51 protein-coding genes (1 of these 51 running past the window's edge) are annotated in these 57671 nt (G+C 43.6%); 24 read left to right on the forward strand and 27 right to left on the reverse strand.

The window, feature by feature from the left end:
- Window positions 1–275: 275 nt before the first annotated feature.
- Complete coding sequence (locus R2Q85_RS07395; RefSeq protein WP_316811123.1) at window positions 276–635, reverse strand: CoA-binding protein; 360 nt, start codon at window positions 633–635, stop codon at window positions 276–278.
- An 86-nt stretch (window positions 636–721) separates the two neighbouring features.
- Complete coding sequence (locus R2Q85_RS07400) at window positions 722–2263, reverse strand: NAD(P)/FAD-dependent oxidoreductase (RefSeq protein WP_316811124.1); 1542 nt, start codon at window positions 2261–2263, stop codon at window positions 722–724.
- Between the two features lie 120 nt (window positions 2264–2383).
- Here R2Q85_RS07400 and R2Q85_RS07405 point away from each other — a divergent pair, with 120 nt between their 5' ends.
- The 4 genes from R2Q85_RS07405 to R2Q85_RS07420 all read left to right on the forward strand — a co-directional run bounded on the left by R2Q85_RS07405 (window position 2384) and on the right by R2Q85_RS07420 (window position 4821).
- Window positions 2384–2965, forward strand: coding sequence for a LemA family protein (locus R2Q85_RS07405; protein ID WP_316811125.1), 582 nt, complete (start codon window positions 2384–2386; stop codon window positions 2963–2965).
- An 80-nt stretch (window positions 2966–3045) separates the two neighbouring features.
- The gene (locus tag R2Q85_RS07410; RefSeq protein ID WP_316811126.1) at window positions 3046–3495 is read left to right on the forward strand and encodes a TPM domain-containing protein; all 450 of its coding nucleotides are present in this window, start codon (window positions 3046–3048) and stop codon (window positions 3493–3495) included.
- The gene (locus R2Q85_RS07415) at window positions 3492–4265 is read left to right on the forward strand and encodes a TPM domain-containing protein (RefSeq protein ID WP_316811127.1); all 774 of its coding nucleotides are present in this window, start codon (window positions 3492–3494) and stop codon (window positions 4263–4265) included. The genes R2Q85_RS07410 and R2Q85_RS07415 overlap by 4 nt, the downstream gene beginning before the upstream one ends.
- Window positions 4266–4275: 10 nt before the next feature.
- On the forward strand, window positions 4276–4821 hold the full coding sequence (locus tag R2Q85_RS07420) for an NUDIX hydrolase (RefSeq protein WP_316811128.1): 546 nt from the start codon (window positions 4276–4278) through the stop codon (window positions 4819–4821).
- A 70-nt stretch (window positions 4822–4891) separates the two neighbouring features.
- Here R2Q85_RS07420 and dnaA read toward each other — a convergent pair whose 3' ends face one another.
- The 3 genes from dnaA to R2Q85_RS07435 form a co-directional block, all read right to left on the reverse strand.
- Window positions 4892–6322, reverse strand: a complete 1431-nt coding sequence (gene dnaA, locus R2Q85_RS07425) for a chromosomal replication initiator protein DnaA (RefSeq protein WP_316811129.1) — start codon at window positions 6320–6322, stop codon at window positions 4892–4894.
- A gap of 194 nt (window positions 6323–6516) precedes the next feature.
- Window positions 6517–8064 (reverse strand): methylmalonyl-CoA mutase, encoded by a 1548-nt coding sequence (locus R2Q85_RS07430; protein WP_316811130.1) that lies wholly within the window; start codon window positions 8062–8064, stop codon window positions 6517–6519.
- Window positions 8065–8066: 2 nt separating this feature from the next.
- On the reverse strand, window positions 8067–8597 hold the full coding sequence (locus R2Q85_RS07435) for a hypothetical protein (RefSeq protein WP_316811131.1): 531 nt from the start codon (window positions 8595–8597) through the stop codon (window positions 8067–8069).
- Window positions 8598–8775: 178 nt separating this feature from the next.
- On the opposite strand from R2Q85_RS07435, the gene R2Q85_RS07440 reads away from it, so the two are divergent.
- Window positions 8776–9129 (forward strand): iron-sulfur cluster assembly accessory protein, encoded by a 354-nt coding sequence (locus R2Q85_RS07440; protein ID WP_316811132.1) that lies wholly within the window; start codon window positions 8776–8778, stop codon window positions 9127–9129.
- Between the two features lie 104 nt (window positions 9130–9233).
- Entirely contained in the window at window positions 9234–10466 is a 1233-nt protein-coding gene (locus tag R2Q85_RS07445; protein ID WP_316811133.1) for an ABC transporter permease, read from the forward strand.
- Between the two features lie 7 nt (window positions 10467–10473).
- On the opposite strand, the gene rfbB is transcribed toward R2Q85_RS07445, so the two are convergent.
- The 5 genes from rfbB to R2Q85_RS07470 are packed head-to-tail and all read right to left on the reverse strand — an operon-like array spanning window position 10474 to window position 15442.
- The gene (gene rfbB / locus R2Q85_RS07450; RefSeq protein WP_316811134.1) at window positions 10474–11526 is read right to left on the reverse strand and encodes a dTDP-glucose 4,6-dehydratase; all 1053 of its coding nucleotides are present in this window, start codon (window positions 11524–11526) and stop codon (window positions 10474–10476) included.
- Window positions 11527–11541: 15 nt separating this feature from the next.
- Window positions 11542–12108, reverse strand: a complete 567-nt coding sequence (locus R2Q85_RS07455; protein WP_316811135.1) for a hypothetical protein — start codon at window positions 12106–12108, stop codon at window positions 11542–11544.
- On the reverse strand, window positions 12109–13131 hold the full coding sequence (gene galE / locus R2Q85_RS07460; protein WP_316811136.1) for a UDP-glucose 4-epimerase GalE: 1023 nt from the start codon (window positions 13129–13131) through the stop codon (window positions 12109–12111).
- 8 nt (window positions 13132–13139) lie between these two features.
- A complete protein-coding gene (locus R2Q85_RS07465) occupies window positions 13140–14129 on the reverse strand; it encodes a UDP-glucuronic acid decarboxylase family protein (RefSeq protein ID WP_316811137.1) in 990 nt (329 codons plus the stop codon).
- The gene (locus tag R2Q85_RS07470) at window positions 14129–15442 is read right to left on the reverse strand and encodes a UDP-glucose/GDP-mannose dehydrogenase family protein (RefSeq protein WP_316811138.1); all 1314 of its coding nucleotides are present in this window, start codon (window positions 15440–15442) and stop codon (window positions 14129–14131) included. Before R2Q85_RS07470 ends, R2Q85_RS07465 begins: the two co-directional genes overlap by 1 nt.
- A gap of 161 nt (window positions 15443–15603) precedes the next feature.
- On the opposite strand from R2Q85_RS07470, the gene R2Q85_RS07475 reads away from it, so the two are divergent.
- Entirely contained in the window at window positions 15604–16827 is a 1224-nt protein-coding gene (locus R2Q85_RS07475; RefSeq protein WP_316811139.1) for a 3-deoxy-D-manno-octulosonic acid transferase, read from the forward strand.
- On the opposite strand, the gene hemH is transcribed toward R2Q85_RS07475, so the two are convergent.
- The 12 genes from hemH to kbl form a co-directional block, all read right to left on the reverse strand.
- Window positions 16817–17830 (reverse strand): ferrochelatase, encoded by a 1014-nt coding sequence (hemH, locus tag R2Q85_RS07480; protein ID WP_316811485.1) that lies wholly within the window; start codon window positions 17828–17830, stop codon window positions 16817–16819. The genes R2Q85_RS07475 and hemH overlap by 11 nt on opposite strands.
- Before the next feature lie 102 nt (window positions 17831–17932).
- Complete coding sequence (locus R2Q85_RS07485; RefSeq protein ID WP_316811140.1) at window positions 17933–18781, reverse strand: 4-hydroxy-3-methylbut-2-enyl diphosphate reductase; 849 nt, start codon at window positions 18779–18781, stop codon at window positions 17933–17935.
- A 53-nt stretch (window positions 18782–18834) separates the two neighbouring features.
- Entirely contained in the window at window positions 18835–19794 is a 960-nt protein-coding gene (locus R2Q85_RS07490) for a hypothetical protein (protein ID WP_316811141.1), read from the reverse strand.
- On the reverse strand, window positions 19791–20411 hold the full coding sequence (locus R2Q85_RS07495) for a glycerol acyltransferase (RefSeq protein ID WP_316811142.1): 621 nt from the start codon (window positions 20409–20411) through the stop codon (window positions 19791–19793). Before R2Q85_RS07495 ends, R2Q85_RS07490 begins: the two co-directional genes overlap by 4 nt.
- 39 nt (window positions 20412–20450) lie before the next feature.
- Window positions 20451–20960, reverse strand: coding sequence for a phosphoribosyltransferase family protein (locus R2Q85_RS07500; RefSeq protein WP_316811143.1), 510 nt, complete (start codon window positions 20958–20960; stop codon window positions 20451–20453).
- A 166-nt stretch (window positions 20961–21126) separates the two neighbouring features.
- Window positions 21127–21534, reverse strand: a complete 408-nt coding sequence (locus tag R2Q85_RS07505) for a hypothetical protein (protein ID WP_316811144.1) — start codon at window positions 21532–21534, stop codon at window positions 21127–21129.
- A gap of 2 nt (window positions 21535–21536) precedes the next feature.
- A complete protein-coding gene (gene rlmD / locus R2Q85_RS07510; protein ID WP_316811145.1) occupies window positions 21537–22994 on the reverse strand; it encodes a 23S rRNA (uracil(1939)-C(5))-methyltransferase RlmD in 1458 nt (485 codons plus the stop codon).
- Window positions 22995–23109: 115 nt separating this feature from the next.
- Window positions 23110–23220, reverse strand: coding sequence for a phenylalanyl-tRNA synthetase subunit alpha (locus R2Q85_RS07515; RefSeq protein WP_316811146.1), 111 nt, complete (start codon window positions 23218–23220; stop codon window positions 23110–23112).
- A gap of 114 nt (window positions 23221–23334) precedes the next feature.
- The gene (locus tag R2Q85_RS07520; RefSeq protein ID WP_316811147.1) at window positions 23335–23910 is read right to left on the reverse strand and encodes a helix-turn-helix domain-containing protein; all 576 of its coding nucleotides are present in this window, start codon (window positions 23908–23910) and stop codon (window positions 23335–23337) included.
- Entirely contained in the window at window positions 23910–24326 is a 417-nt protein-coding gene (locus R2Q85_RS07525; protein ID WP_316811148.1) for a hypothetical protein, read from the reverse strand. Before R2Q85_RS07525 ends, R2Q85_RS07520 begins: the two co-directional genes overlap by 1 nt.
- Window positions 24326–25363 (reverse strand): phenylalanine--tRNA ligase subunit alpha, encoded by a 1038-nt coding sequence (gene pheS / locus R2Q85_RS07530; protein ID WP_316811149.1) that lies wholly within the window; start codon window positions 25361–25363, stop codon window positions 24326–24328. Before pheS ends, R2Q85_RS07525 begins: the two co-directional genes overlap by 1 nt.
- A gap of 21 nt (window positions 25364–25384) precedes the next feature.
- The gene (kbl, locus tag R2Q85_RS07535) at window positions 25385–26572 is read right to left on the reverse strand and encodes a glycine C-acetyltransferase (RefSeq protein WP_316811150.1); all 1188 of its coding nucleotides are present in this window, start codon (window positions 26570–26572) and stop codon (window positions 25385–25387) included.
- Between the two features lie 135 nt (window positions 26573–26707).
- Here kbl and R2Q85_RS07540 point away from each other — a divergent pair, with 135 nt between their 5' ends.
- Window positions 26708–29158 carry a DUF5686 and carboxypeptidase regulatory-like domain-containing protein gene (locus R2Q85_RS07540; RefSeq protein ID WP_316811151.1) on the forward strand — a complete coding sequence of 817 codons (2451 nt, stop codon included), beginning with the start codon at window positions 26708–26710 and terminating at the stop codon, window positions 29156–29158.
- A gap of 55 nt (window positions 29159–29213) precedes the next feature.
- Here R2Q85_RS07540 and R2Q85_RS07545 read toward each other — a convergent pair whose 3' ends face one another.
- Complete coding sequence (locus R2Q85_RS07545) at window positions 29214–30401, reverse strand: aminopeptidase C (protein WP_316811152.1); 1188 nt, start codon at window positions 30399–30401, stop codon at window positions 29214–29216.
- 207 nt (window positions 30402–30608) lie between these two features.
- On the reverse strand, window positions 30609–30785 hold the full coding sequence (locus tag R2Q85_RS07550; RefSeq protein WP_316811153.1) for a hypothetical protein: 177 nt from the start codon (window positions 30783–30785) through the stop codon (window positions 30609–30611).
- Between the two features lie 44 nt (window positions 30786–30829).
- Here R2Q85_RS07550 and R2Q85_RS07555 point away from each other — a divergent pair, with 44 nt between their 5' ends.
- The 7 genes from R2Q85_RS07555 (at window position 30830) to bglX (ending at window position 44712) form a co-directional block, all read left to right on the forward strand.
- Window positions 30830–31768 carry a rhodanese-related sulfurtransferase gene (locus R2Q85_RS07555; protein ID WP_316811154.1) on the forward strand — a complete coding sequence of 313 codons (939 nt, stop codon included), beginning with the start codon at window positions 30830–30832 and terminating at the stop codon, window positions 31766–31768.
- Window positions 31769–31787: 19 nt separating this feature from the next.
- On the forward strand, window positions 31788–34688 hold the full coding sequence (locus R2Q85_RS07560) for a two-component regulator propeller domain-containing protein (protein WP_316811155.1): 2901 nt from the start codon (window positions 31788–31790) through the stop codon (window positions 34686–34688).
- 247 nt (window positions 34689–34935) lie between these two features.
- Complete coding sequence (locus R2Q85_RS07565) at window positions 34936–37959, forward strand: TonB-dependent receptor (protein ID WP_316811156.1); 3024 nt, start codon at window positions 34936–34938, stop codon at window positions 37957–37959.
- Between the two features lie 10 nt (window positions 37960–37969).
- A complete protein-coding gene (locus R2Q85_RS07570; RefSeq protein WP_316811157.1) occupies window positions 37970–39505 on the forward strand; it encodes a RagB/SusD family nutrient uptake outer membrane protein in 1536 nt (511 codons plus the stop codon).
- Window positions 39506–39519: 14 nt separating this feature from the next.
- On the forward strand, window positions 39520–41025 hold the full coding sequence (locus tag R2Q85_RS07575; RefSeq protein WP_316811158.1) for a DUF4886 domain-containing protein: 1506 nt from the start codon (window positions 39520–39522) through the stop codon (window positions 41023–41025).
- A 48-nt stretch (window positions 41026–41073) separates the two neighbouring features.
- A complete protein-coding gene (locus tag R2Q85_RS07580; RefSeq protein WP_316811159.1) occupies window positions 41074–42411 on the forward strand; it encodes a glucoamylase family protein in 1338 nt (445 codons plus the stop codon).
- A 6-nt stretch (window positions 42412–42417) separates the two neighbouring features.
- Entirely contained in the window at window positions 42418–44712 is a 2295-nt protein-coding gene (gene bglX, locus R2Q85_RS07585; protein WP_316811160.1) for a beta-glucosidase BglX, read from the forward strand.
- Between the two features lie 76 nt (window positions 44713–44788).
- On the opposite strand, the gene R2Q85_RS07590 is transcribed toward bglX, so the two are convergent.
- Window positions 44789–46969, reverse strand: a complete 2181-nt coding sequence (locus tag R2Q85_RS07590) for an outer membrane beta-barrel family protein (protein ID WP_316811161.1) — start codon at window positions 46967–46969, stop codon at window positions 44789–44791.
- Between the two features lie 158 nt (window positions 46970–47127).
- Between R2Q85_RS07590 and R2Q85_RS07595 the strand changes: the two genes are divergently transcribed.
- Window positions 47128–47916, forward strand: coding sequence for a prolyl oligopeptidase family serine peptidase (locus R2Q85_RS07595; RefSeq protein WP_316811162.1), 789 nt, complete (start codon window positions 47128–47130; stop codon window positions 47914–47916).
- An 87-nt stretch (window positions 47917–48003) separates the two neighbouring features.
- Here the strand turns inward: R2Q85_RS07595 and R2Q85_RS07600 are convergent, their stop codons facing one another.
- Together R2Q85_RS07600 and R2Q85_RS07605 are read right to left on the reverse strand one after the other, a co-directional pair.
- Window positions 48004–48732: a YebC/PmpR family DNA-binding transcriptional regulator gene (locus tag R2Q85_RS07600; protein ID WP_316811163.1), complete on the reverse strand. Its 729-nt coding sequence runs from the start codon at window positions 48730–48732 to the stop codon at window positions 48004–48006.
- A 44-nt stretch (window positions 48733–48776) separates the two neighbouring features.
- Window positions 48777–49721: an NAD-dependent epimerase/dehydratase family protein gene (locus R2Q85_RS07605; protein ID WP_316811164.1), complete on the reverse strand. Its 945-nt coding sequence runs from the start codon at window positions 49719–49721 to the stop codon at window positions 48777–48779.
- 270 nt (window positions 49722–49991) lie between these two features.
- Here R2Q85_RS07605 and R2Q85_RS07610 point away from each other — a divergent pair, with 270 nt between their 5' ends.
- The 8 genes in view from R2Q85_RS07610 to R2Q85_RS07645 are tightly spaced (at most 38 nt apart) and all read left to right on the forward strand, a layout consistent with a single transcriptional unit that may run on beyond the window.
- Window positions 49992–50681 carry a gluconate 2-dehydrogenase subunit 3 family protein gene (locus tag R2Q85_RS07610; protein WP_316811165.1) on the forward strand — a complete coding sequence of 230 codons (690 nt, stop codon included), beginning with the start codon at window positions 49992–49994 and terminating at the stop codon, window positions 50679–50681.
- Window positions 50682–50702: 21 nt separating this feature from the next.
- Window positions 50703–52406, forward strand: a complete 1704-nt coding sequence (locus R2Q85_RS07615) for a GMC family oxidoreductase (RefSeq protein WP_316811166.1) — start codon at window positions 50703–50705, stop codon at window positions 52404–52406.
- Window positions 52407–52408: 2 nt separating this feature from the next.
- Entirely contained in the window at window positions 52409–53566 is a 1158-nt protein-coding gene (locus R2Q85_RS07620) for a Gfo/Idh/MocA family oxidoreductase (RefSeq protein ID WP_316811167.1), read from the forward strand.
- Between the two features lie 4 nt (window positions 53567–53570).
- Window positions 53571–54626 carry a sugar phosphate isomerase/epimerase gene (locus tag R2Q85_RS07625; protein ID WP_316811168.1) on the forward strand — a complete coding sequence of 352 codons (1056 nt, stop codon included), beginning with the start codon at window positions 53571–53573 and terminating at the stop codon, window positions 54624–54626.
- A gap of 9 nt (window positions 54627–54635) precedes the next feature.
- A complete protein-coding gene (locus R2Q85_RS07630) occupies window positions 54636–55043 on the forward strand; it encodes a c-type cytochrome (protein WP_316811169.1) in 408 nt (135 codons plus the stop codon).
- A gap of 12 nt (window positions 55044–55055) precedes the next feature.
- Window positions 55056–56513: a Gfo/Idh/MocA family oxidoreductase gene (locus R2Q85_RS07635; protein ID WP_316811170.1), complete on the forward strand. Its 1458-nt coding sequence runs from the start codon at window positions 55056–55058 to the stop codon at window positions 56511–56513.
- A 38-nt stretch (window positions 56514–56551) separates the two neighbouring features.
- Complete coding sequence (locus R2Q85_RS07640; RefSeq protein WP_316811171.1) at window positions 56552–57244, forward strand: DUF1080 domain-containing protein; 693 nt, start codon at window positions 56552–56554, stop codon at window positions 57242–57244.
- 26 nt (window positions 57245–57270) lie between these two features.
- Window positions 57271–57671 carry the start of a nucleoside permease gene (locus tag R2Q85_RS07645; protein ID WP_316811172.1) on the forward strand. The gene runs 826 nt beyond the window's last position, so the window shows 401 of its 1227 coding nt (coding positions 1–401); the start codon lies at window positions 57271–57273; the stop codon falls past the right edge of the window.

Consider the following 57671-nt stretch of genomic DNA (forward strand, 5'->3'; position numbering starts at 1 on the left):
TGTCCTCCAGCTACTCCACTAAAAACACCCAGAACAAAGGCCACAACAAGCCAGGCTGATTAGACAAATCCTTGCTGCCAAAGCCAGGCCTCAGTAAGGCCAGGTCCTCACATCAGACACACATTCCACACACTTTCTTCACAAAAAGGTACCTGATTGTGGATTTGGTGTGAAGAAAGTGTGGACCAGGTGTGAAGAAAGCCCATAAAAAACCCCTGCAGTATCTCTACTACAGAGGCATATCTAAACCATTCCTCTCTGAAAGAATTAAACCTTCAATATTGTCCGGTAGACAACAGCACCAGCGTACACGCTTGCACAGGTTCAATCGCATTCGCCCTAAGCAAGCCATCCAATTCTTCATTCTCCGTTCCCGGATTAAAAACAACACGCTTTGGCTGTGTCTGCAAGATATAATCATAATACCTGTCCTGCAAATGTGGCCCGATGTATAAGGTAATGGTATGAATGTCCGTATGAATATCCCCCGGCTCTTCTATTTCCACGCCGGCAACCGAACCTTTCTTTATGCCAATGTTTACAATCTCATGTCCTTTAGATTTGAGCATATTGGCGGCAAGGTATGCATACCGTGAGGGATTTGGAGTTGCTCCTATAATTAATGTCTTCTTCACCGTTTTAAAATTTAACTGGCCGATCGTTTATATATAAAACACGCCATCACTATATATATAACAAGGCATCACGAAATCTGTTTAAATTAAATGGTTTTCAGTACTGCATTTGCACAGTTTACCCCATCAATGGCTGCAGAAACAATGCCTCCGGCATAGCCCGCACCTTCTGCACATGGAAACAAACCTGCCAACTGAGGGTGCTGAAAGGTATCTCTGTCTCTTGGAATTCGCACAGGCGAGGAACTTCGGCTCTCTACTCCTACTAAAATCGCTTCATTGGTATAATAGCCCCTCATTTTTTTTCCAAAAACCGGCAGCGCATTTTTTAAACTGGAGGCCACAAAATCCGGTAAGGTATCTTTAAGGATCACACTTTTTGTTCCGGGCAGATAAGAGTTTTTAGGAAGGTCAGCAGAAAGCCGGCCTTCTACAAAATCAACCATCCGCTGTGCGGGTGCAACCAGGTTACCCCCACCCAATTTAAAGGCCTGTTGTTCTATCTGCGCCTGAAAATGCATCATTCGCAAAGGGTTCTCCCCTTTTACATCCTCCAGTCCAACCTGGACCACTGTTCCAGAATTTGCAAATGGGTTGTTTCTTTTTGAAGGCGACCAGCCATTGACCACAATCTCATGCAGATCAGTAGCACATGGTGCGATGATCCCCCCAGGGCACATGCAGAAAGAAAACACGCCCCTACTGCCTACCTGTTCCACCAAACTGTAATAAGCAGGTGGCAAAAACGCACCGCGCACATCGCAATGGTATTGTGCAGCATCAATAATGGCTTGAGGATGTTCAATCCTTACACCCAGGGCAAAAGGCTTGGCCTCCACCAAAATACCCTTGCGATGGAGCAATTCATAGATATCACGTGCAGAATGGCCTGTAGCCAGGATAACTGCATCGGCCAGCAGGCGGTTTCCGTCGTTGAGCACCACGCCTTTAATTTTTCCAAAATCAACCAGCAGATCTGTCACCTTTTGATCAAAATGCAGTTCTCCACCGGCATTTAGTATCGTCTCCCTGATGGCGGTAATGATGTGCGGCAGCTTATTGGTACCGATATGCGGACGGGCATCTACTAAAATATCAGCTGTTGCACCATGCTGAACAAAGATTTGAAGTACCTTATTGATGTCCCCGCGCTTATTGGAGCGGGTATAAAGTTTGCCATCAGAATAGGTTCCAGCGCCCCCCTCGCCATAACAATAGTTAGATTCGGTATGCACTATTCCTTCTTTATTGATGGCCGCCAGGTCTCTTCTACGCTGTTTTACAGCCTTGCCCCGTTCTAAAACAATGGGTTTAAGTCCGTTTTCTATACATTGCAGCGCAGCAAACAGTCCTGCAGGCCCGGCACCTACAATGATCACAGGCTTGCCATTACTGACATTTTGATAGTTTAATGTAAAAAAATCTGCCAAAGGCAGTTCATCAATAAAAACCCTGACCTGTAACCGATATATTACTTTTCTGGAACGTGCATCGATGGAACGCTTAAGGATCTTATAGCCCTTCAGTCGTGCCAAATCCAGCTTAAGCGAGGTAGAGAGCGCTTTTTTTATTTCAGTTTCAGTGCCCGCATGCTCTGGGGCCATTGTAATTTCTATTTCCTTTTGCATAATCCTGTCAGGTTTTTATCCTGAAAACTGTAACAAAGGTACGGAAATTGAGTTCTAATGTGTAAATTAACATTATTAACAAAAAGCGCAGGAAAATGGCGCGCTAAAAAACTAAAGCATATGAAAAAAACAGTATTGGCAATAGCAGGCTTCCTGGTCCTGATGGTAACAATGAGCGGATGTGGCTACAACAGCATGGTTAAACTTGACGAAGATGTAAAAGCAAAGTGGAATCAGGTGGAAACCCAGTACCAGCGCCGGTCAGATTTAATCCCTAATTTAGTGAATACCGTTAAAGGTGCTGCAAAATTTGAACAAAGTACCTTAACCCAGGTAACAGAAGCCCGCGCCAAAGCTACCCAGGTTACCGTTGACCCCGATAAATTAACGCCAGAAAATATTGAAAAATTCCAGGCAGCACAGGGCCAGGTTAGCCAGGCTTTAGGCCGCTTACTGATGGTAACAGAGAATTACCCCGAATTAAAAGCGACCGAGCAATTCAGGGATGTATCTGCAGAATTAGCCGGAACAGAGAACAGGATAGCAGTTGCCCGTAAAGATTTCAATGAATCGGTACAGACCTATAATACCAAGGTAAGGTCATTTCCTAACAACCTGATGGCAGGCATATTTGGCTTTAGCCAGAAAGCAGGCTTTAAGGCCGATGCAGGAGCAGAAAAAGCGCCAAAAGTAGAATTCTAATATACCTCAACACATTTAAGGGTAATGCGTGTTTATTATCAAAACATGTATTACCCTTATTCTTATTCAGCAATCCTATCATGGGCATATTTACAGAGCAAGACCAGGAACTTATTGCAAACGCAATTTCAGAAGCCGAAAAAGGCACTTCAGGCGAAATCAGAATAGCAGTAGAAGCGCATTGCCATGGCGATGCTTTTGAAAGCGCTACTGCTTATTTTGCAAAGCTGGGCATGGATAAAACAGCCAGGCACAATGGTGTGTTGATTTACTTGGCCTATGCAGACCACAAATTTGCCATCATTGGCGACAGTGGCATTAACAAAGTTGTCCCTCCTGATTTTTGGGAAACAACGCAAATCGCCATGAAGGCACACTTTGCAGGCGGCAACATTGTGCAGGGAATTATTGCAGGCATAGTGCTGGCAGGAGAAAAACTGGCTACCTTCTTTCCTGCCCTGGGCGATGACATCAATGAATTGCCCAACGAGATTATTTTTATGGATCAACACAAAACCCCCGGGCAATGAAAAAAATACTCATAGCCTTATTATTTAGTTTATTTTCCGTTACCGGCTTTGCCCAGGATTTTCCGGCAAAACCCAATACATTGGTTAATGATTATACCGGAACACTTTCATCCGGACAGCTTCAGCAGCTGGAACGTAAGCTCGTTGCTTTCGACGATTCGACCTCTATCCAGGTGGCTATAGCCATTCTGAAATCTGTTGGGGAATATGACATCAATGAGTATGCCCTCGAACTTGGCAGGAAATGGGGAGTAGGCAATAAGGGCAAAGACAATGGCGTCATGATCGTTGTAGCCCTTGGCGACAGGAAGATCGCCATCCAAACGGGGTACGGTGTAGAAGGTGTATTGCCCGATATGTATACCCGACGCATCATTGACAATGACATCAAACCTTATTTTAAGGCCGGTGACTATTATAAAGGCCTGGATGCCGGAACGGACGCGATCATCAGTGTTACGAAAGGCGAATATAAAAACGATAAACCTAAAGCTGGTAAAAGCGGTAGTGGTGCTTCGGGCGTATTGATTATCATCATCATTGTAGTGGTCGTGATCATTGTGCTTAAACGAGGTGGCGGCGGAGGTGGCGGCAGCCAGGTTATCGGCGGCCGTGGTGTTGCTGATGCATTGTTCTGGAGCATGCTATTGGGCGGCGGAAGAAGTTCCGGCGGCGGTGGCAGCTGGGGTAGTGGCAGCAGTGGCGGCGGCGGTTTTGGTGGCTTTGGCGGCGGTAGTTTTGGTGGTGGCGGCAGCAGTGGCAGCTGGTAATTATATTCTAATGGAAATATTAAAATGGAAAAAGCTTTCCTCCACCTACCTGGTGAAAGAAAGATGGGCTACCTTAAGGGTAGATACCTGTGAACTGCAAAACGGAAGTATAAAGGACGACTATTATGTGCTGGAATACCCAAACTGGGTAAACGCGATAGCACTTACTGCAGAAAACAAAATGATCCTGGTGCGCCAGTACCGCCATGCGGCCGATATTGTGTCGCTGGAAATCCCCGGGGGTGTGATCGATGGTAATGAACTACCGGAAGATGCCATAAAAAGGGAATTGCTGGAAGAAACCGGTTATTCGTTTAAAAGCGCAGAACTGATTGCAACACTATACCCAAACCCTGCAACGGCAAACAATGTAACCTATACCTATCTGTTGAAAGAAGGCACCAAAACTCATGAACAGCACCTTGACGAACATGAAATATTAAATGTAGAGGAATATACCATTGCAGAAGTTAAGCAATTACTCGCGGACAACAAGATAGACCAGGCCCTGCATTGCGCAGCCTTATTTTATGGCTTAATGAAGCTTGGAGTTTAATCGTCCGGTAAACTATAAAAAAGCCCCCTAAGCAAAACTAAGGGGGCTTTTTTAATAAAATGAGCCGGGTTTAGCTCATTTTCAATTTCTTTTGTATGTCGTGCACATATCCTTTAAACTTTTTATCCGTATCGATAAGGTCTTCCACCGTCTGGCAGGCATATATTACTGTGGAATGGTCCCTTCCGCCAAAAAAAGCACCAATTGTTTTCAAGGATGATTTGGTATGGCTTTTTGAAAGGTACATCGATATTTGTCTGGCCTGAACGATCTCGCGTTTTCTTGTCTGCGACTTTACCATATCTACCGGAACTTCAAAATACTCGCATACCAGCTTTTGGATGTACTCCATGGAAATCTCCTTGGAGGTATTCTTGATAAAATTTTTCAGCATCTGTTTGGCGAGTGCCAGGTCGATATCCTTTTTATTTAAAGTAGACTGGGCCAGCAATGAAACCATTGCCCCTTCCAGTTCCCGAACGTTATTGTCTATATTGTGAGCAACATACTCTACTACTTCTGCCGGCAGCTCTATCCCATCGGCATACATTTTCTTTCGAAGGATGGCAATCCTGGTTTCCAGGTCCGGCACCTGCAAGTCAGCAGAGAGTCCCCATTTAAACCTGCTCAACAAGCGCTCTTCCAGCCCTGCAAGGTCTTTAGGTGCTTTATCTGAAGACAATATCACCTGCTTGCCTGATTGGTGCAGGTGGTTAAAAATATGGAAAAATATATCCTGTGTCTTTTCCTTACCTGCAAAGTTGTGTACATCATCCATGATGATCACATCCATCGCCTGATAAAAGTTCACAAAATCATTAATGGTATTGTTCTTCAGAGAATCTACGAACTGCTGGCAAAACTTCTCGCAGGACACGTAAATGACCAGCTTGTCCGGCATATTTCTTTTGATCTCATTACCAATGGCCTGGGCCAGGTGTGTTTTACCTAAACCAACACCTCCGTAGATCATCAATGGGTTAAAAGAAGTACCTCCTGGTTTTGCGGCAACAGCATAGCCTGCAGAGCGGGCTAAACGGTTACAATCTCCTTCAATATAATTTTCAAAAGTATAATTGGCATTCAGCTGAGGGTCTACATTCAGCTTTTTTAAACCCGGGATAATAAAAGGGTTTTTAATGTCTTTATTGATAGAAACAGGAATGGGCATCGACTGCTTCTTGGCTTCGGCACCGTTACCGTTACTAGGCATATTGGTGGTATAAGGATTACCGGAATTAGAAGACTTGTCTACAACAATATTATACTCCAGTCTGCCTTCATCACCCAGCTGCTTTTTTACTGTTTTTCTGAGCAAACCAACATAATGCTCTTCCAACCATTCATAGAAAAATAAACTTGGCACTTGTATCGTTAAAACATTGCCTTCCAACTTAAGCGCAGATATCGGTTCGAACCAGGTTTTGAAACTTTGGGTCGGAATGTTATCCTTTATGATTTGGAGACAGTTTTTCCATACATCGATGCAAGTTTTTTCCATTGTCATTCTATAATTTGTTGGTTTACAGTAACGATTTGAGCACAAAAAATGAACCCTTTCGAGAGATCGAATATTCAAAAAATTATCAACAAAAAAAACTTAATTTTCATTTATTTGGTAAGTGCTTATACAGCAATACCATACCCCAGTTAACCTCAATTTTTTATGTGGATAACTATTTATTAACATCAATTTCAATATTCTCCAAAAACGTTACGCAGTACATTGGCAATTTCGCCCAGGGTGGCATAAGCTTCCACTGCTGCAAGAATAAACGGCATCAGGTTGCCAGTTCCTTTGGCAGCCCGCATTAGGTCGTTTAATGCTTTTTCAACCACTTCATTGTTTCTTTCAGCTTTAAGCTTTTTCAGTTTTTCTGTTTGTATGGTCCTGATGGATTCATCAATGGTAAATACCTCATTGATCCCTTCCTTTTGCTGGGTAAATCTGTTTACACCAACAATCACTCTGCTGGCCTGTTCCACCTCCAGCTGGTACTGATAGGCAGCATCGGCAATTTCGTTCTGAATGTAGCCATTTTCGATGGCCTGGACAGCGCCGCCCATGGCATCAATTTTATCGATATACAACTGGGCAGCGGCTTCAACTTCATTGGTAAGTGCCTCCACAAAATAAGAGCCTGCCAAAGGATCAACGGTATCGGTTACCCCACTTTCAAAAGCAATGACCTGCTGTGTCCGCAAAGCAATTTTTGCGGCAGCTTCAGTAGGTAAAGAGAGGGCTTCATCATAACCATTGGTATGCAATGACTGCGTGCCACCCAAAACTGCGGCCATCGCCTGATTGGTTACCCTGATCACATTATTAAGCGGTTGTTGCGCCGTTAAAGTAGAGCCCCCGGTCTGGGTATGAAACCGGAGCATTTGTGCTTTTTCATCTGTAGCGCCCAGCTGCCTGGTCATTTTTGCCCACATCCTTCTGGCAGCCCTGAATTTCGCAATTTCTTCAAAAAAATTATTGTGGCAGTTAAAGAAAAAGGAAAGCCGCTTGGCAAAAACATTGATATCGAGGCCTTTTTCAAGTGCTGCATTTAAATAGGCTTTTCCATTTGCCAGGGTAAAGGCCAACTCCTGCACTGCTGTAGACCCTGCTTCCCGGATATGGTAACCTGAAATGGAAATGGTATTCCATTTTGGGACTTCCTTACTGCAATATTCAAAAATATCCGTAATGATCCGCATGGAGGATTTAGGCGGATAAATATAGGTGCCCCGGGCCGCATATTCTTTTAAAATGTCGTTCTGTATGGTCCCGGATATCTGGCGGATATCGGCGCCTTGTTTTTTAGCCAGAGCAATGTACATGGCCAGCAAAATAGAGGCCGTGGCATTAATGGTCATAGAGGTACTGATCTTTTGCAATTCGATCCCATCGAACAGGATTTCTATGTCTTTCAGGGAATCAATGGCCACACCTACTTTACCTACTTCACCTTCAGACATTTCATGATCTGAATCGTATCCAATCTGTGTAGGCAGGTCAAAAGCAACAGAAAGTCCCATTGTTCCCTGTTGTAACAGGTAATGGTAACGTTGATTAGATGCCTCTGCTGTAGAAAATCCGGCATACTGACGCATGGTCCAGAGCTTTCCCCTATACATGTCTTTTTGAATTCCCCTCGTATAAGGAAATTCACCCGGTGCTTCCACCTGGGCACTGGCTTCGGTATAAACTTCTTTGATTTCAATACCTGATGTTGTGGTAAATTTCTTATTGTTCATAATTAAAACAGCTGATGTATATCTTTTTTAATCAGGTCGAGGGTCAGATCATAGGGATTATTTTCAACCCCGGTCATGTGCTGCAATACCATCCGGCTTAGATCTACACCTGTTGCATCTCCGGGTAAATTTTTCACCCCATTGTTCAGCATGGCTATCGTATCATCTTTCAGTTGCTTCACCACATTCCAGGTAGCTGTACCGATGTACAATTGCTGGGTAATATTATGCTGATACTCTGACCTGATCTCGTTTAACAGGATTGCCTGCAAGTCCTTCAGGGATACGCCTTGCTGATGTAGCCTGATGAGCAGGTTTGATGGGTTGATGCGTTCCACAAAAACGATCAAACGTTCATGGGCCTGCAGGCGGAGCGACAGCAATTGCGGATTTTCTTCTTTTTGCTGTCTTCCAAACTTCAGTCTGAAATAATTACGGATGTCATCCTTAATCAGGTAATAACCTGCCGAAACGGTGGCCACACCTCCTATCACCAGCACAGCTGCATCTGTTAAAAATTTTTGTAAGTCCATTAGCTTTGTTTGAATACCGTAATAATTAGTGTTAGTACCGGCAAAAATGTACATTTTGATTTATATTTGCGCTATTGATAGTTTTTTATCAAAGCTTTGGCAGAACAGTCTCCATTGTTTTCACAACAATTATAGCTATTTTGCAATTAACAGATTTTTTAAAACGGCACAAAATCATATGAGTAATACTGTAGATACGGCATTTGCACCAGTAACATTTACAGAAACAGCTGTAAAAGAACTTTTCAAATTGAAAGACCAGCAGGAAATTGCTGAAGACTTTGGCCTGCGCGTGGGTGTAGAGGGCGGTGGCTGCTCCGGCATGAATTACGTTTTAGGCTTCGACCAGAAAAAAGAAGGCGATCAGGAATTTATCATCGAGGGAATTAAGGTTTTTATGCACAAGGCACATCAAATGTATTTGCTGGGCATGCAGGTTGACTGGCAGGATGGTTTGAATTCCAGAGGTTTTACCTTCAGTAATCCAAATGCAGCCAGTACCTGTGGTTGCGGAACCAGTTTCTCCGTATAATTGAGCAGGTTAAATGCGGTAATTATTGGCCTCCTGTTGTAACATTATTCAAGTCCTGTTGTCTTAACAACAGGACTTTTATTTTTCCCTGAAATTATCCTGTAATGACCTATACTGAAAACGTAAAACTAGCCATACAATCCATTACCAGCAACCGGTTACGTACCATGCTAACGGCATTGATTATCGCCATTGGCCTCTCGGCACTGGTGGGTATATTAACTACGCTTGATGCGGTTAAAAAAAGTATGACTGAAGCTTTTTCCAGCATGGGCGCAAACTCTTTTACGATAAGAAACCGGGGTACCGGAATCAGGATCGGCGGCTCCGGGCAAAGACAAAAACCCTTTAAGTCCATACGTTATGAAGATGCCCTGGCTTTTAAAGAGCGGCTCGTTACACCTGCAAAAGTTGCCGTAAGTGTTGTGGCAACCCGTGGTGCTACAGCTAAATTCAGCACAGAAAAAACAAATCCAAACATCAACATTCAGGGGATTGACGAAAACGGATTGAACTCACAGGGTCTGGAACTGGCTTTGGGCCGAAACTTCAGCCTTGCCGAATCGCAGTCGGGTAATAATGTCTGCATCATAGGCAGCGAGATCAGCGAGAAATTATTTAAAAGCCAAAGTCCCTTAGATAAAATCATCAATGTTGGAAATACCAGGCTTAAGGTAATCGGAGTGCTGGTACGTAAGGGGCAAAGCATGGGTTTTAGCGGTGACCGTGCCATATATGTCCCTTTGTTAAAAGCAAAACTGATCAACTCCAGCTCCAATCCTTCTTATACCATTACGGTAATTGTGCCAAGCAATGACATCATGGACAATGTGATAGGTGAAGCCACAGCACAATTCAGGAACATCCGTAAAATAAGGGTAAATGAGCCTAATAATTTTGAGATTACCAAGAGCGATGCCATGGCACAAACGCTGTTCGAGCAATTAAATTACATCGTTCTGGGCGGTATAGCCATAGGAGTCATTACTTTACTTGGCGCTTCAATTGCGCTGATGAACATCATGCTGGTCTCAGTAACGGAGCGGACACGTGAAATCGGAATCCGGAAAGCCATAGGTGCAAACCCCGCAGTCATCCGCAAGCAATTCTTGCTGGAAGCAGTGATGATCTGTTTAATGGGCGGAACGCTCGGAATTTTTATGGGTATAGCCTTAGGAAACCTCATCTCTTTTGGAATGGGCGGTTCCTTCATTATTCCATGGGAGTGGATTTTTGGTGGTTTTGCGGTTTGTGTACTTGTAGGCATCGTTTCGGGATACTATCCCGCAAAAAAAGCCTCCAAACTTGATCCAGTGGAGGCTTTAAGGTACGAATAAGAGATGATTATCTTCCCTGATACTGTGTATCGTAATAGGCCTGATAATTCCCTGAAGTTACATTGCTGAGCCATTCTTCATTTCCCAGGTACCAATCCACTGTTTTTTCCAGACCTTCTTCAAATTGCAGGCTCGGCACCCAGTCCAGTTTATTTTGCAGCTTGGTAGAATCTATCGCATAGCGCAGGTCGTGCCCTGCCCTGTCGGTTACAAATGTAATCAGCTTCGCAGATTCACCGGGTTCGCGCCCCAGCTTTTTATCCATGATATTACATAGCAAATGGATCAGGTCGATATTCTTCCATTCGTTATGTCCGCCAATATTATAGGTTTCTCCGGTTTTGGCCTCATGGAAGATGACATCTATCGCCCGGGCATGGTCTTCTACCCAAAGCCAGTCGCGTACATTCTCCCCCTTACCATATACAGGAACAGGCTGGTTATTTTTGATGTTGTTAATGGCCAGTGGGATCAATTTCTCCGGAAAATGGTGTGAACCATAGTTATTGGAGCAATTAGAGATCACCACGTCCAATCCATAAGTATCATGATAAGCCCTTACAAAATGATCCGATGAAGCTTTAGATGCAGAATATGGACTATGCGGATCATAAGCGGTGGTTTCGGTAAACATACCCGTATCTCCCAATGCTCCATACACTTCATCAGTAGAAACATGATAAAAGCGCTTGTTTTCGTATGCCCCTTTCCAAAATTCCCTCGCCGAGTTCAGCAGATTAACCGTACCAATCACATTGGTCATTACAAAGGCGATCGGATCACTGATAGACCTGTCTACATGCGATTCGGCAGCCAGGTGGATTACAGCATCAAACTGTTCTTTCTGAAACAGGTTGTTCATTTCTGCCGCATCGGTGATGTCTGCTTTAACAAACCTATAGTTGGGCTTATCTTCTACATCAGTCAGGTTCGCCAGGTTACCTGCATAAGTTAATTTATCCAGGTTTACAATCTCGTACTGCGGGTAACTCTTTACAAATCGCCTGACTACATGAGAGCCGATGAAACCTGCACCGCCTGTGATTAATATCTTCTTCATTGATTCAAATTGTTTTTACAGGTCTTCAGGTAAATGAAGTGACCTCGCAGCTTCCGCTGTTTTATGCTTATAAATTTTATTCAGTAGCATATTCAGAGATCCCTTTAAATCAAACTGCAGATCCTCGTGCATTTTATGATACTTATTTAAGAGCAAAACTGTTGTTTTCACAAAATAAACGTTTAGCTTCTCATTAAACTTATAAAGTGATGAAAAAATACTTTCGTTAAATTCAATAGGGATATGTGTCAGCAAGTGGACCCTGAGTTCCATTTCACTATTTAAATCCCTGGTCACTTTAAAATGATGGTTAATGCTTCCATTTAATTTTCGCATCCGGAGCAGTGTCTCTTTTGAATTTGGTTTCCTGGCTGCCTGCAACTCAGCTATTCCTGCATCAATAAGCTGCATCAACTGCTCTTGCCGGTTTACCAGGTCCTGCTCATCTTCCAGTAATTTAAAATGGAGGTGCTCCGTTAATACCTTGTCTTTAGCAATTAACCTGAGCAACAGCTTATCCTTTTCCTTTTCGGGAAGAGATTTGATCTCCAGTTTCAGCTCCTTATGCTCACTCAACAGCATTTAAAAAGGATTATCCTGCAAATATTTTTCCCATTTCCAGGCTGATGACATCATTTCGTTCACATCAAGTTCGGCTTTCCATCCCAGGTCTCTTGCCGACTTGGTCACATCTCCCCAAACTTTTTCGATATCCCCTTCTCTTCTGGCGCCAATGGTATAGTTTAGCTTTACACCGGTAGACGCTTCAAAAGCGGTAATGATCTCCAATACAGATGAACCTTTACCTGTTCCCAGGTTAAATACTTCGTAATTGCTGGTCGCTTTATTGCTTTCCAGACGTTTGATGGCCGCAACATGTGCCTTCGCCAGGTCTACAACATGGATATAATCCCTTATTGCACTGCCGTCAGGTGTATCGTAATCATTTCCATAAACAGTTATCGGGCCACGTTTACCAATGGCAGATTGTGTAATAAAAGGAACCAGATTTTGGGGTACACCAATCGGAAGTTCCCCGATCAGGGCCGTATCGTGCGCACCAACGGGGTTAAAATAACGCAGCGAAGTCACTTTTAATGAAGGGGTTACCGCACAGGTTTCCTGCAGGATTTCTTCTGCAATCTGCTTGGTATTGCCATAAGGCGATTCTGCTTTTTTTGTTGGGGCATCTTCGGTTACCGGCAAAACATCAGGTTGTCCATATACTGTACAAGATGAAGAAAACACCAGATTCACCTTGCTGTCAAAAGCATTTATGAGGTTAATCAGGGAGTAAAAATTATTCCGGTAATATTTTAAAGGTTGCTGAACAGATTCGCCAACGGCCTTAAAAGCAGCAAAATGAATCACGCCGCTGATGTCTCTATGCTCGGCGACAAAGGCTTTCACTTTAATTTCATCGCAAAGGTCCAGTTCCACAAAATCCGGTCTGTTCCCTGCAATTGCTTCAATTTGCGCCAGTATTTTAGGATTAGAATTCGAGAAATCATCAACGATGATCACCTCATAGCCCGCATTATACAATTCAACTACGGTATGCGAGCCAATAAAACCGGTTCCACCGGTTACCAATATTTTAGACATACTTATTATTAACGATTATATCCTTTAAAATCTTTATGTTCTTTATTAGTTAGTGCCTCCTGAGGCAGAGATTTAAAATATGCATAGGTAATTTTTAAACCTTCAGCCCTGCTTACTTTGGGTTCCCAACCCAATATTGATCTCGCTTTGGTAATGTCCGGGCGCCTTTGTTTAGGGTCATCCACCGGTAGGTCTTTTAATACCAGTTTTTGACTGGTCCCGGTAAGTTTGATAATTTCCTCACCAAATTGTTTGATGGTGATCTCGTCAGGGTTGCCAATGTTAACCGGCAAAGCATAATCACTGAGCAATAAGCGGTAAATACCTTCTATCAGATCATCCACATAACAGAATGAGCGCGTCTGCGATCCATCACCAAAAACCGTCAGGTCTTCTCCCCGCAGGGCCTGCCCGATAAAAGCAGGCAAAACCCGTCCGTCATTCAGGCGCATTCTTGGTCCATAAGTATTAAATATTCGAACAATACGGGTTTCAACACCATGAAAGGTATGGTAAGCCATAGTCATGGCTTCCTGAAAACGTTTGGCCTCATCATAAACTCCCCTTGGTCCAACCGGGTTTACATTGCCCCAATATTCTTCAGGTTGCGGGTTTACACTTGGATCACCATACACTTCAGAGGTAGAAGCGATCAGCATTCTTGCATTTTTATGTTTTGCCAGACCAAGCAGGTTATGTGTTCCCAGTGACCCTACCTTCAGGGTCTGGATAGGGATCTTTAAATAATCGATCGGACTGGCCGGCGAGGCAAAATGAAGGATATAATCCAGCTCACCTGATACATATACATATTTAGAAACATCGTGGTGTGCAAACTCAAAGTTCTCCAATCCGAATAAATGCTCAATGTTTTGCAGGTCACCTGTAATCAGGTTATCCATTCCGATCACATGATAACCTTCTTTGATAAATCTGTCGCATAGATGCGAACCCAAAAAGCCGGCAGCACCGGTAATTAAAACTCTTTTTCTTTCCATTAGTTATTGATAAGCTTACGGCCAACACTATTATAATAATATCCCAGGTCGATCATTTTTTGCAGGTCGTATAAATTACGTCCGTCAAAAATGACCTTATTGCTCAATGTTTCCTCCATTCTTTCAAAATCAGGATTTCTGAATACCGACCATTCAGTAGCAATCAATAACGCATCTGCATCTACCAGTGCATCATATTGGGTTTCAGCATAGGTTATTCTATCGCCTACAAGCGCTTTAACATTATTCATCCCTTCCGGATCAAAGGCAGTGACCGTAGCTCCATGTTTAAGCAACTCTTCAATGATATATAAAGATGGTGCTTCACGGATGTCGTCTGTCTCCGGTTTAAAGGCAAGCCCCCATAGCGCGAAGTGTTTACCTTTTAAGTCGCCCTTATAATACTTGAGCAGTTTATCCACCAATATGGTCTTTTGCCTTTCATTTACCTGCATTACCGACCTCAGGATCTGGAAATCATAATTGTGCTCATCGGCCGACTTTGCCAAAGCCTGCACATCCTTAGGAAAACAGCTGCCGCCATATCCGATGCCTGGGAAAAGAAAGCGTTTACCGATCCTTGCATCAGAACCGATGCCTTTACGCACAGCATCCACATCCGCATTTACAATTTCGCAAAGGTTGGCTACTTCATTCATGAAGGTAATCTTTGTGGCAAGAAATGAATTGGCTGCATATTTTGTCAGCTCCGAAGAACGCTCATCCATAAACAAGATTGGATTTCCCTGTCTTACATACGGACCATACAATTCTGCCATCAGCTTTTGCGCCCGCTCGCTCCGGGTTCCTATAACCACACGGTCCGGCTTCATAAAATCCTCTACAGCTACACCTTCCCGTAAAAACTCAGGGTTAGATACCACATCTATTTCTACATCGGTATGCGCCGTAAAAACAGCCTGTACTTTATCTGCTGTACCCACAGGAACAGTGGATTTATTTACAATGACCTTATAATTGGTTACCAGTTTGGAAATGTCTTTGGCAGCACCCAGAATATAGGATAAATCCGCAGCACCGTCTCCTCCCGGAGGCGTAGGCAGCGCCATAAAAATGATCTGGGCATCCTTAATGGCATGGGCAAGATCTGTGGTAAAAGTTAAGCGGCCCTGTGCAATGTTCCTGTGGAACAAAACATCCAGTCCCGGCTCGTAGATAGGTACTTCACCAGCCTGCATTTTTTTTACTTTGGCTTCATTAATGTCTACGCAGATTACATTATTCCCTGTTTCAGATAAACAAGTACCTGTAACCAAACCAACATACCCTGTTCCGATAACGGCTATTTTCATCTTTTTATAATTTTGTTTTTTTTTTTTAAGGTGACAAAAGCAATCATGAACCTCAAATACCGGCTTTTCATGCCTGTTGGTCCACGATGGTTTCCTATATTATTCCCGTGTTTTAATTATATTAAAGTATCTTCGGCTAAGATAATAAATAAACACACAAAATGCTTTGGCTTTATAACATCTCGATTCATCTTTACGCGCTGCTAATCAGGATATTTTCTACATTTAATACCAAAGCATCACTTTTCATCAAAGGCAGGAAAAATATTTTTACCCAGATAGACCAGAAAATAGTGGCCGGAGAGCGTCATATCTGGTTTCACTTCGCTTCTTTGGGTGAATTTGAACAAGGCCGCACCCTGCTCGAAAAAATAAAGGAACACTATCCTGAAAAAAGAATTGTAATTACTTTTTTTTCACCTTCGGGCTATGAGATCAGAAAAAACTATCCGCTGGCCGAAGGCGTTTTCTATTTACCCTTAGATACCGCAGTTCATGCTGAAAAATTAATTGCAGCTTTCAATCCCGAATTCGCAATTTTCACCAAATATGAATATTGGTATCACTATTTTAGAGAATTGAACAAAAAAAACATCCCTCTACTAATTATATCAGGAATATTCAGACCAAACCAGGTATTTTTTAAAGTTTACGGCTCCTTTCACAGGAAAATCCTGACATTTGTAAGCCATTTCTTCGTTCAAAATGAAGAAAGCATCCAATTGCTAAAAACCATAAATATCCAAAATGCCAGCCTAAGCGGAGACACCAGGTTTGACCGTGTCGCTGAAAACGCAGCCTCCGTAAAGAGGCTAGCCCTGGTTAATACATTTTGCGGAACAGCAGCAGTATGCATTGCCGGCAGTACCTGGCCTGAGGATGAGGAACTGATGGGAGGTTTATGTGTCCAGCATCCCGATTGGAAATTCATTATTGCGCCCCATGAAATCGGCGAAGCCCACCTTAAGGCGCTCGAAAAAATATTCCCGCAGGCCGTAAAGTATTCTGCACTTGCAGCAGCAGATGCAAACCAGCATCAGGTACTCATCATTGACAATATAGGCATGTTGTCTGCGCTGTACGCCTATGGCAGGCTTGCCTATATTGGCGGGGGTTTTGGCGCAGGCATCCACAATACACTGGAAGCCGCAGCATTTGGCATTCCTGTTATATTTGGCCCCAGATATGACAAATTTCAGGAAGCTAAAGACCTCATCGCCTTGGGTGCTGCAAAAAGCATCGGGAATCCGCAGGAATTGTCAAACGCTTTTGAGGAGCTGAGTACTGCTGCAGAAAAAGGGGATGTTGCAAAAGCGTATGTAGTTTCAAAAACTGGCTCAACCGATCAGATTCTTCAATATATAGCCCGGCATTTTAAGCCTTAGCCATATCCACCAGGGCCCGGATAAATTTAGGGTCATCATTCAGGCTTTCAACCAGCTGAACATGCTCCCCACCCAGTGCCTTGAACTCTTCCTGGTATTCCACAGTAATTTCATACAGGGTTTCCAGACAATCGGCAACAAAAGCAGGACTAAATACCAATAACCTTTTCTTTCCTTCAGCCGCAAGTTTCTTTAGCACATCAGTGGTATAGGGTTGTACCCAGGGCTCTTTGCCTAACCTAGACTGGAAACAAACCGTATAGTCTTCCCTGGCAATATTCAGTCTTTCTGCAATTAGTTTAGCGGTATCATGCCCCTGGGCAGCGTAACAGAATTTATTGGTATCGTTCAGGTTGTCACAGCAACCGTCTTTTTTAAGGCAGTAATGACCGGTATGGTCGCACTTTAACAGCTGGCGTTCCGGCAAGCCATGAAAACTGAACAATACATGGTCAAAAGTTTCAGGCTGGTATTTCCTTGCATTTTCAGCAAACGTTTCAATCATCAGTTCATTATCATGAAAAGAATTGACAAAAGATACCGGTGGTATGGTAGTCCATTTACTAAGCAGTTCCATCACCAGCTGGATCACAGAGCCCGAGCTGGCCGAAGCATATTGCGGAAACAAAGGAATCACCCTGATACTTTCCACCAGTCCGGCCTTCATTTTTTCCAGTGCCGATAAAATAGAGGGGTTTTGGTAGCGCATGGCCAGTTCCACATGGTATTCCTCTCCCAATTGCTCCTGCAGCATAGCAGCCTGAATTTTACTGAAGTACAATAAAGGTGATCCGTTCTCATCCCAGATCTCTTTATACAATTTGGAAGTTTTCGGACTGCGGAAAGGAACAATAATACCTTTAACCAGCAATGTCCGGTTCACAATGTTCACATCGATTACCCGTTCATCCATCAAAAACTGATCAAGATATTTACGTACATCACCAACTTCCGGACTATCCGGAGTTCCTAAGTTCACAAGCAGTATACCTTTTTTTCCCATAATTCCCGCAAAAATAACCATTCCATCCATTATTCTGATTGATCAGCTTAAGGAGGTCCAATAATTACTTTTTAATGATGATCAACAAAATTTCTTTAAAGACTAATAAGACAACAATTCGGTTTTAACCTGCTCCATCAGCCACATTGGTGTAGAGGTAGCTCCGCAAATGCCAACCTTATCCTTAGGATTAAACCAGGCCCGATCTATTTCGGCTATATTGGAAATGAAATAAGAATGCGCATTGTACTTTTTACAGACATCATAGAGCACCTTTCCATTGGAAGATTTTTTACCAGATACAAATAAGATCTTATCATAATTTGCAACAAATTTCTCCAGGTCAGCGTAGCGGTTGGATACCTGTCTGCAAATGGTATCATTTGCTTTTACCTCATAGCCTCTGGCCATCAGCTCCTCCTTAATGCTGTAAAACTTATCCGTGCTTTTGGTTGTCTGACTGTATAAGGTAAATTTCCCGGGCAAATCTACCTGGTCAAGCTCGGCAATATCCTGAAATACGATCGCCTTGCCATCTGTCTGTCCCTGCAAACCGATGACCTCGGCATGCCCATGTTTTCCAAATATCAGGATCTGCTCATCCTCATCGTGGGATTGCTTAATCCTGTTCTGTAACTTCAACACCACAGGGCAGGAAGCATCAATTAAAGTAAGCTCGTTCCGAAGGGCCAGCTCATAAGTAGCCGGGGCTTCGCCATGGGCACGGATCAGCACCTTCTCCTGACGCAGATCCTTCAATTGCTCATGATCAATGATGCGCAAACCCTTATCGGTTAAACGCTTAACCTCTTCATCATTGTGCACAATATCACCAAGACAATACAGGTAATCCTCATGATCCAATATATCCTCTGCCATATCGATAGCATAAACTACTCCAAAGCAAAAGCCGGATGCTTTATCTATCGTTACCGCTAAATCGTATTTCATTGACATAATCCTTTTGAGCCATTGCAAAATTACGTAAAAACTGTTTGATATTCCTATTTCTTAGGTTTAAATGACCTCAGCATGCGCATCCAGATCGCCTTGCCTGTAAAAACAAACAACAAGAGCATTTGAAGTGGGTGTAACAACACCTGTAAAACGGGATTCTGAGCAGTCATAAAAGCAATCATAATCCTTGATAAAAAGATCAATCCAAATGGAAGAACAGCAAATGCAGGATTAAAGCTAATTAATAACACCATTGGCCCGGCAACAACCAGGACCAGGTAAATAAACGCAACCAGGGCACTATTGCCGAAATTTATTAACAAACGCTCCGAAAACCCTTCCAGATCCCCCAGGCTGACTTTGTTAAAGATCAATTTATTGCCCAGTAAAACTTCTGCTTTAAAATGTTGCTGCTTTACCAGTTTTACCATTTCCATACCCAACTTATGGCCAATTTTCTGATGCCAGCCCTGCTGTTTACATAAGTTTGCGTCCAGAAACAAGCAAGCATTGCTACCTGCGGCAAAAGCAGGCTGGTTACTCAAGCGGATTAACCTCAGGGGCAGCAGATTCAACAATAAGAAATCATTCAGGGGATAAATACATTTTTCCATAAAACCAGCCGCCACATAAGTTGGCACTAAACTCAACGCTGCGAGATCAAAGATCTTAAACCTATAAATCAAACTGTTGATTAAACCATGTTGCGGGGTAGTCCCCGCTCTTAAAAACAACAGATATTTTCCACTTGCCCTACCTACCAGTTCTTCCTCGTTAGCTCCCTGTTGCTGGACAAGCAGTTCTATATTTTTATATTCCTGTCGCCCAATCGCATCAACTGTATTTTTAATATCCCCTTCAGCCCGGGCTGATAAGATGATGATGGAAACTTTATCCGTAAAATGTTTTCCATAATAGCCCAGTTTGGGATTAGATAAAAAATTAAACAAAGTAACAGAAAACCGCAATACCAGGAACACCAGTACTGCGTATACAAACATCATCATACCGGCATCCTGCTTTGGTCTTTTACCGCCTGATCATAATGTTTATTGTATTCACTTTTCAACAATTGAAGGCTCATGTACTCTTCAGCCTCCCAATTGGCAAGATAAGTCTGCATTTTGGGTTTTCTTTCCGCATAACTGATCAGGCTTGCAGCAAAAACAATTTGAAATTCCTTTTTCGAAGCGTTTACTGCCTGCATGACCCCTTTCTCAAAGGCAATACTATCACTGTAAACAGGGTACAATTTACCCTGGGGAAACAACAACACCAGGTTAGCCGGATCATCCAGCAATTTACCGGCAGACAACAACGTTTCCAACACATCCTTACCTTTTCCTTCTGCCGCAAAAGCCCCCAGGTATTTTAAAAACCAATGTTTTTTATATTCCTCCTCTGTTACAAGCACATGAAATTCTTTTTTGAAGACCAGCCTGTTTAGCTGGAACATGATGAAACCGTCCCACCAGCTAAAGTGATTGGCCAGCAACAAAACTGCTTTTTGTGCTTTAACCTCAAAATGATTAAATCCATAAGCAGCAAAGTCCTTTTTTAGGATATACCTGATATACCAGGAAAAGAAATTAAAAACGATAAAGTTTTTACGGGACTGGTGCATCCCTCTAAAATGAGAAAAAATAGCCTCAAATGCAAACGGCTAACTTAAATAAACGCGATCTTCCTCTCCGTCCACATCCATGACCACATCAACATGCTCCTTTAGCACAGTTGCCAGCTCCAGCCCCACAAAATCTGTAGCTATAGGAAATATTTTGTGGCTCCTGTCTACCAATACCACGGTCCTGATCTTTTTATGAGGGGTATTTAGAAACACGCCTAAGCCATAGGCCAGCGTCTTTCCACTGTTTAGTACATCATCCACCAGGATGATCACTTTGTTTTTCCAGTGCACTTCATCCAGGTCAGTATTGGCAACCAGCTTGCTATTTTGCCTGTCCAGCTCAATTTTCAGCATCGTGATCTTCAGCTCAGAAATTTTAGACAATACCTTCTTTAAGCGTAAAGCCAGTTTATATCCCCTGTCCCAGATACCGGCCAGCACAATCTCCTTTTCATTAAGGTTATCTTCCAGTATCTGATAAGCAATCCGGTTTATTTTCTGTTGTATCTGCTTTTTATCAAGAATGAGCAATTGAGATCCTGCCATTGTCTGCTTTATTTTATGCTACAAAAAGAACGATTTTAAGGCTCATATTCAAATATTAAAAAATATTTTATAAACCATGAAACCTTTCGCCCTGTGCGCTGTCTAATTGTTAGTTTTTTAGTAATCCTTATCCATGTTTGCCCGGGTAGGGATTTCTTTTTTAGGATCAGGCCTGGCCTTTCACCTGATAAGGATAATAAATAAAGTTTGCCCCTTCCGGTACAATCACAAATACACACATATAGTCTTCCGGCTTTTTATAACTCTTTAAAAATAAAGCCTTCTTTTCCGGATTAATGATACCTTTCTCCACAAATTCTTCAATGGTAGAGGCCTGTATGGTCCATTCCGTATGGAGTTCTTTCCGGTCAAGGATCAGTTCACCAATACTCACCGTATGCTGGTGCGCTACAAAAATCGGGTTTGCAGAAATTCCTTCTACCATAATTTCAACTGCAACTTCCTTAATAGAAGGCGCATACAATGCCAGGTCCTTTTCCAGGCTTACCAGCGGGCTCTTTTTTTGCTCTTCTTTGCCACCCTCTTGTTGCGGCATCAGTTCTTGTATATCCATTGCTATAAATCTTTGATCTGCTGGCCTTTAAATTTCAGCAACACTACATTTTCAACATGCTGTGTATGCGGAAACATGTCGACAGGTTTAATCCTCAGCACTTCATATTTCTCTTTCAGCAAGGCCAGGTCACGCGCCTGTGTAGCCGCATTGCAACTCACATAAACTATTTTCTCTGCTTCCATTTCCAACAGCCTTTCCACTACATCTACGTGCATCCCAGCTCTTGGTGGATCGGTAATCACCACATCCGGCTTACCATGTTCCGTGATAAATTCTCTCGTTAAAATGTCCTTCATATCTCCGGCATAGAACAGCGTATTGTCAATACCATTTAACGCCGAATTAAACTGCGCATCTTCAATGGCCGTAGGTACATATTCAATACCAATTACCTGTTTTACGCTGCGTGCTACAAAATTAGCAATGGTACCGGCCCCTGTATAAAGGTCGTACACCAGTTCATCGCCAGAAAAACCAGCAAACTCCTTAGTGATCTTATACAGCTCATAGGCCTGATCAGAATTGGTCTGATAAAAAGATTTTGCACCTATTTTAAACTTCAGGCCTTCCATCTCTTCAAAAATATGGTCTCTTCCAGCGTAAGTCCTTACTTCCTGGTCAAAAATGGTATCGTTCTTTTTCTGATTCACGATGTACAACAAAGACGTAATCTCCGGAAAACGGCTTTTCAGGTGCGCCATTAAACCATTGATCTGATCCTGCTCCACATAAGCAAAAACCACAGCCACCATCACCTCGCCGGTTGATGAAGTACGGATGATGAGGTTTCGGAGGCTACCCTCATGATTGCGCAGGTCATAAAACGAAAGCCCGGCTTTTAAAGCATAATCCCTCAGCTCATTTCTGATCGTGTTGGAAGGCTCTGCCTGCAAATAACAATGCTGAATATCCAGGATCTTATCAAACCGCAGGGGTACATGAAAACCCAATGCATTCATTTCCAGTTCCGGGCTATCCGCATCAGGCGCTGCTGATCTTTCGTCCATATCTGCCTTATTCAGCCAGCGCTTATTAGAAAAGGTGTATTCCAGCTTGTTCCTGTAATATTTATTAGCTGCAGAGCCAAGAATCGGCTCCATGCCTGTCGTATCAATCTTTGCCAGGCGTTGTAAAGCAGCTTCTACATTTTTAGACTTAAACTTCAATTGAGCATCATATTCCATATGCTGCCATTTGCAGCCACCACAGGTACCAAAGTGCTGGCAAAACGGATCGGTTCTCAATTCCGATTTCTTATGGAGCTGTTCAATTACAGCTTCAGCAAAGTTCTTTTTCTTCTTTACCACACGTACATCCACCACATCGCCGGGTACGGCTTTCTCTACAAAAACAACCAGTTCATCAGCTTTACCTACACCTTTTCCTTCTTCGGCAATGTCAATAATACATAAATCAGGAATGATCGTCACCGTTCCGGCTTTTCTATTTCTACTCATTATGGCGCAAAATTAACTAAAATTGCCTTAAAATTTTAAATGTTTTTTATAGGCATAAAGATTTCCTTAGGGCATTTTGGGATGCCTCCTGTAAAGAAATTATAGCTGTTAAATTCTACTTAGCAAAGATTTTAAGTATAAAACCAAAAACACCTCCAACCAGATCAAATTTCACATCAAACTTCTCTTCAACCAATACTGAAATCTCTAAAATCTCTTTACTCATTGTAGTATAATGATGGTAATAAAGCAAATGTAAATCATTTTATACCAAATGCCCAATCAGTACACGTTAAGGTTTTGTAAAGAAATAAGATCATTCCCTAAGCCAAACTGCGATTTACAGTGCCGCTTTTACCAGAAAGGGGAGCAACTCTTTCTGAAAGCTGACAAAGTTTTTACGAACATCCGAATCGCTCACCGAAGTAAAGGCAAATGAAAATACGATATTCTTGCTGGCTTTCAGTAAAAATGCCAGTCCCTCCCTTCGCGAAGGATGGTTTTTAAAGTGGTCCAGCTCCAGGTATGCTGAAAGGAGTAAAGACTCCAGCTGGTCAGACAAATGTTTCAGGAACTCCTGCGAGTTGGCGTTTTCACGTACAAAATCCCAGCCGATAAACTCATTGCAAACGGTATACGTTAACCTGCAGGTTTTCATTACCAATGCTTTAAGGTGCTCTTCCTCGTTGGCAAACTGGGCCTTATTCTTCAATATCTCATGCAGGTTCAAATCCAGGTAATCCATTAAAATGGCATCCAGGATCTGCTCCTTACTCTCAAAATACTTGTATATCGTAGCTTTAGCTATTCTTGCCTTCCTCGCGATCTCATTCACACTTGTTTTATGATAACCGTATTTTCTGAACAATTCTTTAGCAGCCCTTATTATACTTTCCTTTATTTTTTCTGGTTCCATTAATTGGTTACATGTAATGTATTTCCTGCTACAAATGTATTATACTTCTTTAACGACAGCTGGGCAGGCGCCTTTGCAGGACTGCCATCTTCCAGCAGGTATTTTGCCCCTGAACATTTATCCGTTACTGTAAAACTTGGCTCATCCAATTCTACCGCGCATTTTTTCTCCGGATTAACTGTACTGCAGCGGTCATAGGCCACATAGCCTCCGCTATTGGTCCGGTAGATCACCACCCCTGCTACCCCGTAGTCTGATAAAGCCACAGCCCCCCCCGGGCTGCTCAGCCTGATCAACCTGGGATCGGTTAGCTGGGCGCTAAAATTAACCGGCACATTCGGAATGGCCAGGTTCTCTTTACCGCATCCGCCCACTACCAGGATCAGCAACAGCATTCCGGGTAATATTCTGCTCATCAGATCAGTGAGGTTTTATATTGCTTTAAGAACCTGGCATCATTCTCAGAGAACAAGCGAAGGTCCTTTATTTCAAATTTTAAATTTGCAATGCGCTCTATACCCATTCCAAATGCAAAACCACTGTATTTTTTGCTGTCGATGCCACAATTTTCCAGCACATTCGGATCTACCATACCGCAACCCAAAATCTCTACCCACCCACTGTATTTACACATCTGACAGCCTTCACCTTTACAAATTGTACAGGAAATATCCATTTCAGCGGAAGGCTCAGTAAATGGAAAATAAGAAGGGCGGAAACGCACTTTAGTTCCTTCCCCATACAGCTCCTGAACAAAATAAAACAGCGTTTGCTTTAAATCGGCAAAAGAGACATTCTCGTCTACATATAAGCCCTCCACCTGGTGAAAAAAGCAATGTGCTCTGGCAGAGATGGCCTCGTTCCGGTAAACCCGGCCAGGCATGATTGCCCTGAAAGGTGGTTTGCCGGCTTCCATCATCCTTACCTGCACTGAAGAGGTATGCGTACGCAGGGCAATATCTCCATGTTCTCCGCCTTTTTTGATAAAAAACGTATCCTGCATATCACGTGCCGGGTGTTCTTCCGGGAAGTTCAATGCTGAGAAATTGTGCCAGTCATCCTCAATTTCAGGTCCTTCAGCAACCACAAAACCAAGTTTATTGAAGATCCCGATGATCTCCCTTCTGACCAGGGCCAGCGGATGCCGCGATCCGACCTCAAAGCCTTCACCTGGCAAAGTCAGGTCCAGACTAGCATCTTTAGCCGTATCCGTAGTTACAGCAGCATCTTTCAACTCCTGATAACGGGCTTCCGCGAGTTGCTTAAATTCATTTAAAACTTTTCCCAGGGTTCTTTTTTCCTCAGGAGAAACGGCCTTAAACTCATCAAAAATATCTTTTATGATCCCCTTTGTTCCCAGGAATTTAATACGGAATTGCTCCAGTTCATCAGCACTGCTTGTCGAAAACGCCTCTATTTCGGCGGTATATTGTGTTATCTTCTCTTGTAACATGGCAACAAATATACAGCTATTTTATATTACACCCAATGCCTTCCCCACCTTAGTAAATGCAGCAATGGCCTTATCCAAATGCCGCTGCTCGTGGGCAGCCGACAACTGCACTCGGATCCGGGCCTTACCCTGTCCTACCACCGGGTAATAAAAACCAATCACATAAATGCCTTCCTCCAGCATTTTTGCTGCAAACTCCTGTGCAAGTTTCGCGTCGTATAACATTACAGGCACTATAGGGTGCACCCCTGGTTTAATGTCAAAGCCTGCTTCGGTCATCCGCTCACGGAAATAGCGGGTATTGTTTTCCAGCTTATCCCTCAAATCTGTGGTTTCCGTCAGCAAACCGAGTACCGTAACAGAGGCACCCGCAATAGCCGGGGCAAGTGTATTGGAGAATAAATAAGGGCGGGAGCGCTGGCGCAGCAGCTCAATAATTTCCTTTTTGCCTGAGGTAAAACCACCAGAGGCACCGCCCAATGCCTTGCCTAAAGTGCCGGTAATAATGTCTACTCTGTCCATTACATTAAAATGTTCATGCGTACCGCGACCAGTTTTACCAATAAATCCCGTACAATGTGATTCATCAATCATCACCAAAGCCTCATATTTATCTGCCAGATCACAGATCTGATCTAAAGGAGCTACAACTCCGTCCATAGAAAAAGCACCGTCCGTAACAATAATGCGGTGTCTTGAGTCTCTTGCAGCAATCAGCTGTTGCTCCAGATCAGCCATATCTGCATTTTTATACCGGAAACGTTTGGCTTTGCACAAGCGCACACCATCAATAATAGAAGCATGGTTCAGCTCATCAGAAATGATCGCATCCTGATCGTTAAACAAAGGTTCGAACACTCCCCCATTTGCGTCAAAAGCAGCCGCATATAAAATGGTATCTTCCGTACCTAAAAAATCAGAAAGCTTTTCTTCCAGTTCTTTGTGTACATCCTGCGTACCACAGATAAACCTAACAGAGGACATGCCATAACCATATTTATCTATGGCCTTTTTTGCTGCATCAGTAACTCTGGGATCAGCCGAAAGGCCCAGGTAATTGTTTGCGCAAAAATTAACCACCTCCTGCCCTGTACTCACCTTAATATCAGCGCCCTGTGGGGTAATGATAATCCGTTCCCGTTTATATAAGCCATCTTTCTCTATTTGGTCTAGTTCTTGTTGAAGAACAGGTTGTAAGGTTTTATACATGATTGTTATGATTTGATACCATCAAAGTTATACAATTACCTGCTTTGGGTGGTAACCTAAATAAGGGATGCCTTACAAATTAACATTTAACTATATTTACCAACAACAACCGATATTTAAGGCCTGGCCTCCTGTATGAAGAAACTATTTTTAACGCTGGTATTGTTCATTGCCACTATTACCATGTCATTTGCCCAGCAATTCAAATTGAACGGCAGTATTAAAGACACTGACGGGCAACCCGTATCCTTTGCTTCCGTATACCTCAAAAACACCACCACAGGCACTTCAGCCAATATTGATGGTTTTTACCGTCTGGCGATAGCGCAGGGCAGCTTTACCATCGTATACAAAGCCATCGGCTATAAAGCCATAGAAAAAGAAATCACCATCAGCGGCGATGCTACGGCAGACATCGTGCTCAGTCCGGAAACCTACAGCCTATCAGGGGTTACCATTCATGCAAACGCTGAAGACCCGGCTTACGCGATCATCAGGCAAGCGATTAAAAAAAGAAAAAACCATTTAACTGAAGTACCTGCTTACACCAGCAATGTCTACATCAAAGGTGTCCAGAAACTGGTTGGCGCCCCAAAAAAAGTTTTTGGCCGGGACATTCAAAAAATGCTTGAACTGGATACCAACAGGAAAGGAATACTATATTTATCAGAGTCGACCTCCACATTTGCCTTCCAGCGTCCGGATAAGATCCATGAAGAAATGATTTCCTCTAAAGTTGCCGGCCGCAACAATGCGTTCAGCTTCAACAAAGCTTCCGACCTGATCATCAATTTCTACGAAAACATCCTGCTGGAAGACAAGCTCAGCTCCAGAGGCTTCGTCTCCCCGATTTCTGACAATGCCTTATTATATTACCGTTATAAATTACTGGGCGTAAATACAGAACATGGAATAACGGTAAACAAGATCCAGCTCATTCCGCGGCGCGATCATGACCCGGTGTTCAGGGGCATCATCTACATCAGCGATGACAGCTGGCACCTGATCAATGCAGAAGTTTACCTCACTAAAAATACGGGCATCAACCTGCTCGACACTTTAAACATCAAACAACAGTTCCTGAAGGTTGAAAATACCTATATGCCCTCAAACATCAATTTCCAGTTCAATGGAAATGTTCTTGGCTTTAAGTTTGAAGGCTATTATGTAGGTGTTTACAGCAATTATAACATTCATCCCAACTTTCCTAAAAATTACTTTACCGGCGAAATTCTGAAAATAACCAGGGCAGTAAACAAAAAGGATTCGCTATTCTGGCTAAATAACCGCCCAATCCCGCTCACGCCGGAAGAAAGCCGGGATTACATACGAAAAGACAGTATCGCAGCCTTAAAAACCTCCAAGTTTTACCTGGATTCTCTGGAAAGGGTCAACAACAAATTTGGAATCGTTAAACTTGCCGCAACCGGTTATACGCTCAATAACCGCTTTGAAGGGAAACATTATACCTTTGATCCACTATACCGTTCTATATTTTACAATACCGTCGAAGGCTGGGCGCTCAAATACGGGATAACCTATACCAAAGACCTGCAGGACCGCCGCTATTACAACATCAGGCCCGAAGCCAGGTATGGTTTCTCCAACAAAACCTTTACCGGAAGCCTGACAGCCAATTACTATTATAACCCCGTAAAACGGGCCAACATCAACATCAGTGCAGGCTCTGGTATCTATGACCTCAACAACTATGGCTCCATGAGCCTGCTGGGCAACTCTATCAACTCCTTATTTTTTGAAACCAATTTCTCTAAGTTTTATAAAAAAGAATTTGCAAATGTAGGTACCACCAGGGAACTGGCCAACGGGCTTCAGGCTACGCTGAACCTGAACTATTCCCGAAATACCAATCTGGTCAATACCACTCATTTTAAGATCAAGGATTTAAAAGGTGAGGAGTTTACCTCCAATAATCCATTTACACCAGAAACGGAAAGCCCATTATTTCCGACTTATAAAGCTTTAACCTTAAGTGCTACGTTAAATTACACCATAGGACAGCAATTCATTACCCGTCCGGATGGCAAATTTTACCAGCCATCGAAATATCCGGTCATCGAACTCTCTTACCGGAAAGGCATCAGCAACATGCTCAGCAGTGATGTGGATTATGACCTGGTATCCCTGGAAGTTTCCCAAAACCGGATCAGCAGCGGCCTTTGGGGTTATTCCTCCTTTGTAGCCGGTGCCGGCAAGTTTCTGAACAACAACCAGATCTTTTACCCTGAGGCCAAACACTTCCGGGGAAACAACTCCCTGTTCTCTGTACCCAATTTAAGGAAGTTCCTTTTCCTTGACTTCTACCTGTTCAGCACAGACCAGGAGTACGTGGAAGCCCATTTTGAGCATAACTTTTCGGGATTGCTTACCAATAAGGTGCCTTTATTGCGCAAACTGAAGCTGGAAGAGCTGGTTGGCGTAAGTTATCTGAGCCAGCCCGTGAAAAGAAATTACACCGAATTTTACTTTGGCCTGCAGCGCCTTATCTTTCGTGCAACTTATGGCTTTGCCTACGATGGCAGCAAACGGGTGCAACATGGTTTCCGGCTATCCTATGGATTTTAAATCAAAAAGGCCTGTAAAAAAATACAAGCCCTTTTAATTGCTGAACAGCAGCAGTTTATTTAATCGCCATTTTTTTACGCAGATCGGTAGGAATGCCGTTTTTGTGCAATAAAAACGCGGTAGTTTTGTATTTCACAAAGTTCTTGGTCACATACAAATAACCTTTATAATCATTACTGGCACCCCATGAGTTTTTAACGATATAATATTCTTTGCCGGCCTGGTCTTTAGCTATACCAGTAATCTGCATGCCATGGTCATCAGTAGTTTCATAATCATCAAAAGCCACCTGACGCATCTCCACAGTAATTTCTTTCTCAGCTTTAGGACCATTAAACATGGCTTTCCGCTCACTGTCACTCATACTTTCAAAATCATTTGCAGGCACATAAGCTATCCCGTTTTTCCAGCTAAAACCTTTCTCACTTACATCAGTGGCCCAGGCAATGGTAAAACCTTTTTTCAACGCATTGTCAATAATAGCAGTAATGTCGTCCATCTGCACATTATAAACCTGATCAAAAGACCAGTTGTCTGGCACCATCAAAACCGCTTTCTCATAATAAGGACTGGTGTTGAAAGAAGAAAGTTCTACATAATCAGCCGGATCAATACCTACCACCTCTTTGGCAAAAGTTTTAGGTGTATATTCTTTCCCCTCAAAAGTAAATTTCTCCGGTACAGCGCCCATACAGGAATCAATGGTTGCAACATATCTTACTTTCCAGTTCGGATCAAATTTACCCGAAACGGCTTTTTTCAGTATCGCTTCAGTCAATTTGTTCATTCTTTCTGATGAGCCGGGGTTACCATAATCATTGCCGCTGTAAGCTTCCTGAGGAAGGGCGCCATATTTGGCAAACATATTAATTACATCATGGCAGGCACCACCGTCACCTAAAGTCAGGGCACCATGCATACGTACATAATTAATTCCCTTTTCAATATAGGCATTACGGGCAGTAAAAAGGTCCGCGATATCCACCGGTTTTTTGCCCATACGGATCATTTCCGACTCCAGAAAAGAATTGGTACTGTAACTCCAGCAGGTACCCGATGATTTCTGGTTTTTTACCGAAGTGGCCTCCGCATTGATGACAGGTGTAAAAATAAAACTATTTGCGCTGTTTGCGCTTTGGTTGTCTTTTAGTGAATTAACAAGATTGTCTTGTGCAAAACCAACGGTTGAACCAAAGAGCAGGCAGACAGCCAACCACAATGGTTTCCTAGAAATTTCAGTCATTTTATGTTTAAAAGTTAGTAGTTAAATATAACGGGTACAAACTTAATAATTATCCTACATAAATTAATAAGCTGTAATCCGACAATGTGAATTTGTTACATAATGAACAAAATGAATCTTTGTTATTAAAGCGCCATTTACCAACTTTAATAAAAAGTACACGCTCCAAAAAAACATGAACCTCTCCAAACGGAACATAGCACGGTTTTACATCGTTGCATATACCCTGATCAGCTTACTGCTGCTGACCCTGATCTGGCAGTACAGCAGGCTCTGGTAATCAGCCTCCTTACTTAACACAAAAATACCTTCTCCGACAAGACCTGGGCGCTGTTGTTCTTCGCAACAGATGCCAGACTTGGAAGAGAACGGTTTTTTTTGCACCTTTGTTGCGCATTAAACGCCGTTTGCATCGGTATCAATGAAATATGAAAAAATTCAAGACCCTACTTTATTACTGCTATAGTCACATAGCTGAGGCAGAACAATTTGCCGGCGATCACCTTAAATTCTGTAAATCACTAGGCCTGGTAGGCCGGATCATCGTTGCCGACGAAGGCTTAAACGGTACCGTTTCCGGCACAAGTGAAGCCTGCAATGCCTATATGACCGCTATTAAAGCTGATGAGCGCTTTGCAAAAACAGACTTTAAAATAGACGAGGTTGAAGAACCCTCATTCATTAAAATGCATTGCCGCTATAAAGCGGAAATTGTGCATTCAGGACTCAGGGACCCGAACATCATTAACCCCAACATACAAACCGGCAAACACCTGGAACCGGCAGAGTTCCAGAAAATGATTGACCAGGAAGACGTTGTGATCCTGGATGTACGCTCCAATTATGAACACAACCTGGGCAAATTTAAAAATGCCGTTACGCTCGACATGGAGAACTTCAGGGAATTCCCGGATAAGATCAACGAGCTGGCCAAATATAAAAACAAAAAAGTACTCACCTACTGCACCGGGGGCATCAAATGCGAAAAAGCATCAGCCCTGCTGCTGCACCATGGTTTTAACGATGTGTACCAGCTCCATGGCGGCATCATTAAATACGGCAAGGAAGCTGGCGGCGAAGATTTTGACGGCAAATGCTATGTATTTGACAACCGCATTGCTGTAGACGTGAATACCGTAAACCCCAGTATCGTATCCAAATGTTTCAACTGCGGCAAAACAACGCCCAAAATGATCAACTGCGCCAATCCGGAATGCAATGAACACATTACCCAATGTGACGCATGCGGAGCAGAACTACAGGGCTGTTGTTCAGTGGCCTGCACCACTAACCCACGTAAACGCAAATACGATGGAACAGGTTATTATGTAAAAGTACCCCAACCTGTAAACGTAGCCGGGAAATAAAACCGTAGCTTTACCGTACATGAAACAAAGGCACCTTAAATACAGTCTGTTTTATCTGATTTTCCTGTTGCCTTTTTTTGCTTCGGCAGATAACATACAGCGTATAGGCGTACCTTATGTGCAAAACTATCCCAAATCGGTATACCTTTCGGGCAACCAGAACTGGTCTATCGCGAAAGATAAATATGGCGTCCTGTACTTTGGCAATGCCCAGGGCCTGCTTAGCTTTGACGGCAAATACTGGCAGCAGTACAAAATGCCCAACCGACAAATTGTACGTTCCGTAGCTGCCGATGCAGATGGCATCATTTATACCGGCGGCTTTGGCGAGATCGGCTATTGGTCGGACAAAAACAAACACCTGGCCTATACCTCCTTAACCAGCCTAGTCCCCAGATCACTTCAGCTTAAAGATGAGATCTGGAAAATATATACACTCGGTAAAAAGGTTATTTTTCAATCCTTTTCTGCCATTTACATCTACGAGAACAAAAAGATCAGCGTAGTTACCGCACAGCAATCACTCCTGTTCCTGCACCAGGTGGGACAGCGTTTTTATGTAGAGGTAAACAGGAACGGTCTCTTTGAACTTGACGGTAATAAACTTACCCCCTTAAAAAACACTGGTATAAGCACTCCAAAAGACGTATTGTCCATACTGCCTTACCAAAACGGCAGCCTGCTAATCGGCACCAGCAAAGATGGACTTTATGTATACAACGGCGAAAACTTCAGCCCTTTAAACACCCCTGCAAATGCATTTCTAAAAACCTACCAGTTAAACAACGGCACCCGCATACGAGACCACTATTATGCCTACGGCACCATTTTGAACGGCCTGATCATTATAGATGAAGCAGGCAATATTATACAGCGCATCAATAAATCCAGTGGCCTGCAAAACAATACCGTATTAAGTCTGTATGCCGATCAGGACCAGAATTTATGGGCCGGCCTCGATAACGGGATAGACCGTATAGAGCTCAATTCGCCGCTGTATTTCTATTTTGATAAAACAGGACAGTTTGGTACTGTATACTCCAGCCTGATCTATAAGAACAATATCTATCTGGGCACCAACCAGGGCTTATTTTACAGCGTCTGGGCATCCGGGACCGGAAGCCTGTTCAACACTTTCGATTTTAAGCTGATCCCCAATTCTCAGGGACAGGTATGGGACCTTACCCTGATAGACGGGCAATTATTTTGCGGTCATAATGATGGCACCTTTAAAGTAAACGGCAATCAACTGGAAAGCATTTCGACAGTTAAAGGGGGCTGGACCATAAAAAAACTGAATTCCAATCCCGGTTTTCTGATTCAGGGCACTTACAATGGGCTGGCGCTGTTTAAAAAAGATGCCAGCGGAGCCTGGAAATTCTCGCACAAGATCGCTGACTTCGGAGAACCTTCCCGATACGTAGAACAGGATGCCAGGGGCGACATCTGGGTAAGTCATGCTTATAAAGGCGTGTATAAACTCGGGTTAAGCCCTGATCTTAAAAGGGTTATTTCTATAAAAACCTATGATGAAAAGAATGGCTTGCCAGGCGATTACAACATCAATATCTTCACCTTGGAGAACCGCCTGGTCTTCTCATCCGATGCAGGGTTTTTCATTTACGATGAGATCAGCAATCGCTTTACAAAGTACGCAACATTAAATAAAGAACTGGGTAGCTTTGCCGGCGCCAATAAAATCATTGATGCAGGCTCAAAAAAATACTGGTTCATTAACCATGGCAAAATGGGCCTGGTGCGTTTGCTGGAGCCTGGAAAGATGCAAGTAGATTCCAATACCTTCAGCATCCTGGACGGCCGTATGGTACAATACTATGAGAACATCAGCAAAATCAGTGACAATATTTACCTGATCAGTGTGGATGACGGCTTCGTGATTTACAATGCCAGCGAAAACCTAAGCAGGCAAAAATCCATCCAATTGCCACAGGTGCTGATACGAAAAATTGAAGACATTACGGATACCTATCACACCATCAGCGAATTTGGCGACAGGGATGAAGAAATTGAAATCCCCTTCAGCCGCAACAGCATCCGCATCTCTTTTGCCCTTCCTTATTACCGGCAAGCCAAAATTAAATTCCAGTACTATCTGGAAGGCTATTCCAAACAATGGTCAGACTGGAGCCCCGCCTCGCAGAAAGACTTTACCAATCTGGGTCTGGGCAGCTATGTTTTTAAGGTAAGGGCCAGCATCAATGAAGGGGCAGTAAGCCAGGTTACCGAATTTAAATTTACCATCCTTCCCCCTTTCTATGCCAGCAAATGGGCCATTGCATGTTACCTTATCGGCATTGCATTTTTATTGTTTGCCTTTAGAAAGCTGTATGAACGCAAGCTGAAAAAAGACCAGCAAGCCATATCCGATAAATTGCAGGCAGAGAAAGAAGCCTTCCTGAAAAAAGAAGCCGAAGCAACCGAAAAGCAGATCATCAAACTGCAGACAGAAAAATTACAGGCCGACCTGGCCGGCAAGAGCCGGGAACTCGCCAATTCGGCCATGAGCCTGGTGTACAAAAATGAACTGCTGCAAAAACTAAGTCAGGAGATTCTGAAACTGAAAGACGGAAACGGGAAGCCCCTGGCAGAGGAGCAGTTGAGAAAAATTCAGAAAGTTATAGACGAAGGCATGAATGACGAGCGGGACTGGAACCTGTTTGAGCACAGCTTCAACGAAGCGCATGAAAGCTTCTTTAAAAAATTAAAAGCAAACCACCCCGACCTGGTGCCCAACGACCTGAAGCTTTGCGCCTACCTGCGTATGAACATGAGCAGTAAAGAAATGGCATCCTTATTGAACATTTCCTTAAGAGGAGTAGAAATACGACGTTACAGGCTGCGCAAAAAGCTTGATGTACCCCACGACAAGAACCTGGTAGAGTTCCTGATGGAGCTTTAGGACTACATCATTACCTCTCATCACCTTTTTTACAGCCTGAATATTCAAGTTGTTAAAAGTGCTGCTGTTGTAGTACTAAATTTCTACCTGTAGCTCAAGAAACGTCATTTTTGAATCAAAAACGAATGTAGAAAGCACATTTGAGATAGTAGAAATTCTGTTGCTGATGTATTAATGTAGAGGCATTTTTTTTGTATTCCCAGCAATTGTAACGGAGCTTTATAACACATTTAAATAACCAAATAGTATGAAAAGAATTTTTACAAAACTTTCTGTTTTAACTTTTCTCTGTTTTCTTTTTACGAGCGCAGCATCAGCACAGGACATTACTGTGCAAGGTGTGGTCACAGATGTAGCAGATAAACTGCCGCTGCCTGGTGTTAGTATACAGGTAAAAGGAACCCAGAAAGGAACAACAACAACTGCTGATGGCAAGTACACCATTAGCGTACCTGCAAATGCAACCCTGGTTTTCACATCCATTGGTTATGCCAGTCGTGAAATACAGATCAACAACCAAACTACGATTAATGTCACACTTTCTACTTCCGCACAGGACCTGGAGGGCGTTGTGGTAGTGGGTTATGGCACGCAAAGAAAAAGAGACGTTACCGGATCAATTACGCAGGTTAAAGGCGAAGAAATTGCGAGAATGCCAAATACTAACCCCTTAACTTCTTTACAGGGAAAGGTTGCTGGTTTGACAATCGTAAACAGCGGTAGTCCAGGTTCTGCACCAACGGTCAGGATCAGGGGTATTGGAACCATAAGTGGCTCAAACCCCCTTTACGTGGTGGACGGTATACATCAAACCAGCATCGACTACGTCAACCCAGCTGATATTGAAAGCATAGAAGTGTTGAAGGATGCCTCATCTTTGGCTATTTTTGGTTTGCAAGCTGCAAACGGGGTGATCGTTATTACTACTAAGCGCGCAAAAGCCGGACAAACCACGGTTAGTCTATCCAGTTCAGCCGGATTTCAGAAAGTTATCAATACCATCGATGTGCTGAATGCGGCAGAATTTCGCAGTGTATATGACAAAATCAGAGCCAATGCAAATTCAGTTCCCTTTGATTATACAAACTATACTGCTGATACAGACTGGCAAGATGAAATTCTGCGGACAGCTTTCCAAACCAATCACAGTTTGACTATTGCCAATAGCGGAGAAAAATCAACAACGCTATTTAGTCTTGGATATAACAATCAGCAAGGTGCACTTAAATACGGAGAATACGAGCGTTACACTGCAAGATTTAATGAAGAGATCAACATTACCAAAAATATCAAAATCGGTGGCGACATCAGCGGTAGTCACTATAATGTAAATGGTACTTCTGCAAGTCTGAACGGTGCATTGTGGGCAGCGCCGATCGTAGGGATCAGAGAAAGTGAAACTGCTTACTATAATATGCCAAGCTTTCAGCGTTCCCAGGTAGGTAACCCTGTAGCTGCAATTGATCAAAATGACCGGAATTCTATAACAAAAAGCTACAAGATTGTAGGCAATCTTTTTGGAGAGGTGAAATTCCTGAAAGACTTTACCTGGAGGTCGCAAGTGTACACGGAATTGAACTTTAATAATTCCAGAGGTTATACGCCAATACCATTTACACAGATAAACCTCGGGGAAAATGGAAATCCCAATGAGTACTTCAACAACCCGAATGCCAGAACTTCAGTAAGACAAAATTCTAACGAGTTCAGAAGGTTTCAACAAGACCATACCCTGACCTACAAAAAAACTTTTGGGGATCACAACATCACAGGTTTAGCAGGTATGACTACTTTGTACAATGGCAGTACTTCTATAGCAGGAAGTCGTACCGATAATAGACTGATCGTTCCGGATGATCCGAACTTATGGTATATTAATATCATAAACGCAGACAACCCGATGTCATTGAGTGGTGGCGGAGAAGAATACAGTTCTATGGGATATTTCGCCAGGGTTAACTACTCTTTTATGGACAGGTATCTGCTGAATGCATCTATAAGGAGAGATGGTTTAGCAGGTTTACCCACACGAAACAGATGGGGAACTTTCGGCAGTGTAGGATTGGGTTGGGTAATCAGTGAGGAAGACTTTTTTAAAGATAAGATTCCAGGTGTTGACTTCCTGAAACTGCGCGGGTCATGGGGTATTCTTGGAAACGCGCAGGGGCTGGCAAGCTTCCCATTCCTGCCTGAATTAAACACAGGTGGAGCAGGGGTTTTCGGAGATTTCATTATTCCGTCTGTCACTCCCTCTTACCTTCCTGATCCGAGATTGAGATGGGAGTCAGGTAGAGGAATTGATATTGGTTTTGAAGCGAAGGCATTTAACAACAGGCTTAGCGCAGATATCGTATATTATGATAAAAAAACGCTTGATCTGCTGACAAATATCACCAGACCAGGTTCCGCAGGCGGACTGCCGTTTAAAACTAATGCAGGACATATTTCAAATAGAGGTATTGAAGTGGCCCTGGGTTGGGACCAGAATCTTACAGAGGATTTAAGAGTTACCATTTCACCTAACTTCAGTTACAATAAAAACAAAGTGGTTTCTATTGGAGACAATATCGACTACTTACTGACAGGTAATGGCGGGGTAAACAGAACGATCTCCGGCAATTCAGTGGGACACTTTTATGGATATCGCCAAATAGGAATATACCAGAACATCTATCAGATTGAGAACTCCCCAACCATGGCCAATGCACTGCCTGGGGATATCATCTATAAAGACTTAAATAATGATGGAAGAATTACTGGTGAGGATCAGGAATATCTGGGCTCGCCATTTCCGACATGGAGTTACGGGCTTAACCTGAATGTACAGTACAAAGATTTCGATCTCCAGGTACAAGGCCAGGGTGTTGCAGGGAATTACATATATACACAAAGAAGGACAGCTACTTTTTCTGACCTGAACCTGGAAAGCAACAGGTTAGATGCCTGGAATGGCGCCGGCACATCTAATGTAGAACCTATATTGGACAAGGCGAGAACGAACAACTACCGTTTCAGTACCTATTTTATGGAGCCGGGAGATTATTTCAGAATCAGGACACTGCAACTGGGCTATACCTTTAAACCAAAGACTCCTTCAACAGCGCTAAAAAGCTTAAGGATGTACCTGAGCGCCCAAAACCTGCATACCTTTACCAAGGCAACCGGTTATACGCCCGAAGTTCCGATCAGCAGCATTTTAGGTGGTGGTGCAGATAATGGTGTGTACCCGATACCGGCAACCTATACATTAGGAATAAATGTTACATTTTAACTTTATGAAAATGAAAAATTTAAAAAGATCAATTCCATATATCATTGCTGCATGTCTGATGGTTATTGTATTCCCTGCATGTAAACGTGATTTTCTTGACCGTTATCCTCAGGGAAGATATACCGAAGATAACTACCCCTATCCGGAAGGCTCCGGACCTTTTGATGTCACTCTTTTTGCTGCTTATGATGTATTGAGGAGTTACGATGCATCCGGCTCAGGTTTTATAGCCGCAACCAGCATTCGCAGTGAAGACGCTGACAAGGGAAGTACACCAACAGATGGCCCTACTTCCAGAGAAATGGATGAATTCACACTTATTGCGACCAACGGAATAGTGGAGGGCATGTGGAATGGATACTATAACCTGATTGGCAAGTGTAATAATGTTTTGGACACCATCGCCAAGGATACCAGAACAGATCAGCAGGTTAAAACTTATGCGGAAGCAGAAGCTAAATTCCTTAGAGGATACGGTTACTTCATGCTGGTAAGACTTTTTGGACGTGTTCCCTTAGTTGATAAAGCATATAGAACTAAAGAAGAACAAACGAACATCCCTCAAAGCGACCCTGCTGCTATATACACCCTGATAGAAAATGATCTTTCCTTTGCAGCAGCTAATCTGCCTCCAATCTGGGACAAGAATATATTTCCGGGGAGGGCAACCAGCGGTGCTGCCAACGGCATATTGGCTAAGGCATTCCTGACGCAGAAAAAGTGGGGTATGGCCATGAGTACCGCTAAAAAAGTGATGGACTCCAGACTCTACGATCTGAAAACATCATATAATGTGATATTTGGCGAGGATGGTGAAAACAGCTCAGAATCTGTTTTTGAGATTCAGAATACAGCCAATCTGACCGAAAAAAGAGCTAACGGCAGTCAGTTCGCAAGTATTCAGGGTGTGAGAGGCTCAGGCGATTGGAATTTAGGCTGGGGATTTAATGTACCCAGCCCACAATTGGCGGCAGCTTATGAGCCGGGCGATCCAAGAAAGGCCAGGACATTTTTAACCATGGGTGAACCATCAGTCTATGGCGAAGTATTTACAGCGAGTAACCAGGCTGCCGACGCTCCAAAGAGCTATAACCATAAAGTACACTCCAACCCCGCCCGAAGAAAAGCATTATTGGATAATTTTTCCTATTGGATGAACATCAGACTGCTAAGATACGCAGATGTAGTGTTGATGTATGCAGAAGCAGCGAATGAACTGGGGGGCGAATCCAACATCGATGAAGCACTTGCAAGTGTAAATAGTGTGAGGGCAAGAGCAAGGGGTAGTAATAGTAATATTCTGCCTAACATTGATACAAGAGATCAGGGTAGCCTCAGAGATGTAATCAGACACGAAAGAAGGATAGAACTGGCAATGGAACACGACAGGTTCTTTGACCTGGTAAGATGGGGAATTGCCAAGGATGTACTACATGCGGCGGGTAAGACCAATTTCCAGGCAGGAAAACATGAACTGCTCCCAATTCCTGCCAATCAGATACTGATCAGTAAAGGAGTATTGACACAAAATCCATTTTATAACTAATAAAGACATTAAAAATGAAAAAATGGTTTAACATCATAGGCAAATATAAGATTGCCCTCGCTGTGCTCTTCTTGACCACTATAGCTGCTTGCAGTAAAAGCAACAATCCTTTTAATTTGCCCGAAGCAGATCCCTCACAATACACAGGAGGTACAAATGATGGCATCATCAGAATTCTGTCCATCGGCAATAGTTTCTCTGAAGATGCTCTTGAAGCCAATTTATACGAACTGGCCAAGGAGAAAGGCATCACGGTAATTATCGGCAATATGTATATCGGCAGTGCGTCTCTCGAACAACATAAAACCAACATACAAAATAACGCATCGGTTTATAGCTATAGGAAGATTGGCAAAGATGGTGTAAGAAAAATCTATAATAATGTACGCCTTGACGTAGCTGTAGATGATGAACAGTGGGATTACGTAAGTTTCCAGCAGGTAAGCCAGAATTCCGGACAACTGGAAACAATTCAAGCTTCCCTTCCAGCGGTCTTTAACTATGTGAAATCAAAAGTTAAAAACCCTAAGGTTAAGTACGTGTACCATCAAACATGGGCCTATGCGCAGACATCAACCCACGAAGGATTTGCAAATTACAACCGCAACCAGATGACAATGTACAACGCGATTGTAAACGTATCTCAGAAGGTAAAAGAAATAGTACCTGTTGACATCATAGTGCCTGCCGGTACAGCAATACAAACGGGAAGAACCAGCGCAATAGAAGATGGTTTTACACGCGACGGTTACCACCTAAATCCGTTGGGAAGATATACAGCAGCATGTACATGGTTCGAGACTTTGTTTAATCAATCGACTGTGGGCATGACCTATAAGACTGAGGGTCTAGGCAACTTTGAAGCTTCTGTTGCGCAGAACGCTGCTCACTTTGCAGTTCTCAAACCTTATGAGGTGACTGAGATGACTAATTTCCAGGGTGAAGGAGGCCCGTTGGCAAACCCGGTATTTATAGCCTTCGGGAAGGGAACTCCAATACCGGCGGGCTGGAATCAGGTTGGAGATTTTCAAGCGGGGGCCAGGGCGAACCTCAAAGACAATACAGGTAAGGAATATATTGGCTTATCTCTGAGTATCACCGAACGTTTCAATTCAGAAAACACCGGGGGTGCTACTGCAACGACAACAGCGTTTAACATGCCATCGAGCGTTTCAAGCCGTTCCTATTTCGGAAATACCAAAAGAGCTTTCGGGGGAATTATTGTTGCGCAAAGCAAATTCGTGATCTCTGGCCTGGATAAAAACCTGACTTACAATTTAGGATTCTTTGGCTCAAGGGCAGGTGTGGCTGATAACAGGGAAACCAAATATATCGTAGCGGGTTCCAACAACGGAGAAGCCTCATTAAATACATCTGCCAATAGTACCAATATTGTTTATGTAAACAGCATCAAACCTGCCGACAACGGAAAAATTACGGTAACCGTTACGGCCGGACCAAATAATAACAGTGCGGATGGATTCTATTATCTGAATGCCGTCAGACTAACTTCCAACTAATTTATTTTTGGCCCTTATTCTTTGGGTAAGGGCCAATATTTTCCATCTATGCTGAATAACACACTTATACTACTTTTAACCAGCTTTTTATTCGTTGCATGTGCACCGAATAAAAAGGATATACAAGACACAAATCACCAGATAAGCGACGACTCACTATTAACTATCGTCCAGAAACAGACCTATAGCTACTTTTACGAGGGTGCAGAACCAATTTCCGGGTTGGCCAGGGAACGCTATCACAGCGATAACGTTTATCCTCAAAATGATAAAGACGTAATTGCCACAGGGGCCAGCGGATTCGGAATTATGGGCACGTTGGTAGCTATTGAGCGGAAATTCATCACAAGAGAAGAAGGTTACCATCATCTCAAAAAGGGAATTGATTTTTTAGCGAAAGCGGATAGATTTCATGGTGTCTGGCCGCATTGGATACTGCCATCTGGAAAAACCAAGACATTTGGCAAAAATGATGATGCGGGGGATTTGGTAGAAACTTCATTCCTGGCACAAGCTTTAATTTGCGTACGTCAATATTATACCAACGGAAATGAACGGGAAAAACTGCTTGCACAAAAAGCAGATGAACTTTGGAAAGGCATTGACTGGAATTTCTACAGAAAGGACAATGAAAATGTACTTTACTGGCATTGGTCGCCTAACTCGGGATGGAAAATGAATTTCGCCATTACTGGCTACAACGAGTGTCTGATCACTTATGTTTTAGCTGTATCTTCACCAACACACGGAGTACCTGCAGAAGTCTATCATCAGGGTTGGGCCAAAAATGGCGCAATCAATACTGACATTACTATATATGGACATCCGGTAAAACTTAAACATAACGTTGCAGGACAACACGTAGGGCCTCTTTTCTGGGCCCATTATTCTTATTTAGGTTTAAACCCCAAAGGTCTGAAAGACAAATATGCCGATTATTGGCAGGAAAATAGAAGTCATGCGTTAATTCACTATGATTATGCGATTGAAAACCCTCATCGGTTTAAGGGCTATGGTAAAAATTCCTGGGGATTGACCGCCAGCTACTCCGTAAAGGGTTATGCCGCACATATGCCTTCTGAAGATAAGGGTGTAGTTAGTCCTACCGCAGCGCTTTCATCTTATCCTTATACTCCTGGAGAAAGCATGCAAATGATTAGACATCTATACTACAACATGAAAGACAAAGTATGGGGTGAATTTGGTTTTTACGATGCCTATAGCGAAACCGACAATTGGTATCCCAAAAGATATATTGGCATAGATCAGGGACCGATCATTGTCATGATAGAAAACGGAAGAACCGGGTTACTATGGAAGCTTTTCATGAGCGCTTCGGAAATACAACAAGGCTTAACAAAACTTGGTTTCACTTATTCAAAATAACATTTCATGAAAAAGGCCTTCATTGTATTTTATATAGCACTTACCCTCCCTGCAATTGCCCAGCAGAAAAAAGAGGTCAATCCTACTGATCAGCAAATGAATGTCTTTATCAGCAATTTGCTGTCCAAAATGACATTAGATGAAAAGATCGGGCAATTGAATCTGCTTACCGGTGGTGAGGCCACTACAGGTTCTGTTGTAAGTACAGATGTGGAAAACAAGATCAAAAAAGGACAGGTGGGCGGCATGTTCAGCTTTACAACACCTCAAAAAATACGTAAGGCACAAGAGATCGCTGTAAACGAAAGCAGACTTAAAATCCCAATCATTTTTGGGCAGGATGTAATCCATGGCTATAAAACCACCTTTCCTATCCCATTGGCCTTATCTTGTACCTGGGATATGCCTCTTATCCAAAAAACGGCACGTATAGCAGCTGTTGAAGCTACCGCTGATGGACTTAACTGGACTTTTTCTCCAATGGTTGATATATCAAGAGACCCAAGGTGGGGTCGCATCTCTGAAGGCTCAGGAGAAGACACCTATCTCGGCTCAGAAATTGCCAAAGCAATGATTAAAGGTTACCAGGGCGATGATCTTTCTAAATACAATACCATGATGGCCTGCGTCAAACATTTTGCCCTGTATGGCGCCTCAGAAGCCGGCAGAGATTACAATACCACCGACATGAGCCTTGACCGCATGTATAACGAATACCTGCCACCTTACAAAGCCGCACTGGATGCCGGTGCAGGTAGCATCATGACCTCCTTTAACGACATCAACGGTGTGCCAGCTACTGCAAATAAATGGCTCATGACAGACCTCTTACGTAAAGAATGGGGTTTTAAAGGCTTTGTGGTAACCGATTATACCGCCGTAAACGAACTGATAGACCATGGTTTAGGCGATCTGAAAGCCGTATCGGCCTTGTCCATCAATGCTGGCGTAGATATGGACATGGTTGGCGAAGGCTTTTTAACTACGCTAAAAAAATCGGTACAGGAAGGTAAAGTAAAAGTGCAACGCATAGACGAAGCCTGCAAACTGGTTTTAGAAGCCAAATACAAGCTGGGCCTGTTTGATGACCCTTTCCGTTATTGCAACGAAGAGCGGGCCAAAACAGAGATCCTAAAGCCCGAAAATCTTGCTTTTGCACGTGAAGTTGCAGCCGAATCCTTTGTCCTGTTAAAAAACGAAAACAACACCCTGCCACTTAAAAAAACCGGCACAATTGCCTTAATAGGCCCCCTGGCCAATACCGGCGCCAATATGCCCGGTACCTGGAGTGTGAACAGCGACCTGACCAATACGGCTTCTCTTTTAACTGGCATGAAAGCCGTTCTGGGCAGCCAGGTTAAAGTGGTACACAGCCTGGGTTCAAACCTGTTGTCTGATGAAGCCTACCAGCAGCGCGCCACCATGTTTGGCCGCGACATTCCAAGAGACAACCGCCCCGAAGCCGACCTGATCAGGGAGGCTATAGCATTGGCCAAAACCGCAGATGTAGTAGTCGCCGCTCTAGGCGAAAGCTCTGAAATGAGTGGCGAAGCCTCCAGCCGGACCAACCTGGAAATCCCGGAATTACAGCAACGCCTGTTACAGGCCCTGTTGAAAACAGGTAAACCCGTGGTATTGGTGCTCTTTACCGGCAGGCCACTGGTACTGAACTGGGAGCAGCAAAACGTACCCGCCATTTTAAATGTCTGGTTTGGCGGTACAGAAACCGCAAAAGCTATAACCGATGTATTGTTTGGTGATGTAAACCCTTCAGGAAAACTAACTGCCACCTTTCCGCAAAATGTAGGACAGATCCCTTTGTATTATGCGCATAAAAATACGGGCAGGCCATTGGCAGAAGGCAAGTGGTTCAGTAAGTTCCGTTCCAATTACCTGGACGTGAGCAACGAGCCGCTCTACCCTTTTGGTTACGGCTTAAGCTATACCAGTTTTGCGTATAGCAATTTAAAGTTGAGTAAAAACAGCTTCAGGCCCGGCGAATCCATCACCGCCAGTATTGACATTAAAAACACAGGTTCAAACGAAGGTAAAGAAGTGGTACAATTGTACATCAGGGATCTGGTGAGCAGTTCTACCCGACCGGTTAAAGAATTAAAAGCTTTTCAAAAGATTAGCTTAAAACCAGGAGAAAGCAAAACTGTCAGCTTTAAGCTGACAGAAAATGATTTGAAGTTCTACAACACAGCACTTAAGTTTGTAGCCGGACCTGGTGATTTTAACTTGTTTATTGGCGGGAATTCCAGAGATGTGCTGGAAACAAAGTTCGCTCTAACGAAGTAAGATCAAAAAACATTTAAGGTAATTTATATATCCATCAGACATTTGAAATCGGTACACCAAGAATGCACACCTTATCTTAATGTATCCTGCTACGCTCCTCTGCATTTCCTGTGTTTTTATCTCCGGATTTAGCGGTACTATTTCCAAAACGATAGCTGAGGCTCAGTAAAGCATAACGGTTCAGCTGGAAATTGGTAAATTTCTGCTTGATGTTATTTACAGTTGTGGTGATTACAGGGGCACTACTTAAAAACAAGTCATTTACGGTTAAGGCAAGGTCTACTTTCTTCTTCAAAACGGCTGCTTTAAACCCCAGGTCCAGTTTGTAATAACCATTTGTTCGGCTAATCTTATCCACCTCGGGAAACTGGTACCAGAAGTTAACCGCCGCGGCCAAGGTTTTATCTTCATTTAAAAAGATATTGTTATTAGTAGCTAAGTATAGTCCAAAGCCATTTACACCATTAATATTGGCCAGTTTAGATTTTGCCCGGGTATAAGAAAAAGTGACCTGGTTATTGTTGTCCAGCCATGAACCAAATGGTAATGACATGTTTTCAGAAATTCCGTAACGATAGGTTGTGATGAAGTTTAAAGGCGTTGTATACACAATATTGGTATTTGCATCGGCCAGGATTACGTTGCTGAAGCCATTTTCGGTCATGTTGAAAAACAGGGAAGAATTGAGCAGGTGCTTATAGCTGTGTGACAATTCGAAATTACTGTTGTATTCTGGCTGCAGGTAAGGATTACCCTGTCCGTAACTGTAAGCGGTATAAAGCGATTTATACGGATTTAAGTTCCAGAAAGTAGGGCGATTGATGCGTCGTCCAAAATTGAAGGATAAGTCGTGGTCTGTATTGGGTTGATAATTGACCGATAAGGAAGGGAACAGTTTAAAATAATTGTTGAGGGTGCTTTGTTTCAGCACATTGGAATAACCTTTGGTTTGTGTCAGTTCTGAACGCAGGCCTATTTTATATTTCCAGTGATGATGATCGATGTTCATGCCCGCATACAGCGACTGGGTATTTTCGATATAATCAAACTCACTGCTCATGCCCGGATTATAGATCGGCTCATCCTGCCCGGTTTTATTGTAGTAAAAGGCATTGCTGTAATTGTCAATAAAACTGAGCTTTCCTCCAAAAATGAATTGTGCAAAATCTGTAGGTATCGTTGCATCTGCTTTGAACGTATAAATGTTTATCTGCTGTTTATTGGTATCGTAGAACCTGGCACTCCCGGATGGATTGGCACTGCCATCTGCGTCAAAGCTGTTGCTTTCAAAATCTGAAACATCAGTGCGGTAGTGGTTAAAATAATCGGCATTCAGAACCAGTTTTCTGCCACTGGTGTCAAAATTTATAATGCCGTGCAGGTTTACGGCGTTAATGCGGGCAACAGGGTAATAAGTAGCGAAAGCTTTGATGCTGGAATCCAGCTGGCCATTTCCCGGGTTTGTAAAGGTATTGTTGACATGATCAAAACCTTCGTAAATATTCCTTCCACCTGTATAACTAAAGCCGACCGTTGTTTTGTTGTTCAGTTTATAGTCCAGCCCGGCCTCGTAGTTCAGCATGCGATACTTATAGTCGCCGGTATCAGACTGCATCCAGGTTTGCCTGGGGTAATCAAAGTCTGTCCGGAAACCTTCCAGCAGCCGGCCACGATCAATACTGATGCTGGCACGGGCGGCTAATTTATCAGAATTATAGCTGATGTCGCCCGCTGCATTTAGTCCCTGAAAATTCCTGGTGCCATATACTTTAGCCGGGTTATGAAACCAATGTTTTCCGCTGGTCTGAATAGTAACCGCATAGCCTTGCCGGGTACTTTTTTTGGTAATGATATTGATCAATCCGGCATTTCCATCTGCATCATAATTTACACCAGGGTTTTTAATGAGTTCTATGCTGGAAATTTGTCCGGCGGGTATAGATTTCAGGTAGCGGGTCAGTTCGGTTCCGCTGAGCTGTACCAGCCGGTCGTTCATCATTACCCTTACATTTCCTTTTCCGGCGATGCCGATCTGGCCATCGTTAATTTTTATACCCGGAACTTTACTGAGCGCATTTAAGGCATCTGTTCCGGTAGCTGTGACGCTGGTTGTTACGTTATAAATCAGTTTATCTGAATTGTTTTTAACTGTTGATTTAACGGCGATGATTTCGATTTCTTTTAGATTGGTATCAATTTGTGCCTGAAGATGAAAATGGGTTATCATCAGTGCAATACAAACAATTAATGGTTTCAAGCTTTGATTTATTTTGAGGTAAGCGGATCTGTGTGTTGCGCAATTTAATATAATTATTCTAATTAAGTAAAGAAGGGTGATTGCTCGCTTTAGTCATCAATTCGAAATAAATACCAGATTGCTTTTTTAATCCTGTGCAAATCGATATTTTAGCTCTTATGAACAGGTTAAACTTAATCATCCCGCTGATTTTGCTGTTTTGTGGAATAAACGGCATTGCCCAGGATTTCACAAAATACGAAAAGGGGAGCTTTATTAAAGGAAAAGACAGCATCTCCTACCGGGTACTTTTTCCAGAAAATTTTGATCCTGCAAAGCAATACCCGATCCTGTTCTTTTTGCATGGACGTGGCGAAAGCGGCAATGACAACCAGAAGCAGTTGACTCACGGTGGGAAATTGTTTTTAAAGGATGAGCTCAGAAGGCAGTTTCCGGCCATTGTGGTATTTCCGCAATGCCGGGCAGACAGCTATTGGTCCAATGTGAACATCAGTACGGAAGCCAATGGCAGGCGCGTATTCAATTTCCAGGAAAAAGGCAAGCCTACAAAGGCCATGCAGGCTTTGCTGGGTATGGTAGCTAATTTTATGGATAAGCCTTATATAAATAAAAAGCAGGTATATGTTGGCGGCTTATCTATGGGCGGCATGGGTACCTATGAATTGCTGAGGCGCAAACCCCGCTTATTTGCCGCGGCTTTTGCCATTTGCGGCGGAGACCATGTAGCCAATGTACAGCGCTATCAAAAAATCCCTTTATGGATCTTCCATGGGGAAAAAGACGATGTGGTGCCGGTAAGCTGTTCAACCCTCATTGCCGATCAGTTAAAGGTATTGGGCCATCCTGCTAAACTGACCTTATACCCGGAGGCTAACCACAACAGCTGGGACCGGGCTTTTGCTGAACCGGATTTATTGCCCTGGTTATTTTCTAACAGGAAAAAATAAGTTTAAAAAAAAGGCTTGTGATGTGAGGAGAACAAATATTCCTTCCGAACATCACAAGCCTTTTTTACAGGAAAAATCTTTACCGTATTAATCTGGCATATTGTGGTAAACGGCCTGCACATCATCGTCTTCTTCCAGCTTATCAAGCAGCTTCAAAACATCAGCAGCCTGTTCTTCGGTTACTTCATGGTGTGAGAGGGCAATACGTTCCAGCTTGGAACTTTTGAGTTCTATGCCTTTCTCTTCCAGGGCTTTTTGCAGGGAGCCAAAATTTTCAAATGGTCCTTGTGCTACAGCAATGTCATTTCCTTCTTCATCGGCTTCTACATACAGCTCTTCCAGTCCGGCATCAATCAGTTCAAACTCCAGTTCTTCCAGGTCCAGGTCATCAGCAGGTACAAATCTGAATACAGATTTACGGTTGAATACAAAATCCAGCGAGCCCGTTTTACCTAAGGTGCCGTTAGTTTTATTGAAATAACTGCGCACATTGGCCACAGTACGATTGGTATTGTCGGTAGCGGTCTCTATCAGTATGGCCACCCCGTGCGGGGCATATCCTTCATAAACAATCTCTTCATAGTTGGCCATGCTCTTATCAGAAGCCCTTTTTATGGCAGCATCCACCCGGTCTTTCGGCATGTTTACCGCCTTCGCATTTTGTATGGCCGTACGCAGGCGTGAATTCGTTTCGGGATGTGGCCCGGCTTCTTTCACCGCCATTACGATATCCTTACCTATCCTGGTAAACTGTACGGCCATTTTGGCCCAACGTTTAAATTTTCTTTCTTTTCTGAATTCAAATGCTCTTCCCATTTTTTTGCTAATTGTGAGTGTTTGCTCGGGTTGCGAATTTATAGTTATTTTTTCAAATTCTTCAACATATCCTTCGTCAGTTTTTCCAGGTCAAATTCCGGCTTCCAACCCCAGTCTTTGCTTGCGTAGCTGTCGTCAATAGAACGCGGCCAGCCGTCGGCAATGTGCTGGCGCGGATCGTTTTCGGTATAAACCAATTTAAAATCAGGAATATGTTTCCTGATTTCGGCAGCCAGGATCTCTGGTGTAAAGCTGACCCCTGCAAAATTATAGCTGGAACGGATAGAAATTTTGCCGGCTTCGGCATCCATCAGCTCAATGGTTCCCCTGATCGCATCGTCCATATACATCATCGGCAATTCGGTTGCTGCATTTAAAAAAGAGGCGTAGCTTCCTTTTCTGAGCGCGTCATGAAAAATGTGGATGGCATAATCAGTTGTACCTCCACCCGGCGCAGCTTTCCAGCTGATCAGACCGGGATAACGGATACTGCGCACATCCAGACCATATTTTTGGTGGTAATATTCGCACCAGCGCTCACCGGCAAGTTTACTCACGCCATATACCGTATTCGGATCCATTACACAGTACTGCGGGGTCTGGTCTTTTGGTGAATTCGGCCCAAAAACAGCGATAGAACTTGGCCAGTATACCTTGGCCGTGTTATAGGTAATGGCCAGGTCTAAAATATTGAGCAGGCCGTTCATATTTAAATCCCAGGCCAGTTTGGGGTTTTGTTCGCCCGTAGCCGACAACAAGGCGGCAAGCAGGTATACCTGGCTAGGTTTATATTTCTGAAAAATGGTGTTTAGTGTTTCCTTTTCCAGCACATTCACAAATTCGAAAGGCCCGGAGTTTTTAATGTCATAATCGGGCCGGCGGATGTCGCAGGCAATCACGTTATCTACGTGATATGTTTTACGTAGTGCGGTAACGAGTTCTGTGCCGATCTGACCATTAGAGCCCAATACTAATATTTTTTCGATCATTGTTCAATTTGGATTATGGTAAAGGTAAATAAATGAGCAAACCTATTCAAAATTGTTCATAGCGACCAAAAATAAGCCCCAATAATTAAAAGATTACAGCGTTTTATTTTTTATACATCCGAATTCAGAAAATGATAAAAAATTGATTTAGTAACAAAAACATTATATATTTACTTTATGGTGTATTTATAACACTAACTATTTTTTTTTGCTTAATATTACAAAACAGAACACACTTTAAATACACACGAACACCCTTAATAACCGAATATGAACAGAAGAGAAGCGGTGAGAAACGTGGCCTTTTTAATGGGCGGCGCACTATCGGCAACTACAATTGGCGTATTTTTAGAAGGTTGCAATTCACCATCCACTAAAACAGCCGGCAGTTTATTTACGGACGAGCAGCAAAAGCTGATCACCGAAATTGCCGACATTATCATTCCAACCACCAGTTCTCCGGGCGCAAAGGATGCAGGGGTTGGCCCTTTCATCAGTCTGATGCTGAAGGACTGCTATCCGGATGAAGCACAAAAAGCATTTGTAAAAGGATTGGAAGACCTGGATAAACAGGCGAAGGAAGAGCACAAAAAATCTTTTATGGAACTGAGTGTGGCGCAGCGCCAGGAATTACTGGGTAAAGTAAGGGATGCTACTGTTGCGGCCACCAAAGCTGAAAAGGAAAATCTGGACAAGCAGGAGCAGGCCGAAAAAGATAAACAAAAGACAAACCCGGCAGATCAGGCCAAATCTCAGACCGAGAATGCCGGCAACATTTCTATATTACCGAAAGACAAGCCCAGCATGGAGCCGCGTTTCTTCTCCATCATCAGGGATTTAACCTTACTGGGTTACTTTACTTCAGAGGTGGGGGCGACCCAGGCTTATGCTTTTGTGGAAATCCCGGGCCGCTATGACGGCTGTGTTGACCTGAAACCTGGTCAGAAAGTTTGGTCGTAAACCTTTTATATAATAAAATAAATGAGCAATTTAAATACTAAAGCAACAGCGCAGAATACATATGACGCGATTGTTGTAGGATCTGGAATTAGCGGCGGCTGGGCAGCAAAGGAGCTGACAGAAAAAGGTTTAAAAGTTTTACTGCTGGAAAGAGGCAGGAACATTGAACATATAAAAGACTATACCACGGCCATGAAAAAGCCATGGGAATTTGAACACCGGGGTAAGCTGACTGAAGAACAGAAAGCTACGCACCCTGTGCAGAAAAGAGATTATCCTTATACAGAATTTAACGAGAGCTTTTGGGTAAATGACCTGGAATGTCCTTATACCGAGGTGAAACGCTTCGACTGGTACCGTGGTTTTCATGTAGGTGGCAAATCACTGATGTGGGGACGCCAGAGTTACCGCTTCAGCGACCTCAATTTTGAAGACAACCTGAAAGACGGGCATGGCGTAGACTGGCCGATCCGTTACAAAGACATCGCTCCATGGTACGATTATGTAGAGAAATTTGCCGGGATCAGCGGAAAAGCCGAAGGCTGGCCTGCATTACCTGACGGACATTTCCTGCCGCCTATGGAGATGAACTGCGTAGAGAAAGAAGTTAAAAAACGCATTGAGGCCAAATGGAACAAATCGAGGATCATGACCATTGGCCGTACCGCTAACCTGACGGTTGCTCATGGTGGCCGTGGCCAATGTCAGTATCGCAATCTGTGCAGCAGGGGCTGTCCTTTTGGGGCTTATTTCAGTACCCAGTCCTCTACCCTTCCGGCCGCTGTAGCTACCGGTAACTTAACTTTACGCCCTTTTTCACTGGTCAATACCATCATCTATGATAAGGAAACCCAGAAAGCCAAAGGTGTAGTGGTGATTGATTCTGAAACCAAAGAAACAACCGAGTACTTTGCTAAAATTGTATTCGTAAACGGCTCCACACTGGCCTCTACTTTTATTCTGCTGAATTCTGTTTCTGATGAGCATCCGAACGGTTTGGGCAATGGCAGCGGACAATTGGGACATAACTTAATGGACCACCACTTCCGTACCGGTGCAAATGGCCGGATTGAAGGTTTTGACGATAAATATACCTATGGCAAACGTGCCAATGGGATTTATATTCCAAGGTACCGGAATATGGGCAACGACAAGCGCGATTACGTGCGTGGCTTCGGCTATCAGGGCGGCGGCAGCCGCGGCAACTGGCATGCGGACGTAGCTGAAATGGCTTTTGGCGGGGAATTTAAAGACCAGATGACCACACCTGGTGCCTGGACCATGGGCCTGGGTGGTTTCGGTGAATCGCTTCCTTATTTTGAAAACAGGGTGTATATCGATAAAAGCAAGAAAGACAAATGGGGACAACCTGTATTGGCCATTGACTGCGAGTTTAAAGAAAACGAACGTAAAATGCGGGTGGACATGATGAACGATGCAGCAGAAATGCTGGAAGCCTCTGGTGCAAAAGATGTAAAAACTTTTGACAATGGTTCGGCTCCAGGTATGGCCATCCACGAAATGGGTACTGCACGCATGGGTCACGATCCTAAAACATCAGTACTGAACAAATGGAACCAGATGCATGAAGTAAAAAATGTTTTTGTAACCGATGGTTCCTGTATGGCATCAGCTGCCTGTCAGAACCCATCATTAACGTATATGGCTTTAACTGCAAGGGCATGTGATTTTGCAGTGAGCGAATTAAAAAAAGGTAACCTTTAATAATGAAAAGAAAACTGAGAATGGGCATGGTTGGTGGCGGTAAAGATGCTTTCATCGGCGCCGTTCATCGCATTGCTGCAAATATGGATGGGCAAATAGAATTTTGCTGCGGCGCATTGAGTATCCACCCTGAAGTGGCCAGGGCATCGGGAGAAATGCTGTTCCTTCCGGCAGGACGCACCTACCTGAATTACGAAGAGATGATCCAAAAGGAAAGCCAGCTTCCTGCGGACCAGCGTATTGATTTTGTGACCATAGTTACACCTAATTTCGCCCACTTTGCGCCTGCAATGATGGCCCTGGAGCATGGCTTTAATGTGGTGATCGAAAAACCCATTGCCTTATCGCTGGAAGAAGCAAAACAACTGCAGCAGAAAGTGGAAGAAACCGGGCTGGTTTTATGCCTTACCCATACTTACTCTGGCTATCCAATGGTTAAACAGGCCAGGCAAATGGTAAAAGAAGGAAAATTAGGCACGATCAGAAAGGTAGTGGTGGAATATCCTCAGGGCTGGCTAAGCACGCTTACGGAAAGAGAAGGAAATGCCCAGGCGGCATGGCGTACAGATCCGGCAAAAAGTGGTAAAAGCGGATGTATGGGCGACATTGGTACCCATGCTGCGCAACTGGCCGAATACATTTCGGGTTTAAAGATCAGCAAGCTTTGTGCAGACCTGAATATCGTGGTTTCGGGAAGGGCTTTGGACGATGACGGAAATGTACTGCTGAAATTTGACAATGGTGCAAATGGTATTTTAATGGCTTCGCAAATTGCAGCCGGAGAAGAAAATGCTTTGAAAATAAGGATATATGGCGAAAAAGGTGGTCTGGAATGGCACCAGATGGAACCCAATACCCTGCTGGTAAAATGGTTAAATGAACCTGCACAGATTTACCGTGTTGGCCAGGCGTATATGTCCGATATCGCCAAACACAATACCCGTGTACCCGGAGGGCATCCGGAAGGATACCTGGAGGCTTTTGCAAACATCTACAGGAACTTTGCCTTAACTGTAGGCGCCAAACTGGAAGGCAGCACGCCTACTGAGGCCATGCTGGATTTTCCGAGGGTTGAAGATGGCGTAAGAGGAATGGCTTTTATTGAAAACGTAGTGGCATCAAGCCAGTCTGACCAGAAATGGTTTGATTTTAAAATCTGAATAAATGACGACAATTAAAGGACCGGGCGTATTTTTGGCCCAGTTTATAGGAGACGAGGCCCCTTTCAATTCCTTAGATGCGATATGCGAATGGGCCGCAGGTCTGGGTTTTAAAGGCATACAAATGCCCACACTGGACGCCAGGTTCATTGACCTGCAAAAGGCTGCCGAGAGTAAAACCTATGCAGATGAATTAAAAGGAAAGGTTGCAGCATACGGGCTGGAGATCACAGAGTTATCTACCCACTTACAAGGGCAGCTTGTGGCGGTAAACCCAGCCTACGACCTGGCATTTGATGCTTTTGCACCCGATACTTACAAGAATAACCCTAAAGCCAGAACAGAATGGGCGGTACAGCAGCTGAAATATGCGGCTAAAGCTTCACAGAACCTGGGCTTAAATGCACATGCCACTTTTAGTGGCTCCTTGTTATGGCACATGTTCCATCCCTGGCCGCAACGCCCGGAAGGACTGGTTGATGCTGGTTTTACCGAACTGGCAAAAAGATGGATGCCCATACTGAACGAATTTGATGCCTGCGGCGTTGATGTTTGCTATGAGATCCATCCTGGAGAAGACCTCTTTGACGGCATCACTTACGAAATGTTCCTTGAAAAGGTGAACAACCACCCGCGTGCCTGCCTGTTGTACGATCCTTCGCATTTTGTATTGCAGCAGCTGGATTATATCCAGTATATCGATTTTTACCATGAGCGCATCAAGGCTTTCCATGTGAAAGATTCTGAGTTTAACCCTACGGGCCGTCAGGGTACTTTTGGAGGATACCAAAGCTGGGCCAACCGTGCCGGAAGGTACCGCTCTCCTGGTGACGGACAGGTAGATTTCAAAACCATATTCAGCAAACTGGCACAGTACGACTATACCGGCTGGGCAGTGATGGAATGGGAATGCTGCATCAAGGATGCCCAGGTTGGTGCCAAAGAAGGTGCTGAATTTATCCGCAAAAACATCATTAAAGTGACCGGAAGGGCTTTTGATGATTTTGCCGCTTCGGGCGGAAATGACGATTTTAACAATAAAATTTTAGGCATACAATAAACACACACAATGAAAAAAACACTTTTTATCCTGGGCTGCTATGTATTGGCAATGACAGCCTGCGCTAGTCCGGAAGAAAGGGCTGCGGCCCTTAAAGAAGCGGAAACTAAAACAACTGCTGCCGGTGCCCCTGCTGCAGCTGCAGTCTCTGCTGCTGACATTACAGCCGGGGAACAACTGATTGCAAAGAATGACTGCATCGGCTGTCACAATAAAGACAATAAAATCATAGGCCCTGCTTATGTAGACATCGCGGCTAAATACCCTTTAAGTGAAGAAAACATCAACCACCTGGTAGATAAAGTGATCAGCGGTGGTAAAGGCGTTTGGGGAGAGATCCCGATGACACCTCATGATGCTTTAAATAAGGATGATGTCAAAAAAATGGTTACCTATATTTTATCGGCAAAAAAATAAACCTGCAAGGTTATGAAAGAAATTAAAAAAGATCAGGATGCTGCCTCAAGACGGAATTTTCTGAAGTCTGCAGCAATCGCAGCAGCCGCATTTACCATCGTGCCCCGCCACGTGCTCGGCGGAAAGGGCTTTTTAGCGCCCAGCGACAAACTGCTCATAGCCAGTATTGGCGCTGGCGGTAAGGGTAAGTCGGACATTGCCAATTTCTATAAAAGCGGCAAGGCTGAGATTGCCTTTCTGTGCGACGTACACGACAGCAGGGCTGCCGACAGCGTAAAGGCTTTTCCTAAAGCAAAATACTACAAGGATTACCGCGAGATGCTGGACAAGGAAGCGAAAAATTTTGATGCTGTTTCTATTTCTACACCAGACCATAACCATGCCATACAAGCCATTGCTGCCATGCAGCTGGGCAAGCACGTATATGTGCAGAAACCATTGACCCACGACATTTACGAGGCCAGAATGCTGACCTCGGCTGCGGATAAATACAAAGTAGTTACCCAGATGGGTAACCAGGGCGCATCAAATGATGGCCCGAGGCAAATGAAAGAATGGTATGATGCAGGCCTGATCGGCGATGTACATACGGTTTATGCCTGGACCGACAGGCCGGTATGGCCGCAGGGTATTCCATGGTCGGCCAATAAAGCGCAGGTGCCTGCCGACCTGGCATGGGATTTATGGCTGGGCACTGCTCCCTATAAAGACTATGTGGACAAACTCGTACCTTTTAACTGGCGCGGCTGGTGGGATTATGGCACAGGTGCACTGGGTGACATGGGCTGTCACCTGCTGGAAGCTCCTTTCAGCGTGTTAAACCTGAAATACGCTACGGAAGTTCAGGCCAGTGTAGGTTCTGTATATGTAGATGAATTTAAAAGGGGCTATTTCCCGGACAGCTGCCCGCCTTCGAGCCATGTAACCCTGAAATTCCCTAAAACCAATAAAACCCAGGGTGACATTGTAGTGCATTGGATGGATGGCGGCATACAGCCGGAAAGACCGGAAGAACTGGGTGCCAACGATGTATTTGGCGATGGTGGCAACGGAACTTTGTTTATTGGTACAAAGGGTAAAATGATGGCCAGCACTTATGGCCGCAACCCGCGTTTGCTCCCTTTAAGCAAAAACGAGAATTTAAAGGTAGCCCAAAAATTTGCACGTGTACCAGATGGCGAGAACGGCCATTACAAGCAATGGGTAGAGGCCAGCATTGCCGGGTATGGCAAAAAAGAGCTGAGCTCACCGTTCTCTATTGCCGGACCACTTACAGAATCTTTGCTGATGGCCAACCTGGCCATCAGGGGTACGGATATCCAGCAAAAAAATGCGGAAGGCAAGGTCAAATATCCTGGCAGAAACATCAAATTGCTATGGGACAATGCCAATATGAAGATCACCAATTTTGATGATGTAAACCAGTTTGTAAAAAGAGAATACCGCAAAGGATGGTCGCTGGGTGTATAAGCAGCGATCTTTTAATTTAACCATAACCAGTAAAAAACATGAAAAGATATATCTTCTCTGCCATCATACTTAGTGTAATGACAGGCGGCATCGCAAATGCCCAGTCGGGTAAAAAAGGCTTTACCAAACTATTTGATGGCAAAACCACCAAAGGCTGGCATACTTACGGAAAAACCACCACCGGCCCCAAATGGAAAGTAGAAAACGGGGTGATCCATTTTGATCCTAAGGGAGAAAAAAGTGACGGCGGAGACCTGGTAACGGACAATGAATACAGCAATTTTCATTTAAAGATTGACTGGAAAGTAGCACCCAAAGCCAATAGCGGCATCATTTTTTATGTACACGAAGACGCCGCTAAATATCCTCAAACTTACAGTACCGGCCTGGAAATGCAGGTTCTGGACAACGACGGACATCCGGATGGCAAGATCACCAAACACCGTGCAGGCGATCTGTACGACCTGGTAAAAAGCAGTTCTGAGCCGGTTAAACCTGTTGGTGAGTGGAATACTGCCGAGATCATTAGTAAAGATGGTAAGCTGGAACAATACCTGAATGGGGTAAAAGTAGTATCTACCACCCTTTGGGATGACAACTGGAAAAGCCTGGTTGCCGGCAGTAAGTTTGGCAAATGGGAAAATTGGGGTACATTTAAATCTGGTAAAATTGCACTGCAGGACCATGGCAATGAGGTATGGTACCGCAACATCATGATTAAAAAGCTATAATTCATCAAAGAAATAATCAACCAAACATGAACTTAAATAACCGCATCAAATTATCCATCATGATGTTCCTGGAGTTTTTCATCTGGGGCGCATGGTTTGTTACACTTGGAACATTTTTAGATAAGAATCTTGGTGCTACCGGTGCCCAGACCGGCTCTGTGTTTTCTACGCAATCCTGGGGTGCCATGATCGCTCCTTTTATCATTGGCTTAATTGCCGACAGGTATTTTAATGCGGAACGCATTCTTGGGGTATTGCACCTGGTTGGTGCTTTTTTAATGTACCAGATGTACAATGCAACGGAAATAGCTACATTTTATCCCTATGTGCTGGCGTACATGATCCTGTTTATGCCAACGCTGGCGCTGGTAAATTCGGTATCCTTTAACCAGATGAAAGATCCGGAAAAGGAATTCTCGACCATCAG

The sequence above is a fragment of the Pedobacter heparinus genome (assembly GCF_032678725.1).
GTDB lineage: Bacteria > Bacteroidota > Bacteroidia > Sphingobacteriales > Sphingobacteriaceae > Pedobacter > Pedobacter heparinus_A.

Coding starts and splice junctions, on each gene's coding strand:
- R2Q85_RS07490 (WP_316811141.1), bottom strand. CDS start 19,794: ATGATGATGTTTGTATACGCAGTACTGGTGTTCCTGGTATTGCGGTTT.
- R2Q85_RS07445 (WP_316811133.1), top strand. CDS start 9,234: ATGACCTATACTGAAAACGTAAAACTAGCCATACAATCCATTACCAGC.
- R2Q85_RS07485 (WP_316811140.1), bottom strand. CDS start 18,781: ATGAAATACGATTTAGCGGTAACGATAGATAAAGCATCCGGCTTTTGC.
- R2Q85_RS07560 (WP_316811155.1), top strand. CDS start 31,788: ATGAAACAAAGGCACCTTAAATACAGTCTGTTTTATCTGATTTTCCTG.
- R2Q85_RS07410 (WP_316811126.1), top strand. CDS start 3,046: ATGGGCATATTTACAGAGCAAGACCAGGAACTTATTGCAAACGCAATT.
- R2Q85_RS07415 (WP_316811127.1), top strand. CDS start 3,492: ATGAAAAAAATACTCATAGCCTTATTATTTAGTTTATTTTCCGTTACC.
- R2Q85_RS07570 (WP_316811157.1), top strand. CDS start 37,970: ATGAAAAATTTAAAAAGATCAATTCCATATATCATTGCTGCATGTCTG.
- R2Q85_RS07500 (WP_316811143.1), bottom strand. CDS start 20,960: ATGGCAGGATCTCAATTGCTCATTCTTGATAAAAAGCAGATACAACAG.
- galE (WP_316811136.1), bottom strand. CDS start 13,131: ATGTCTAAAATATTGGTAACCGGTGGAACCGGTTTTATTGGCTCGCAT.
- R2Q85_RS07495 (WP_316811142.1), bottom strand. CDS start 20,411: ATGCACCAGTCCCGTAAAAACTTTATCGTTTTTAATTTCTTTTCCTGG.
- R2Q85_RS07640 (WP_316811171.1), top strand. CDS start 56,552: ATGAAAAGATATATCTTCTCTGCCATCATACTTAGTGTAATGACAGGC.
- R2Q85_RS07595 (WP_316811162.1), top strand. CDS start 47,128: ATGAACAGGTTAAACTTAATCATCCCGCTGATTTTGCTGTTTTGTGGA.
- R2Q85_RS07430 (WP_316811130.1), bottom strand. CDS start 8,064: ATGAACAATAAGAAATTTACCACAACATCAGGTATTGAAATCAAAGAA.
- R2Q85_RS07600 (WP_316811163.1), bottom strand. CDS start 48,732: ATGGGAAGAGCATTTGAATTCAGAAAAGAAAGAAAATTTAAACGTTGG.
- dnaA (WP_316811129.1), bottom strand. CDS start 6,322: ATGGAAAAAACTTGCATCGATGTATGGAAAAACTGTCTCCAAATCATA.
- R2Q85_RS07455 (WP_316811135.1), bottom strand. CDS start 12,108: ATGCTGTTGAGTGAGCATAAGGAGCTGAAACTGGAGATCAAATCTCTT.
- rfbB (WP_316811134.1), bottom strand. CDS start 11,526: ATGAAGAAGATATTAATCACAGGCGGTGCAGGTTTCATCGGCTCTCAT.
- R2Q85_RS07475 (WP_316811139.1), top strand. CDS start 15,604: ATGCTTTGGCTTTATAACATCTCGATTCATCTTTACGCGCTGCTAATC.
- bglX (WP_316811160.1), top strand. CDS start 42,418: ATGAAAAAGGCCTTCATTGTATTTTATATAGCACTTACCCTCCCTGCA.
- kbl (WP_316811150.1), bottom strand. CDS start 26,572: ATGTATAAAACCTTACAACCTGTTCTTCAACAAGAACTAGACCAAATA.
- R2Q85_RS07420 (WP_316811128.1), top strand. CDS start 4,276: ATGGAAATATTAAAATGGAAAAAGCTTTCCTCCACCTACCTGGTGAAA.
- R2Q85_RS07465 (WP_316811137.1), bottom strand. CDS start 14,129: ATGGAAAGAAAAAGAGTTTTAATTACCGGTGCTGCCGGCTTTTTGGGT.
- R2Q85_RS07440 (WP_316811132.1), top strand. CDS start 8,776: ATGAGTAATACTGTAGATACGGCATTTGCACCAGTAACATTTACAGAA.
- hemH (WP_316811485.1), bottom strand. CDS start 17,830: ATGGGAAAAAAAGGTATACTGCTTGTGAACTTAGGAACTCCGGATAGT.
- R2Q85_RS07555 (WP_316811154.1), top strand. CDS start 30,830: ATGAAAAAATTCAAGACCCTACTTTATTACTGCTATAGTCACATAGCT.
- R2Q85_RS07515 (WP_316811146.1), bottom strand. CDS start 23,220: ATGAGTAAAGAGATTTTAGAGATTTCAGTATTGGTTGAAGAGAAGTTT.
- R2Q85_RS07580 (WP_316811159.1), top strand. CDS start 41,074: ATGCTGAATAACACACTTATACTACTTTTAACCAGCTTTTTATTCGTT.
- R2Q85_RS07610 (WP_316811165.1), top strand. CDS start 49,992: ATGAACAGAAGAGAAGCGGTGAGAAACGTGGCCTTTTTAATGGGCGGC.
- R2Q85_RS07405 (WP_316811125.1), top strand. CDS start 2,384: ATGAAAAAAACAGTATTGGCAATAGCAGGCTTCCTGGTCCTGATGGTA.
- R2Q85_RS07615 (WP_316811166.1), top strand. CDS start 50,703: ATGAGCAATTTAAATACTAAAGCAACAGCGCAGAATACATATGACGCG.
- R2Q85_RS07520 (WP_316811147.1), bottom strand. CDS start 23,910: ATGGAACCAGAAAAAATAAAGGAAAGTATAATAAGGGCTGCTAAAGAA.
- R2Q85_RS07635 (WP_316811170.1), top strand. CDS start 55,056: ATGAAAGAAATTAAAAAAGATCAGGATGCTGCCTCAAGACGGAATTTT.
- R2Q85_RS07605 (WP_316811164.1), bottom strand. CDS start 49,721: ATGATCGAAAAAATATTAGTATTGGGCTCTAATGGTCAGATCGGCACA.
- R2Q85_RS07625 (WP_316811168.1), top strand. CDS start 53,571: ATGACGACAATTAAAGGACCGGGCGTATTTTTGGCCCAGTTTATAGGA.
- R2Q85_RS07565 (WP_316811156.1), top strand. CDS start 34,936: ATGAAAAGAATTTTTACAAAACTTTCTGTTTTAACTTTTCTCTGTTTT.
- R2Q85_RS07620 (WP_316811167.1), top strand. CDS start 52,409: ATGAAAAGAAAACTGAGAATGGGCATGGTTGGTGGCGGTAAAGATGCT.
- R2Q85_RS07505 (WP_316811144.1), bottom strand. CDS start 21,534: ATGGATATACAAGAACTGATGCCGCAACAAGAGGGTGGCAAAGAAGAG.
- R2Q85_RS07630 (WP_316811169.1), top strand. CDS start 54,636: ATGAAAAAAACACTTTTTATCCTGGGCTGCTATGTATTGGCAATGACA.
- R2Q85_RS07540 (WP_316811151.1), top strand. CDS start 26,708: ATGAAGAAACTATTTTTAACGCTGGTATTGTTCATTGCCACTATTACC.
- R2Q85_RS07545 (WP_316811152.1), bottom strand. CDS start 30,401: ATGACTGAAATTTCTAGGAAACCATTGTGGTTGGCTGTCTGCCTGCTC.
- R2Q85_RS07575 (WP_316811158.1), top strand. CDS start 39,520: ATGAAAAAATGGTTTAACATCATAGGCAAATATAAGATTGCCCTCGCT.
- R2Q85_RS07525 (WP_316811148.1), bottom strand. CDS start 24,326: ATGAGCAGAATATTACCCGGAATGCTGTTGCTGATCCTGGTAGTGGGC.
- R2Q85_RS07400 (WP_316811124.1), bottom strand. CDS start 2,263: ATGCAAAAGGAAATAGAAATTACAATGGCCCCAGAGCATGCGGGCACT.
- R2Q85_RS07435 (WP_316811131.1), bottom strand. CDS start 8,597: ATGGACTTACAAAAATTTTTAACAGATGCAGCTGTGCTGGTGATAGGA.
- rlmD (WP_316811145.1), bottom strand. CDS start 22,994: ATGAGTAGAAATAGAAAAGCCGGAACGGTGACGATCATTCCTGATTTA.
- R2Q85_RS07470 (WP_316811138.1), bottom strand. CDS start 15,442: ATGAAAATAGCCGTTATCGGAACAGGGTATGTTGGTTTGGTTACAGGT.
- pheS (WP_316811149.1), bottom strand. CDS start 25,363: ATGTTACAAGAGAAGATAACACAATATACCGCCGAAATAGAGGCGTTT.